Origin of the sequence: Pseudomonas sp. EA_5y_Pfl2_R50 (assembly GCF_963970475.1) — a bacterium.
Lineage (GTDB): Bacteria > Pseudomonadota > Gammaproteobacteria > Pseudomonadales > Pseudomonadaceae > Aquipseudomonas.
Genome location: NZ_CAXAPT010000021.1, coordinates 1 through 46,980, shown reverse-complemented (window position 1 = coordinate 46,980; position 46,980 = coordinate 1). Strand labels below are relative to the sequence as shown.

Annotated in this window: 50 protein-coding genes, 1 tRNA gene and 3 pseudogenes; 18 read left to right on the top strand and 36 right to left on the bottom strand. The window is 57.5% G+C overall.

All coding sequences use genetic code 11. The features are described from left to right. Together AACY19_RS25715 and AACY19_RS25710 are read left to right on the top strand one after the other, a co-directional pair. Positions 1-689 (top strand): RHS repeat-associated core domain-containing protein (locus tag AACY19_RS25715; protein WP_339454349.1); only part of this gene is annotated, 689 nt, incomplete at its 5' end. Next, positions 689-1,075 carry a hypothetical protein gene (locus tag AACY19_RS25710; RefSeq protein WP_339454348.1) on the top strand — a complete coding sequence of 129 codons (387 nt, stop codon included), beginning with the start codon at positions 689-691 and terminating at the stop codon, positions 1,073-1,075. The genes AACY19_RS25715 and AACY19_RS25710, both read left to right, overlap by 1 nt. 114 nt (positions 1,076-1,189) lie before the next feature. Here AACY19_RS25710 and AACY19_RS25705 read toward each other — a convergent pair whose 3' ends face one another. From AACY19_RS25705 to AACY19_RS25690, 4 genes are all read right to left on the bottom strand, one after another. After that, positions 1,190-1,357, bottom strand: a complete 168-nt coding sequence (locus tag AACY19_RS25705) for a hypothetical protein (protein WP_003223252.1) — start codon at positions 1,355-1,357, stop codon at positions 1,190-1,192. Positions 1,358-1,480: 123 nt separating this feature from the next. Beyond that, a complete protein-coding gene (locus AACY19_RS25700) occupies positions 1,481-1,903 on the bottom strand; it encodes a YMGG-like glycine zipper-containing protein (RefSeq protein WP_339454347.1) in 423 nt (140 codons plus the stop codon). A 138-nt stretch (positions 1,904-2,041) separates the two neighbouring features. Beyond that, on the bottom strand, positions 2,042-2,413 hold the full coding sequence (locus AACY19_RS25695; protein WP_339454346.1) for a glycine zipper domain-containing protein: 372 nt from the start codon (positions 2,411-2,413) through the stop codon (positions 2,042-2,044). A 327-nt stretch (positions 2,414-2,740) separates the two neighbouring features. Continuing rightward, positions 2,741-2,929, bottom strand: coding sequence for a hypothetical protein (locus AACY19_RS25690; protein ID WP_339454345.1), 189 nt, complete (start codon positions 2,927-2,929; stop codon positions 2,741-2,743). A 240-nt stretch (positions 2,930-3,169) separates the two neighbouring features. Here AACY19_RS25690 and AACY19_RS25685 point away from each other — a divergent pair, with 240 nt between their 5' ends. Next, the gene (locus AACY19_RS25685) at positions 3,170-3,448 is read left to right on the top strand and encodes a hypothetical protein (protein ID WP_339454344.1); all 279 of its coding nucleotides are present in this window, start codon (positions 3,170-3,172) and stop codon (positions 3,446-3,448) included. Positions 3,449-3,504: 56 nt separating this feature from the next. On the opposite strand, the gene AACY19_RS25680 is transcribed toward AACY19_RS25685, so the two are convergent. Both AACY19_RS25680 and AACY19_RS25675 read right to left on the bottom strand, forming a co-directional pair. Further along, positions 3,505-3,825 (bottom strand): YbjQ family protein, encoded by a 321-nt coding sequence (locus AACY19_RS25680; RefSeq protein WP_339454343.1) that lies wholly within the window; start codon positions 3,823-3,825, stop codon positions 3,505-3,507. 292 nt (positions 3,826-4,117) lie between these two features. Beyond that, a tRNA-Ser gene (locus tag AACY19_RS25675) sits at positions 4,118-4,207 on the bottom strand. Positions 4,208-4,514: 307 nt separating this feature from the next. On the opposite strand from AACY19_RS25675, the gene AACY19_RS25670 reads away from it, so the two are divergent. From AACY19_RS25670 to AACY19_RS25660, 3 genes are all read left to right on the top strand, one after another. Then, entirely contained in the window at positions 4,515-5,204 is a 690-nt protein-coding gene (locus tag AACY19_RS25670) for a crotonase/enoyl-CoA hydratase family protein (RefSeq protein ID WP_339454342.1), read from the top strand. A 217-nt stretch (positions 5,205-5,421) separates the two neighbouring features. Further along, entirely contained in the window at positions 5,422-6,144 is a 723-nt protein-coding gene (locus tag AACY19_RS25665; RefSeq protein WP_339454341.1) for a lysophospholipid acyltransferase family protein, read from the top strand. Positions 6,145-6,278: 134 nt separating this feature from the next. After that, a complete protein-coding gene (locus tag AACY19_RS25660; RefSeq protein WP_339454340.1) occupies positions 6,279-7,250 on the top strand; it encodes a magnesium and cobalt transport protein CorA in 972 nt (323 codons plus the stop codon). Positions 7,251-7,349: 99 nt separating this feature from the next. On the opposite strand, the gene AACY19_RS25655 is transcribed toward AACY19_RS25660, so the two are convergent. From AACY19_RS25655 to AACY19_RS25645, 3 genes are all read right to left on the bottom strand, one after another. Further along, positions 7,350-8,072, bottom strand: a complete 723-nt coding sequence (locus tag AACY19_RS25655; RefSeq protein WP_339454339.1) for an amidotransferase — start codon at positions 8,070-8,072, stop codon at positions 7,350-7,352. Positions 8,073-8,178: 106 nt separating this feature from the next. Next, positions 8,179-10,323 (bottom strand): 3-hydroxyacyl-CoA dehydrogenase NAD-binding domain-containing protein, encoded by a 2,145-nt coding sequence (locus tag AACY19_RS25650; protein ID WP_339454338.1) that lies wholly within the window; start codon positions 10,321-10,323, stop codon positions 8,179-8,181. 24 nt (positions 10,324-10,347) lie between these two features. Further along, entirely contained in the window at positions 10,348-11,553 is a 1,206-nt protein-coding gene (locus tag AACY19_RS25645; protein ID WP_339454337.1) for an acetyl-CoA C-acetyltransferase, read from the bottom strand. A gap of 585 nt (positions 11,554-12,138) precedes the next feature. Here AACY19_RS25645 and AACY19_RS25640 point away from each other — a divergent pair. Further along, a complete protein-coding gene (locus tag AACY19_RS25640) occupies positions 12,139-12,960 on the top strand; it encodes a c-type cytochrome (protein WP_339454350.1) in 822 nt (273 codons plus the stop codon). Positions 12,961-13,081: 121 nt separating this feature from the next. Here the strand turns inward: AACY19_RS25640 and AACY19_RS25635 are convergent, their stop codons facing one another. The 9 genes from AACY19_RS25635 to AACY19_RS25595 all read right to left on the bottom strand — a co-directional run bounded on the left by AACY19_RS25635 (position 13,082) and on the right by AACY19_RS25595 (position 21,096). Next, complete coding sequence (locus AACY19_RS25635) at positions 13,082-13,885, bottom strand: transglutaminase family protein (protein WP_339454336.1); 804 nt, start codon at positions 13,883-13,885, stop codon at positions 13,082-13,084. Beyond that, complete coding sequence (locus tag AACY19_RS25630) at positions 13,882-14,832, bottom strand: alpha-E domain-containing protein (RefSeq protein ID WP_007914063.1); 951 nt, start codon at positions 14,830-14,832, stop codon at positions 13,882-13,884. The genes AACY19_RS25635 and AACY19_RS25630 overlap by 4 nt, the downstream gene beginning before the upstream one ends. Positions 14,833-14,844: 12 nt before the next feature. Next, positions 14,845-16,254 carry a circularly permuted type 2 ATP-grasp protein gene (locus AACY19_RS25625; RefSeq protein WP_339454335.1) on the bottom strand — a complete coding sequence of 470 codons (1,410 nt, stop codon included), beginning with the start codon at positions 16,252-16,254 and terminating at the stop codon, positions 14,845-14,847. 476 nt (positions 16,255-16,730) lie between these two features. Beyond that, positions 16,731-17,078 (bottom strand): ribonuclease E inhibitor RraB, encoded by a 348-nt coding sequence (locus AACY19_RS25620; protein WP_007960698.1) that lies wholly within the window; start codon positions 17,076-17,078, stop codon positions 16,731-16,733. A gap of 209 nt (positions 17,079-17,287) precedes the next feature. After that, positions 17,288-17,521 carry a hypothetical protein gene (locus AACY19_RS25615; RefSeq protein WP_339454334.1) on the bottom strand — a complete coding sequence of 78 codons (234 nt, stop codon included), beginning with the start codon at positions 17,519-17,521 and terminating at the stop codon, positions 17,288-17,290. 241 nt (positions 17,522-17,762) lie between these two features. After that, positions 17,763-17,954, bottom strand: a complete 192-nt coding sequence (locus AACY19_RS25610) for a PLDc N-terminal domain-containing protein (protein WP_007914053.1) — start codon at positions 17,952-17,954, stop codon at positions 17,763-17,765. Between the two features lie 71 nt (positions 17,955-18,025). Next, the gene (locus AACY19_RS25605; RefSeq protein ID WP_339454333.1) at positions 18,026-18,556 is read right to left on the bottom strand and encodes a hypothetical protein; all 531 of its coding nucleotides are present in this window, start codon (positions 18,554-18,556) and stop codon (positions 18,026-18,028) included. Between the two features lie 85 nt (positions 18,557-18,641). Further along, positions 18,642-19,160, bottom strand: a complete 519-nt coding sequence (locus tag AACY19_RS25600; protein ID WP_339454332.1) for an ankyrin repeat domain-containing protein — start codon at positions 19,158-19,160, stop codon at positions 18,642-18,644. A 97-nt stretch (positions 19,161-19,257) separates the two neighbouring features. After that, positions 19,258-21,096 (bottom strand): long-chain-acyl-CoA synthetase, encoded by a 1,839-nt coding sequence (locus tag AACY19_RS25595; protein ID WP_339454331.1) that lies wholly within the window; start codon positions 21,094-21,096, stop codon positions 19,258-19,260. A 390-nt stretch (positions 21,097-21,486) separates the two neighbouring features. On the opposite strand from AACY19_RS25595, the gene AACY19_RS25590 reads away from it, so the two are divergent. Beyond that, positions 21,487-21,765 carry a DUF3509 domain-containing protein gene (locus tag AACY19_RS25590; RefSeq protein WP_339454330.1) on the top strand — a complete coding sequence of 93 codons (279 nt, stop codon included), beginning with the start codon at positions 21,487-21,489 and terminating at the stop codon, positions 21,763-21,765. Positions 21,766-21,992: 227 nt separating this feature from the next. On the opposite strand, the gene AACY19_RS25585 is transcribed toward AACY19_RS25590, so the two are convergent. From AACY19_RS25585 to aroC, 4 genes and pseudogenes are all read right to left on the bottom strand, one after another. After that, a complete protein-coding gene (locus AACY19_RS25585; RefSeq protein ID WP_339454329.1) occupies positions 21,993-22,538 on the bottom strand; it encodes a 1,2-dihydroxy-3-keto-5-methylthiopentene dioxygenase in 546 nt (181 codons plus the stop codon). A gap of 94 nt (positions 22,539-22,632) precedes the next feature. Then, positions 22,633-22,722: pseudogene (locus AACY19_RS25580) on the bottom strand (methylthioribulose 1-phosphate dehydratase); the annotation flags it as partial. Between the two features lie 54 nt (positions 22,723-22,776). Continuing rightward, complete coding sequence (locus AACY19_RS25575) at positions 22,777-23,922, bottom strand: MFS transporter (RefSeq protein WP_339454328.1); 1,146 nt, start codon at positions 23,920-23,922, stop codon at positions 22,777-22,779. A gap of 31 nt (positions 23,923-23,953) precedes the next feature. Further along, a complete protein-coding gene (gene aroC, locus AACY19_RS25570; RefSeq protein WP_339454327.1) occupies positions 23,954-25,045 on the bottom strand; it encodes a chorismate synthase in 1,092 nt (363 codons plus the stop codon). 130 nt (positions 25,046-25,175) lie between these two features. Between aroC and AACY19_RS25565 the strand changes: the two genes are divergently transcribed. Continuing rightward, entirely contained in the window at positions 25,176-26,129 is a 954-nt protein-coding gene (locus AACY19_RS25565; RefSeq protein ID WP_339454326.1) for an alpha/beta hydrolase, read from the top strand. Between the two features lie 99 nt (positions 26,130-26,228). Continuing rightward, complete coding sequence (locus AACY19_RS25560; RefSeq protein WP_339454325.1) at positions 26,229-27,020, top strand: hypothetical protein; 792 nt, start codon at positions 26,229-26,231, stop codon at positions 27,018-27,020. Between the two features lie 100 nt (positions 27,021-27,120). Here the strand turns inward: AACY19_RS25560 and prmB are convergent, their stop codons facing one another. Next, positions 27,121-28,029 (bottom strand): 50S ribosomal protein L3 N(5)-glutamine methyltransferase, encoded by a 909-nt coding sequence (prmB, locus tag AACY19_RS25555; protein WP_064391203.1) that lies wholly within the window; start codon positions 28,027-28,029, stop codon positions 27,121-27,123. Positions 28,030-28,268: 239 nt separating this feature from the next. On the opposite strand from prmB, the gene AACY19_RS25550 reads away from it, so the two are divergent. From AACY19_RS25550 to AACY19_RS25530, 5 genes are all read left to right on the top strand, one after another. Next, a complete protein-coding gene (locus AACY19_RS25550; RefSeq protein WP_122594927.1) occupies positions 28,269-28,859 on the top strand; it encodes a cysteine hydrolase family protein in 591 nt (196 codons plus the stop codon). A 130-nt stretch (positions 28,860-28,989) separates the two neighbouring features. Next, the gene (locus AACY19_RS25545) at positions 28,990-29,310 is read left to right on the top strand and encodes a hypothetical protein (protein ID WP_339454324.1); all 321 of its coding nucleotides are present in this window, start codon (positions 28,990-28,992) and stop codon (positions 29,308-29,310) included. Positions 29,311-29,384: 74 nt separating this feature from the next. Further along, a complete protein-coding gene (locus AACY19_RS25540; RefSeq protein WP_339454323.1) occupies positions 29,385-29,942 on the top strand; it encodes a Smr/MutS family protein in 558 nt (185 codons plus the stop codon). Positions 29,943-30,610: 668 nt separating this feature from the next. Continuing rightward, a complete protein-coding gene (locus AACY19_RS25535; protein ID WP_339454322.1) occupies positions 30,611-30,949 on the top strand; it encodes a hypothetical protein in 339 nt (112 codons plus the stop codon). A 539-nt stretch (positions 30,950-31,488) separates the two neighbouring features. Further along, positions 31,489-31,707 carry a hypothetical protein gene (locus AACY19_RS25530; RefSeq protein WP_339454321.1) on the top strand — a complete coding sequence of 73 codons (219 nt, stop codon included), beginning with the start codon at positions 31,489-31,491 and terminating at the stop codon, positions 31,705-31,707. Between the two features lie 137 nt (positions 31,708-31,844). On the opposite strand, the gene AACY19_RS25525 is transcribed toward AACY19_RS25530, so the two are convergent. Both AACY19_RS25525 and AACY19_RS25520 read right to left on the bottom strand, forming a co-directional pair. Continuing rightward, a complete protein-coding gene (locus tag AACY19_RS25525) occupies positions 31,845-32,576 on the bottom strand; it encodes a hypothetical protein (protein ID WP_339454320.1) in 732 nt (243 codons plus the stop codon). A 650-nt stretch (positions 32,577-33,226) separates the two neighbouring features. Beyond that, positions 33,227-33,634 carry a hypothetical protein gene (locus AACY19_RS25520; RefSeq protein ID WP_425335718.1) on the bottom strand — a complete coding sequence of 136 codons (408 nt, stop codon included), beginning with the start codon at positions 33,632-33,634 and terminating at the stop codon, positions 33,227-33,229. A 522-nt stretch (positions 33,635-34,156) separates the two neighbouring features. Between AACY19_RS25520 and AACY19_RS25515 the strand changes: the two genes are divergently transcribed. Further along, positions 34,157-34,402 carry a hypothetical protein gene (locus AACY19_RS25515; RefSeq protein ID WP_339454319.1) on the top strand — a complete coding sequence of 82 codons (246 nt, stop codon included), beginning with the start codon at positions 34,157-34,159 and terminating at the stop codon, positions 34,400-34,402. 741 nt (positions 34,403-35,143) lie between these two features. Further along, positions 35,144-35,893, top strand: coding sequence for a substrate-binding periplasmic protein (locus AACY19_RS25510; RefSeq protein ID WP_150688916.1), 750 nt, complete (start codon positions 35,144-35,146; stop codon positions 35,891-35,893). Positions 35,894-36,474: 581 nt separating this feature from the next. Here AACY19_RS25510 and AACY19_RS25505 read toward each other — a convergent pair. Continuing rightward, positions 36,475-37,694, bottom strand: a protein-coding gene (locus AACY19_RS25505; protein ID WP_445262325.1) for an IS3 family transposase whose coding sequence is annotated in 2 segments (ribosomal slippage) — positions 36,475-37,349 and positions 37,349-37,694 — 1,221 coding nt in all. Because the reading frame shifts where the segments join, the coding sequence is not laid out codon by codon here. A 500-nt stretch (positions 37,695-38,194) separates the two neighbouring features. On the opposite strand from AACY19_RS25505, the gene AACY19_RS25500 reads away from it, so the two are divergent. Then, on the top strand, positions 38,195-38,584 hold the full coding sequence (locus tag AACY19_RS25500; RefSeq protein WP_150688915.1) for a hypothetical protein: 390 nt from the start codon (positions 38,195-38,197) through the stop codon (positions 38,582-38,584). Positions 38,585-38,789: 205 nt separating this feature from the next. On the opposite strand, the pseudogene AACY19_RS25495 reads toward AACY19_RS25500, so the two are convergent. The 10 genes and pseudogenes from AACY19_RS25495 to AACY19_RS25450 all read right to left on the bottom strand — a co-directional run. Further along, positions 38,790-39,082, bottom strand: a pseudogene (locus tag AACY19_RS25495) (EAL domain-containing protein); the annotation flags it as partial. 183 nt (positions 39,083-39,265) lie between these two features. Then, positions 39,266-39,784 (bottom strand): annotated as a pseudogene (locus tag AACY19_RS25490) (DNA adenine methylase); the annotation flags it as partial. Positions 39,785-39,933: 149 nt separating this feature from the next. Further along, positions 39,934-40,476: a lysis protein gene (locus AACY19_RS25485; RefSeq protein WP_339454317.1), complete on the bottom strand. Its 543-nt coding sequence runs from the start codon at positions 40,474-40,476 to the stop codon at positions 39,934-39,936. Further along, positions 40,458-41,021, bottom strand: a complete 564-nt coding sequence (locus AACY19_RS25480) for a glycoside hydrolase family 19 protein (RefSeq protein WP_064364600.1) — start codon at positions 41,019-41,021, stop codon at positions 40,458-40,460. Before AACY19_RS25480 ends, AACY19_RS25485 begins: the two co-directional genes overlap by 19 nt. A 49-nt stretch (positions 41,022-41,070) precedes the next feature. Next, positions 41,071-42,120, bottom strand: a complete 1,050-nt coding sequence (locus tag AACY19_RS25475; RefSeq protein WP_339454316.1) for a phage late control D family protein — start codon at positions 42,118-42,120, stop codon at positions 41,071-41,073. Positions 42,121-42,218: 98 nt separating this feature from the next. Further along, positions 42,219-42,425, bottom strand: a complete 207-nt coding sequence (locus tag AACY19_RS25470; protein WP_150730180.1) for a tail protein X — start codon at positions 42,423-42,425, stop codon at positions 42,219-42,221. Next, positions 42,400-43,245: a phage tail protein gene (locus tag AACY19_RS25465; protein ID WP_339454315.1), complete on the bottom strand. Its 846-nt coding sequence runs from the start codon at positions 43,243-43,245 to the stop codon at positions 42,400-42,402. Before AACY19_RS25465 ends, AACY19_RS25470 begins: the two co-directional genes overlap by 26 nt. 9 nt (positions 43,246-43,254) lie before the next feature. Next, the gene (locus AACY19_RS25460) at positions 43,255-45,936 is read right to left on the bottom strand and encodes a phage tail tape measure protein (RefSeq protein WP_339454314.1); all 2,682 of its coding nucleotides are present in this window, start codon (positions 45,934-45,936) and stop codon (positions 43,255-43,257) included. A gap of 150 nt (positions 45,937-46,086) precedes the next feature. Then, positions 46,087-46,686, bottom strand: a complete 600-nt coding sequence (locus tag AACY19_RS25455) for a phage tail assembly protein (RefSeq protein WP_339454313.1) — start codon at positions 46,684-46,686, stop codon at positions 46,087-46,089. Between the two features lie 13 nt (positions 46,687-46,699). After that, a partial coding sequence (locus AACY19_RS25450) for a phage major tail tube protein (RefSeq protein WP_339454312.1) occupies positions 46,700-46,980 on the bottom strand: 281 nt, incomplete at its 5' end.

Genomic DNA, 46,980 nt, shown 5'->3' with positions numbered 1-46,980 from the left:
ACCTGGACCAGCCGCTGCGCTTTCAGGGGCAGTATTTCGACGGCGAAAGCGGGCTGCACTACAACCGGCACCGTTATTACGACCCGCGGCTGGGAAGGTATCTGACACCCGATCCGATCAAGTTGGCGGGTGGGCTGAATCAGTACCAGTACGTGCCGAATCCGACGGGGTGGGTGGATCCGTTGGGGTTGAGCTCCAACTGCCCGCCGCCGAATAATCCAGGATGTGCGGTGCCGGGTGGGGCAAGTGGCGCTAGGGTTGATGAGGGTGAGCCAAGCCCTCCAACTCCGAACCATAAAAACTACTATTTATATCGGGGAGACGACCGAGAACCATGGGAAATTTTTGAAACAGGGTTTGAGCCTTGGGGTGACAGCACAGATTTGTTCCTTCATGCCTTGGATAACAAAAGTCCCCCAAGCTGGTATGTAAGTACTTCCGTTTCCAAAGAGCAGGCTACCAAGTTTGCGACTGGCTACGGGTTCGCTGATGGCTATGTGTACGTTCTGAAAAACATTCGAGGCATCGATGTCAACAAAGAGCTCGGGGCTCTCTCACCCCATCGTCGCGAGGCCGAAATTGCCTTTCCCGGAGGAGTCAAGAGTCAGGACATCGTTGGAGCAACACCTGTCAACGAAGACGGTAGCTACAAAGGCTATTCAGTGCTCAATCCAAACAGGAAAAAATGATGAAACTAGTAGAAATCCAAATCCTTACTGCACAAGGTCTAGAAACCGCTGTTATTGAATGCGACAGAAGGCACAGCACTTTAACTTTCATAAGAAAAGATTGCCAAGCCAGAACCTATACTTCCTACGATCTATACGGATCTTTTGGTGCATTAAGGGCAGATTTTCCGGACATAAAATTCTTATGTAAAGGATCAAAAATCAATGTCCATCCATCGAACATGAGCTCTCAAATGTCTTCCGGTCTCGTGGCCTATGAACTCCGTAACGGAGAACCAGCAGATGATGGAGATATTGTTCGAATTTTTGACTTCGAAGATACAGATCTTACAAACGACATTGAGGATCAAAAAGCATTCTATCGATCCTGGATGGCATCTTTTTAGCACGCGCCAACGTTGATTTTTCGCACAATGGCTATTGATCGAAGGGCCTGTGAAACCCAGGCCCCTGAATCATCGGGCGCTCACCCAATGAGCACGCTCAGCACCGCACGCAATTCACTGCTCATCCTCATCCTCCTCATACTCCATATCCGCCTCATCAGCATCATTCAACGGCACCGTCGCATCATCCATCAGCGAACCCGGGTCCTCATTCCCCGGATCATTGATGAACGGCAATCCACTTGGGCCTTTTTCTTCTTTGCCTTCGGTTTCGGGTGTCATGGCATACCTCGGGGATCTGATGGGTTGTATGGGTTCGAAAAGCCCTACGGCCAATCGTTCCAGAGTCTGACCGCCAGAAACGGAAAACCCGGCACAAAGCCGGGTCTGCGTTAAACCGCACAATCAATGATGGCGATTCTTATGTTTGTTTTTATGCTTGTGGCCGCCACCTGAATGGGACTTTCCGCCATCGTCACCCAGATTGTTGCCGACCGCCCCACCTGCCGCGCCGCCCAATCCTGCACCAATCGCCGAACCGGTTGATCCGCCAAGGCTATTACCCACCACCGAGCCACCCGCGGCGCCGAGACCACCGCCAATCGCCGCTTCGGTGCGATTGCGCTTATTCGCGCCGACCGCACCGCCCGCTGCGCCGCCTACCCCGGCACCGACCGCCGCACCCGTGCTGCCGCCGAGTTGACCGCCGACCACGTTGCCCAGCACGCCGCCAAGGCCACCGCCCACGGCGGCCGAACCGTCTCCGGCGGCCATCGCGCCTTGCGCCACCAGCAATCCGAAAAACAGTGCAGATAATGACAATCGCATATGAACCTCACAGTTCCCGAATCGGGACAGTTGACCCAGGTAAGGGCTTATGTGAATTGGAGGCACCTACGGGAAAATCGTTCAGCAACGAAAAAGCCCGGCAAGCGAGCCCGGGCTTTTTCTCAACGACGATCAGTCTCAGTGACGCTTGTGGCCTTTGGACAGATTGCTGCCCACTGCGCCACCTGCCGCGCCGCCCAGGCCCGCGCCGACGGTGGCACCGGTGCGGCCGCCGAGGCTGTTGCCGATGACCGAACCACCGGCGGCGCCCACACCGCCGCCGATGGCGGCTTTGGTCCGGCTGCCCTTGCGCGCGGCCATTGCGCTGCCCGCTGCGCCCGCGACGCCAGCACCAATGGCTGCACCGGTGCTTCCGCCCATTTTCTGGCCGACGACATTACCCAGCGCGCCACCCAAACCACCGCCCAGCGCAGCGGTGCCGTCACCGGCAGCCATCGCACCTTGAGCAACCAGAAGACCCAGAACCAGAGCGGGCAGTGTTAGACGCATGACGTGAACCTCAACAAATCGGAATGGCGCAAAAGGGCCGGGATTGAATGCTCTCGGGGCGCAAAAGTCCAGACGACATCAAGGACCTGCGCGCACTCAGCGCCGATTTGACAGCGATTCTGCAAAAGGTTTTATGACAGGCAAAAAAAAGCCCGCTGGGGAGACGGGCTGGAGACTTGCTTTCTAACGGATGGCTTCACCCTACTGCGGTGAACGTGAAAAGTTTGTGAAAAAAAAACAGAATTCACCCATTCGTTCGTAGGACATTTCATTTGCAGCACGCAGACATAAAAAACCCCGTTGGTTGACGGGGTTGTTCATCCAGACCTATTTCCTGGCCCGCGCTGTGACCTTGGGTAAAAACTTCGCCTTCGGCCCCTTGGGTGCCGCCGACTTGATCTTATCGGTCTGCACCGGATCTTCGCCAAACCCCGCCTGATAATCGGTTTGGCCGCATCGCACGCAGTTGTTGAATGAAAACTCAGCGCCGTCATCTTCGATATACGGATCAGTCATCGTCTCTCCCCTCTGCAACGGGCCGACACCGGCAAAGCCTTTCTGCCTGAAAAAATATCGACCTCCAAGGCTTTTGAGACTAGCTGGTCATTACTGGACTTGTGGTTCAGTCCCGCTTATCCCCGACGAATGGACGATACAAATTAAACACGCTGCGACGACCTTTGGTCGGCCGTCGCTAAAGATTCGCGAAAATCGGCCGCTGCGCTCTTTCCTACAAATGAATCTCAAGGAGAGATCATGCAGATCAACGGATTTCCAAATATGCCAGTCGTAAAACTCACGGACGAGCAGATCGCCGCCGGTAAGGCCGGGGGAGAAAAACTCAAGGAAAAGATTGCTTCAGGTGAAATCACCATCACCTATCCCGACAAGCCCGTTCTGCAACCTGGCGTCATTTACCACCCGAGCCAGCCGGCCACCCCAGATCAACCGACCAATGCCCTCCCTCTCGTCGCCGTCGATACGCCCCTGACGTATGACTCCAGAGGAACCGTGGTGCTCAAACCACAGGGCTGACCAACGGCGCAGGGCCCATTCCACACGAATGGGCCCACCCGTCGCAAACGCAATCGTCAGCGCAACCTGACCGCCGTTCCCGTCACGAACACCACGACCATACCGCCCTTGCCCGCCGGCATGCTGATCTCGAAATCCAGCCCGACCACCGCGTCCGCCTGCAAAGCCCGCGCTCGCTCCTTGATCTCGTCGGTCGCCTGAATCCGCGCTTCCTTCAGCGCACGCTCCAGCGTCTGAGAGCGCCCACCAAAAAAGTCGCGCATGCCGGCAAACATATCGCGAATGACATTCACGCCCTGCACCGACTCGGCGCTGACAATGTCCAGATAGGCAGTGATCTGACGCCCTTCAATGGCATGCGTGGTAGAAATAATCATGCACTTGGTCCTTTTTCCATAGAGATTGCGACTGTAACCCGTGAGCGAGATAGGCTGGCAGGTTCGGGCGAACCGCTTCCTGACGAAGCCTTGTCGTTCACGGCAATGTTCTACACCATCCGCCACCAGCCAGTGGCGCTCTGATCGGAAACAGCCTCGACTGGCTCCGCTACTTGTGACTGACGTTGCGAAAAAACTGAACCTGTTACCAGCAATGAGCCCTTTTCCAGACGCCAGAAACCACAAAACCCCTGACTTCTTCCGAAATCAGGGGTTTTGTGTTTACTTAATTTGGCGGTGAAGGAGAGATTCGAACTCTCGATACAGTTTCCTGTATACACACTTTCCAGGCGTGCTCCTTAAGCCACTCGGACACTTCACCGTATCTCTTCAAACATGTTCTGTCTGTCGAGGCGCGCTAATGTAGTCGAAAGCTTTTCCGATGGCAAACTTTTTTTCAGAATTTTCATGCGGTTAAGAGGAAAAGCCACTTTCGCCTCGGGCGGCCCATGGCAAACCGGCCAATCTTCGGTGGGCGCGCGCCTTCTATATAGGAGGCGAAGCATCCTGCGTGTGGCTCGCTATGCGGGATGAGCCGGGAAACGGTGACTGGCGGGTCAGTCACGGCGCTTTACCTGGCTGGCGGCGGTGGGTAACGTCTGCCCATCTTTCTTACAAGGAATCGCGTCATGAGTGAGTTGATTGCCTACCACCTCGAAGACGGTATTGCGACCCTGACCTTGAACAACGGCAAGGTCAATGCCATTTCCCCGGACGTGATTGCGGCGTTCAACGCGGCGCTGGATCAGGCAGTGACTGATCGTGCCATCGTGATCATTACCGGCCAGCCCGGGATTCTGTCCGGTGGCTACGACCTCAAAGTGATGACCGCCGGGCCGAAAGAGGCTGTAGCACTGGTGACCGCTGGCTCCACCCTCGCCCGTCGCCTGCTGTCTCATCCGTTCCCGGTGATCGTCGCGTGCCCGGGCCATGCCGTGGCCAAGGGTGCTTTCATTCTGTTGTCCGCCGACTACCGCATCGGTGTCGACGGCCCGTTCAGTATTGGCTTGAATGAAGTGCAGATCGGCATGACCATGCACCACGCCGGTATCGAACTGGCCCGTGATCGTCTGCGTCGCTCAGCGTTCCACCGTTCGGTGATCAACGGCGAGATGTTCGATCCGAAAAGTGCGGTGGATGCCGGCTTCCTCGACAAGGTGGTTGCCGCTGAAGAATTGCAGGGCGCCGCGCTGGCCGCTGCGCGTCAGTTGAAGAAGATCAATATGCTCGCGCACAAGAACACCAAGTTGAAGGTGCGCAAGGCGTTGCTGGAAACACTGGATAACGCGATCATCCAGGATCAGGAACACCTGGGCTGATTCCCACGGTTGGCCCGCAAGAAAAAGCCCGACCATCGTGTCGGGCTTTTTCTTGCGGGCTTGGTTGAAATTGGCGTGACCGCTCTAGGACGCGTCTGACAACCCTGTCGGAAACATGCGCTTAAACATCGTCTATCTCCGGACTCTATAGCGGCAATTGCCGAAAACAGTGCACATCCGTACACTGCGCCACCTTTTGTCCCGGTGGGGCCTGCAAATGCTGTTTGTGTTTCGTATGTTATTGATGGGCCTGCACTTTATTCTCGCGGGCCTGCTTGGCGTGATCCTCGGGATCTGCCGCCCGTTCAATCCGGATAACAGCCGCTTGTGCGCTCGCCTCTACGCACTGCCGGCCATGTGCATTTTGCGTCTGCGGGTGAAGTCCGATGTCAGCGGCTTGATGAACAAGCCTGCCAGTTGCGTGATCATCGCCAACCATCAGTCCAACTACGATCTGTTCGTATTCGGCAACGTCGTACCCTACCGCACGGTTTGCATCGGCAAGAAGAGCCTGAAGTGGGTTCCGCTGTTCGGGCAGTTGTTCTGGCTGGCAGGCAATGTGTTGATTGACCGCGGCAATGCGCACAAGGCCCGTCAGTCGATGCTGACCACCACTCACACCCTGCAGAACGAAGACACCTCGATCTGGGTATTCCCGGAAGGCACCCGTAACCTCGGAGAAGAATTGCTGCCGTTCAAGAAAGGCGCGTTCCAGATGGCGATTGCGGCCGGCGTGCCGATTGTTCCGGTGTGCGTCAGCAGCTATATCAAACACATGAGCCTGAATCGCTGGCGCAGCGGGAAAATCCTCATACGTTCGCTGCCGGCGATTCCTACCGCCGGACTGACCATGGATGACATGCCCATGCTCATCGATCAGTGCCGCGAGCAGATGCGCGAGTGCATCGAGTCGATGGATCGGCAACTGCAAGCCGCCTGAAAATGGAACCCGCCCTGCGCGGGTTTTCTTTTGCCCGCTGAACTGTGCAGATTTCACTGACTCTCAAGCAGCGACATGGCTAAGCTGAAGCCTTGCATTCCCTGCCATCTGCCAAGAAGAAGTGAATCACCACCATGGGTCGAGTTGTTGCTGCTGCGGTGTACAGCGCAGGTAAGAAAATCACCAATATTTCCCTTGATGAAGGTGCGGCCTGGGCCGCGAAACCCGGCCATTTTGTCTGGATCGGCCTGGAAGAGCCCGACGCGCAAGAGCTGTCCAACCTGCAACGTCAGTTCAACCTGCACGAACTGGCGATTGAAGATGCATTGGAAAAACACAGCCGACCCAAGCTGGAAACCTTTGGCGACGCTTTGTTTATCGTCACCTACTCGCCCATTCGTGAAAACGGGATTCTGCAATTCATTGAAACCCACATTTTCGCCGGCAAGGGCTACATCATCACCGCGCGTAACGGCCATTCAGCCTCCTACGCCCATGTCCGCCAACGTTGTGAAGCACGTCCACTGCTGCTGGAGCACGGGGAAGATTTCGTCCTCTATGCCCTGCTTGATTTCGTCATCGAGAACTATCAGCCGGTCGGTGAAGCGATCCATGCCGAAATCGATGAACTTGAGCGCAACGTGCTGTGTAGCGCCTTAAACGAGCGTGACATTCAGAAGCTGCACGGCTTGCGTCGCGATGTTGTACGCCTGCGCCGGTACGCGGCACCGATGGTGGAGATTGGCGAGGAATTGCAGAAGCTCAGCTTCCCGTTTATCGACAAGAACATGCGCCCGTACTTTCGCGATGTGCAGATCCATGTCACGCGTCAGATGGAAGACCTGAGCACGCTGGCGGACATTGCCAGCCAGACCATCGAGATTGGTGTGTTGCTTGAGGCATCACGGCAGAGCGTGGTGCAGCGCAAATTCGCTGCGTGGGCAGCAATTCTGGCGTTTCCGACAGCGGTGGCCGGGATTTACGGGATGAACTTCCAGAACATGCCGGAGTTGAGCTGGCATTACGGCTATTTCGGCGTGCTGGGGTTTATTACGGTGGGGTGTGTGAGTTTGTGGGCGAGCTTCAAGAAGTCGGGGTGGTTGTAGCGCAGACCGCGTTGACTGGGACATTCGCGAGCAGGCTCGCTCCCACATTGATCGCAAGACCTGATGTGGGAGCGAGCCTGCTCGCGAAGCTTTTTAGCCTCAGACGGTTTCCGGCTTGTGTGCCACAAAGCGCATCATCCACTCCGCAACCGTCGCGCCGTGGTGTTCCTGCTCAAGACTGGCCACGCCCTTGCTGTAGATCTGCGAACCCAACGCTTCCTGACGCAAGTCCAACAACGCGCGGGAATAATCGTGGATAAATTCCGGGTGGCCCTGGAAGCACAGCACCTGATCGTTGATGTGGTACGCCGCGAACGGGCAAAAATCGCTGGAAGCGATGACGGTAGCGTTTTCCGGCAGCGCGGTGACCTGATCCTGGTGGCTGATCAGGAGCGTCAGTTCTTCACGGACCGGGCTCATCCACGGCGCCTTGGCCGCGAGTTTGTATTGATGGGTGCCGACGCCCCAACCTTGAGTCGCGCGTTCGCTCTTGCCACCGAGCAGCAACGCCAGCAATTGATGGCCGAAGCACACGCCAAGCAGTTTGTCGCCACGCTCGTAGCGTTTCAGCAGGTATTCCTTGAGGGTCTGAATCCACGGGTCGGTGCCGAACGAATCGGCCTTGCTGCCGGTCACCAGATAGGCATCAAAGGTCAGGTCGTCGCTCGGGTATTCGCCCTGCATCACGTTGTAGACGGTGAACTCAGCGGCAATCGGTTGTTGCGAGAACAGGCGCTGAAACATCTGCCCATAACCCTGATATTGATCGACCAGTTCCGGACGCAGGATGTCGGTTTCCAGAATGCAGATGCGTAGCGACATAAAAAATACCTGACACGTGATGGGAATAATGAACACCCCAGAGCCTGCCTTGAAACACCCTGGCAAGGCAAGCCCCGGAATGCGCACTGCTCCTGAAACAGGGCCCTTAGAACATTTCACCTTTGGCAGCTTTCTCCAGCAATAGCGCCGGCGGTGCAAAACGCTCGCCGTACTGCTCGGCGAGATACTGCGCGCGGGCGACGAAATCCTTCACGCCATATTGATTGATGAACTGCAGCGCGCCTCCCGTCCACGGGGCAAAACCAATACCGAAGATCGAGCCCACGTTGGCATCCGCCGTCGAAGTCAGCACGCCCTCCTCCACGCAGCGCACGGTTTCGATGGCCTGCACGAACAACAAGCGATCACGCACATCCTTCGGCGAAATCTGCCCGTCGGCTTTCTCGAAGCGCGCCTTCAATTGCGGCCACAAGTGCTTCTGGCCACCCGCCGGGTACTCATAGAAACCACCGCCTGCAGCCTTGCCCGGACGTTTGTATTCGTTAAGCAGCAAGTCAATCACGGCGAACGCCGGGTGCTCAATCAGCGGTTTCCCATCGGCCTGCAGGTCCTTGGCCGTTTGCTTGCGGATATGGCTCATGAGGCTGAGGGAAACTTCGTCAGAGATCGCCAGCGGCCCGACCGGCATCCCGGCCTTGCGCGCTTCGGTCTCGATCATCGGCGCGCTGACACCCTCGCCGAGCATGGCGATGCCTTCGTTGGTGAAGGTGCCGAAAACCCGCGAGGTAAAGAAGCCGCGACTATCGTTGACCACAATCGGCGTTTTCTTGATTTGCAGCACGAAATCGAAACCGCGCGCGAGGGTTTCAGCGCTGGTCTGTGCGCCTTTGATGATTTCCACCAGCGGCATTTTCTCTACCGGGCTGAAGAAATGCAGGCCAATGAACTTGCTCTGATCCGGCACGGCAGTTGCCAGGCCAGTGATCGGCAGAGTCGACGTGTTGGAGGCGATCATTGCGTCGGCGCCCACCACACGCTGAGCCGCCGCAGAGACCTTGGCTTTCAGTTCGCGATCTTCGAATACCGCTTCAATGATCAGGTCGCAACCGGCCAGATCGGCATCGCTTTCAGTGGCGTGAATACGCGCCAGCACGGCTTCACGCTGTGCGGCACTCATCTGACCACGGGCGACTTTCTTGTCCAGCAACGCCGCCGAATGCGCCTTGCCCTTCTCGGCGGCGGCAAGGTTGACGTCCTTGAGTACCACCTCGATCCCCGCCCAAGCGCTGACAAACGCAATCCCCGCGCCCATCATCCCCGCACCGAGCACGCCGACCTTCTGGGTTTTATACGGTGCAAAACCCTGTGGCCGCGAACCGCCGGCATTGATCTCGTTGAGCTGAAACCAAAACGTACCGATCAGGTTTTTCGAGATCTGCCCGGTGGTCAGCTCGGTGAAGTAGCGTGTTTCAATCAAGTGCGCGGTGTCGAAATCCACCTGTGCGCCCTCAACCGCCGCACACAGAATCTTCTCCGGCGCAGGCATCGTGCCTTGGGTTTTGCTGCGCAGAATTGACGGTGCAATCGCCAGCATTTGCGCCACTTTAGGATTCGATGGTGTGCCGCCGGGAATCTGATAACCCTTGACATCCCAACGCTGCACCGCAGCCGGATTAGACACAATCCAGGCGCGAGCCTTGGCCATCAGCTCATCGCGATCCGCCGCCAGCTCTTCGATCAGCCCGGCCTGCAACGCCTGCTGCGGACGTACCTTCTTGCCTTCCAGCAGATACGGCAGTGCCTTCTCGATTCCGAGCATGCGCACCATGCGCACCACTCCACCGCCCCCCGGCAGCAAGCCAAGCGTCACTTCCGGCAGACCGAGCTGCACCGAGGCGTCGTCCAGCGCCACGCGATGATGGCAGGCGAGGCAGATTTCCCAGCCACCGCCCAGCGCCGCGCCGTTGATCGCCGCAACCACCGGTTTGCCCAGGGTCTCCAAGGTGCGCAATTGCCCCTTGAGGGTCAGCACCATGTCGTAAAAGGCTTTGGCCTGGGGCTTGCCGACTTTGATCAATTCATTAAGGTCGCCGCCGGCAAAGAAGGTTTTCTTTGCCGACGTGATGATCACGCCGGCGAGGCTGTCTTTTTCCGCCACCAGCCGGGAGACACACGCGGCCATGGCCTCGCGGTACACGGCGTTCATGGTGTTGGCGCTCTGGCCCGGCATGTCGATGGTCAGCACAACGATACCGTCCTGGCCTTTTTCGTAACGAATGGCTTCGCTCATAACAAGGTTCCTTGAATTCAGGGCTCAGAGGCGTTCGATGATGGTGGCAATGCCCATGCCGCCGCCGACGCACAGCGTCGCCAGGCCATAGCGCAGACGCCGCACTTCCAGCTCGTCGAGCAAGGTGCCGAGGATCGCGCACCCGGTGGCGCCCAGCGGATGGCCCATGGCGATGGAGCCGCCGTTGACGTTTACCTTTTCGGGGTCGACGGCCATGTCCTTGATGAATTTGAGCACCACCGAAGCAAACGCTTCGTTGACCTCGAACAGATCGATGTCTTCCACGCGCAATCCGGCCTTCGCCAAGGCTTTGCGTGTGGCCGGCGCGGGGCCTGTGAGCATGATGGTCGGGTCTGTGCTGGTGACTGCCGTAGCGACAATCCGCGCCCGTGGCTGCAGACCCAGCGCGCGACCTTTGGCTTCGGAGCCGATCAGCATCAGCGCCGCGCCATCGACGATCCCGGAACTGTTGCCCGGGGTGTGCACATGGTTGATGCGCTCGACATGGCTGTAAACCCGCAGCGCCGTCGCGTCGAAACCCATCTGGCCGATCATTTCGAAACTCGGCTTGAGCCTGGCCAGGCCTTCGAGGGTCGAGTCGGCGCGAATGAACTCATCGTGGTCGAGCAAGATGATGCCGTTCTGATCCTGCACCGGCACCAGCGACTTGTTGAAGGAACCATCAGCGCGCGCCCGGGCGGCTTTCTGCTGCGAATGCAGGGCGTAGGCATCGACGTCGTGACGGCTGAAACCCTCGAGTGTGGCGATCAGGTCGGCACCGACGCCCTGCGGGGTGAAATGGCTGTGCAGGTTGGTCTGAGGGTCCAGCGCCCAGGCGCCGCCATCGCTGCCCATCGGCACCCGCGACATCGACTCGACACCGCCGACCACCACCAGGTCTTCGAATCCCGAGCGCACTTTCATCGCGCCGAGGTTGACCGCTTCCAGCCCCGAGGCGCAGAAGCGATTGATCTGCACACCTGCGACGCTGACGTCCCAATCGGCCACTTGCACGGCGGTCTTGGCGATGTCCGAGCCCTGGTCGCCAATCGGCGTGACGCAACCGAGCACCACGTCATCGACCTGGCTGGTGTCAAGCGAAGTGCGCTCCTGCAGCGCAGTCAACAAGCCGGCGACCAGGTTGACCGGTTTGACGCTGTGCAAGGCACCATCGGCCTTTCCTTTGCCGCGGGGCGTGCGTAACGCATCGAATATCAAAGCTTGGGTCATGACGTCCTCGAACCTGTGCGGAGAGTGAATGCGAGTGCCTCCACTCTTCGCCTGCGCGGCGCCGGATTCAATGACCACAGCGCTCAATGCGGTTGACGCACACGCTCAGACGGACGGTCATCGACGCCCGGGTGAACCGGTTCAGGTCGGCGAGTTGTCTAGCAAGCGGGCGGCGAAGAAGCTGGCAATACGCCTCATGCCGTTTTAATTGCCGCAAGCAGTAGATAAATACGAAATGGATCTAAGCCAAGCGTAACGCGGGCCCTAAGGTAGAACATGTGCGTCAGTGTCGTCGGGTTTTGCCGAGGCAGACGTTCTTCAACAGGAAGTGCATCGCTTGCCGTCATGGATATGCAGGCAGGCATCAGGAAATAACAATAAAGGCGGTCAAGCCATGTTCAAACAACCGAAAGTTCGTCAAGCAGGGCTCATTCTTTTCGCCACGACGCTGTTGTTGATTTTGCCGAATCTGACCAAGGTGATCGGCTGACTCAGGCGCCAGGTGCTGTCAATCGCCACTAAAAATGTGACTGGCCTGCTACCCGGGCCAGCGTGGCTATGCCAACCTTCGTGCACTTCCACGACATGGACGGCGATCATTTGAAAGCGCTCATTGTGTTCGGGGCCATGCTGCTCAGCATGCCCTTGTCTGCTGCTCAACTGGATCTGCAACTGGGCGAGCACAGCCGCACCTGGCAGACCGAAGAACTGCTCAAGCATCCTCAGGTGCAAACCCTGACAATCAAGAACGATGTGTCCTACAAGAGGGACATGACCTATCGCGCTGTGCCTGTTGCCGCGCTGCTGACCGGCATCAAGCCGCAGGATCATCTGCAAGCCGTGGCACTGGACGGCTTTGCGGCGGAACTGGCCGCTGCGCCATTGCTCAATGCCCAGGGCGCACGGGCGTGGCTGGCGATTGAAGATCCGGCGCAGCCGTGGCCCGGGCTCTCGGAGGGCAAGCACAGTGCCGGGCCGTTCTATCTGGTCTGGACCGATCCGCAGGCGGGCCCTGTCAGCCCGGAGCAATGGCCGTTCCAGGTCGCCAGCATCAAGCGCATGGCGCCGGTGGCGGAGCGCTTCCCTGCCCTGCTGCCTGATCCAGCCTTGAAGGCTGATGACCCGGTGAATCTGGGTTTTGCGCTGTTTCAGAAAAACTGCCTGGCCTGTCACCGCTTGAATGGTGCGGGCGATGCGCAGTTCGGGCCGGATCTGAATATCCCCTATAACCCGACCGAGTATTTCGGCGCAGATTTCCTCAAGCGCTACATTCGTGATCCGCAGAGTTTGCGCCAGTGGCCGCAGGCGAAGATGCCGGGGTTTTCGGTAGAGGTGTTGCCGGAGGGGGATCTGGACTTGCTGGTGGGTTATTTGAAACACATGGCTGGGCGCAAAGTTCAGCCCTGAACCTCAGGGTGTTATCACTGGCCTCTTCGCTGGCAAGCCAGCTCCCACAGGGTAGGCGCCGACTTTGAATCAGCGGTAATTCTGTGGGAGCTGGCTTGCCAGCGATTGCGGTATCCCGAATCTACTGTTGCTGGACGGAGATGACTGGCGTCGGCGAGACGAATACCTTGGCGTGCATCTGCTCACACCCGCCGCCCCGGCGCATGCCGCGCACCGGGCAGGCATCCAGGTAATCCAGCCCCACCGCCAGTTTCAGGTGCCGCTCCGGCCGCGCCAGTTCGTTGGTCACGTCAAAGCTGTACCAGGCGTCATCCAGCCAGGCTTCCGCCCATGCGTGGCTGGCGAGATGCTCGCAATCCTCGCTGTACAGGTAACCCGATACATACCGTGATGGAATCCCGAGGCTGCGTGCGCAGGCGAGAAACGCGTGGGTGTGATCCTGGCACACCCCGGCCCGCCCGGCGAAAGCTTCAGCGGCGCTGGTGTCAACCTCGGTGGAGCCCGGCGTGTAGGTCATGTGCTGATTCAAACCGTGCATCAGGTCAATCAGCGCTGTGCGATCACGCCGCTGTTTGCAGGACTTCCCGGCGAACGCTCGCAGCGCTTCATCGGCTTCGGTCAAGCGGGTAAAGCGCAGGAATGGCAGCGCCGACTGGCTCTCGTGTTCGGCCTCACGCAACTCGTCGATATCGACCTGACCACGGGCGCCGATGATGATCGCTTCGTGGGGCTCGTCCATGGTCAGCACATGCAGGATGTTGCCGAACGGATCGAGTTGCGCGCGTACCGGGCGCGGCAGGTCGAGCTGCCAGCTCAGCACATGCTGACGCTCGCTGTCGTGGGGTGTCAGTCGCAAATACTGGATGCTTGCCCGCACCTGATCTTCGTAGTGATAGGTGGTCTCGTGGCTAATGGAAAGTCTCATGCAGCCTCCAGGTAGGAACTGTGAATGGCATTGCCCAGCTGGCGCACCAGCGGGATGAACTCGGTGAGCCAGGCGTGCAGGCCTTCTTCTAGGATTTCGTTGATGCCGGTGTAGCGCAGGCGCGCGTCCATTTCTGCCGCCAGACGCTGCGCCGGTCGACCATTGGCGCCGGGCAGTTGCGCCAGAATCTGATCGATTTCTTCGGTGCAGGCGCGCAATGAGCGCGGCACATCGGCACGCAATAGCAGGAGCTCGGCGACATGCCGGGCGCCGGGAGCGTCGCGGTAGATTTCGGTGTAGGCCTCGAAGGACGACAAGGCGCGCAGCAGGGCACTCCACTGGTAGTACGCGTGGGCGGTGCCATCGCTGACCGCTTCGGCCTGATCACCGGCCATTTCATAGCGGGCATCAAGCAGACGCAACGTGTTGTCGGCTCGTTCGATAAAAGTGCCGAGGCGAATAAAGCGAAACGCATCGTTACGCATGATCGTGCCGTAGGACGCGCCACGGAACAGGTGCGAGCGCTCCTTGATCCATTCGCAGAAACGGCTCATGCCATAACGGCTGAGGCCCTGTTCGGCGATCCCGCGAATCTCCAGCCATGTCGCGTTGATGTTCTCCCACATGTCAGCCGTGATACGTCCGCGCACCGCATGCGCACTGGCCCGCGCCGCGCCGAGGCAACTGTAGATGCTCGCCGGGTTGGCTGCATCGAGGGCGAAAAAGTGCAACAGGCGTTCGGCGTGCAACGCGCCATGGCGCTCCAGGTAATCGTCGAGGGTGCCGGTGATCAGCAGCGGCATGGCCAGCTCGTGCAAACCATCGCCGCGACCGTCCTGCGGCATCAGCGACAGCGAATAGCTGATGTCGAGCATCCGTGCGAGGTTTTCCGCCCGCTCCAGATAACGCGACATCCAATACAGATCCGAGGCAGTTCTACTTAACATGGCAAGCTTCCTTCAATCCTCGACCACCCAGGTGTCCTTGGTTCCACCACCCTGGGAGGAATTCACCACCAGGGAGCCTTCGCGCAGCGCCACGCGGGTCAAACCGCCGGGCACAACCCGGGTTTCGCGACCGGACAGAACAAACGGACGCAAGTCGATATGGCGCGGGGCAATGCCGTTTTCGACAAAGGTCGGACAGGTCGACAGCGACAGCGTCGGTTGCGCAATGTAGGCGTGAGGCTTGGCCTTGATGCGCTCGCGGAAGGCATCGATTTCCGCTTTGGTTGAGGCCGGCCCTACCAGCATTCCGTAACCGCCAGAGCCTTGGGTTTCCTTGACCACCAGATCTGGAAGATTGGCCAGCACATGGGAAAGTTCAGATGGGTTACGGCATTGCCAGGTCGGCACGTTCTTCAGGATCGGTTCTTCATCGAGGTAGAAGCGGATCATGTCGGTGACAAACGGATAAACCGACTTGTCGTCCGCCACACCGGTGCCGATGGCGTTTGCCAGCACGACGTTGCCCGAGCGATACGACGACAGCAGCCCCGGCACACCGAGCATCGAATCCGGGTTGAACGCCAACGGATCGAGAAATGCGTCGTCGAGCCGGCGATAGATCACGTCCACTGCTTTCGGGCCGTCGGTGGTGCGCATGAAAACCTTGTCGTCGCGCACGAACAGATCCGCGCCCTCGACCAACTCCACGCCCATTTCCCGGGCGAGAAACGCATGCTCGAAAAACGCACTGTTGAAGCGCCCGGGGGTCAGCACGACCACGCTCGGGTTATCAATCGCACTGGAGCTTTTGAGGGTGTCGAGCAGCAGATTCGGGTAGTGATCGATCGGGGCGATGCGCTGGGCGGCAAACAACTCCGGGAACAGGCGCATCATCATCTTGCGGTCTTCGAGCATGTAACTCACGCCGCTCGGGGTGCGCAGGTTGTCTTCGAGCACGTAGTACGTGCCGTCGCCATCGCGCACCAGATCGACTCCGGAGATATGCGAATAGATATCGCGGTGCAGATCCAGGCCCTGCATCGCCAATTGGTATTGCTCGTTGGCCAGCACCTGCTCGGCGGGAATGATCCCGGCCTTGATGATGCGCTGCTCGTGATAAAGGTCGGCGAGGAACATGTTCAACGCCTTGACCCGCTGGATGCAGCCGCGCTCGACAATCCGCCATTCGCTGGCGGGAATGCTGCGCGGAATGGTGTCGAAAGGAATCAGGCGCTCGGTGCCCTGCTCGTCCCCATAGAGCGTGAAGGTAATCCCGGCACGATGAAACAGCAGATCGGCCTCGCGTCGCCGTTGGGCCAGCAGCTCGTCAGGCGTGTCAGCCAGCCATCGGGCGAACTCCCGATAATGCGGGCGGACCTGGCCGCCGGCATCGTACATTTCATCAAAATAGGTGCGGATCATGCCGTACTCCTTGTCACCCGGACATACAGACCTTCGCAAGGCCCGTGCCATCGGCATAAACGCTTTGATTTCAATCGGTTGGATATTCACGCCACAGACACCGCACCATTCCTGTGCGGCAAATGCCCCAACCTGATTGCCCCCGCTTCATTGCGACGCACTGCATCGCCTATCACCAGCATAGTCAGAGTTGATTTCACTGCCCGACGCTGCCTGCGGATAATCCGCGCATTCGCTGCAACACTTCGCCGGCTACACCGTCACGAAGCGCCCGGCTCAACTGATCTGGATTGCCTCGGTAGCCCGCCCCGCTTTAACCCTGACCGGTTTCCTCTCCTTATCGGTCTTCCCTTTTAGCCACCCTCTCCGGTGGCTTTTTTTTGCCTTTTGGAAACGTTTTGAAAGCAAAAGCAGAGATCGTAAAAAACAACGGCCAACCCGAAGGTCAGCCGCTGTTCAACAAATGAAACCAGAGATCAGTTCAAACGGTGACGATTGCGCACCTCCTGCTTCACGCCCCAGCCCTCGATGATGCCACCCAAGGGCTCGACCACCGCCGAAAAGCCCTGCTCGAAATCGCCAATGTCGTCATAGGTCGCGTACATCACTTTGCTCAATTCCAGCGACCAGGCGCCGTCGTCGCGCGCACTGACCTGGGCATTGATGGATTCACCGCGAAACTTGCCTGCCGCCCTGCGCGCCCGCTCCTCGTCCGGGAAAATGGCGTAGAACTCGATGGGATGGAAACGGGAAAAATCGAAACCGCCTTCTTTCATGCGGCGCAGAACATTGCTGCTGATGTCTTCTTGATAGGCTGTGCTCATGAATCGTCCCCCTCGCATAGATGGATAGACTTTCCGTATTCCCGCCCCGGGCCTTGGGCCAAAGTACTACGGCAACGTGGTTGCACGCGGGAACAAGCATGTAGCTGACAAGACCAGACCTTAGCGATCCGTTCGCTGATCTCGCTTGCAGAGTAGCCCCAACCTGGAGCCGCTGCCAAGGCCTGGTGTGAAAGGTGACAGGAAGAATCTCAGACAGGAGTAATGCTGCGGATTTCGATGCTGTTCTGGGACTTCAGGTTTTTCACCCCGGCATCGGTGGTGCGACCTTCCAGATCGTTGAGATCCAGTTCGGCGGCGATGGGCAGGAGCCGTGCCTTGATCAGCCGAGCGGCCTCGTCATCGCTGGGGCATTGCGCGCGCTCGAACACCTCATCGACAATTTCACCATGATCGTCCACGAAAGTGACTTTCCACTTTTGCATCGGTGCCTCCTCGATCAAACCCGCAAATGGGCTTACCACTATCTCGACTGTGCACGCCGAAAGTTGGTTCAAAAGGATTGCAGCGGGCGAACATGAAGAAAACGACATCTTCAGACTGACATGACAAATATGGGAGCGAGCCTGCTCGCAAAGGCGGTTTATCACTCAACAAATAGGTTGGCTGACAGTCCGTTTTCGCGAGCAAGCCCGCCCCCACAGGGGATTGGCGTTGTTTCCAGCGTCAGATCCGCACGTTGCCCCGTGGTCCGGCAATCGCCCAGATGATCAGACCCAGCACCGGCAGCAGGATGATCAGCAGCACCCAGACGATTTTCATCCCGGTGGTCGCGCCGCTTTTCAGGACGTTGATGATGGCCCAGATGTCGAGGGCAAGAATGATCAGGCCGATCAGACCGTTGAACGTGGAACCCATGGTGTCGCTCCAGAATAGTGGCATGCACTTTTAGGATAGACGGTCACGCGCAGGGTTCCCTTTTATTGCATTTAAACGTGAACGGCGACTTTAAGCGCTTCGAGGGATGGTGCGGCAGCGATGCCGACTTCAGCGCACAGCTCCAGCACACGCGGCACATCGTTGCCGAAAACCAGCACCACTTGCAGCTCATCGTCGAGCAACTGGCTGAAGTTCATCAGCGTGTAACCGCCGTTTTCCTTGTTCAGGCTGCTCATCTGCACCTGGATGCGGTTGAGCGCGGTCAGCGCTTCGGTTCTGGCCAGTTGCTTGGGCTTGAGGTTGAAGTCCACACCCGGGCCGAACGAGCCGACAATCTGCGCGAAAAGGTCGACGTAGGTGTCCGCCTGGAACAACACGGTGTCCGGCAGACTACCGACCACGACCCACTCGCCCAACGGAATCGGGAAGGTGTCGTCGTAGTTGATGTCCGGGTTGGCGGCCAGAAAAGCATCGGCATCGGCGTAGGCCTGTGCGGCTTCGTCGGCCACGTTCAGGATCTCGTCCTCGCCCATGCAGCCGGAGCTGATTTTGCTGATGAGTTCGACGAGTGCGGCTTTCATGGGGCAGATCCTGTGGCGAAGGTGAAATTCGAGGGCGCGAAGGATAGCGCATTCTCTACTTCGCCACAGGCCATCGGTGCGCAATTCAGCCCAACAGCTTTTCCAGCTGCGCCGTGGTATCCACCGCGCCCATAGTCCGCGCGGCATCCAGCGCGGTCACGCCATTGGCATCCTTGGCCTGCGCGTCGGCGCCTTTGCTGAGCAGGTAATCAACGATTTCAACACGGTTGAACATCGCTGCCATCATCAACGCAGTCCGGCCATCAAACGACGAACCCTCGATCTCGGCACCCGCCTCGACCAGCGCCTTGACCACGGCGAGATCACCCTTGAACGCCGCGCCGGCAATCGGGCTCTGGCCGTTGCCATTGCGCATTTCCGGATCAGCCTTGTGCTTGAGCAGCACTTGCACCGCGTCAACGTGGCCGTAGTAGCTCGCCAACATCAGCAGCGTATCGCCCTTGCTGTTTTTCAGATTGACCGGCAAACCGGCCGTGACCAGGCGATCAAGCATCTCGGCATCACCGTCACGCGCCTTGTTGAAAACCTGCTCGGTGAATTCGGCAGCTTCTTCAGGGGTCATCTGGCGACTTTGGTCGGACATGGGGTAACTCCACTTTCACTCAATCGGAAAGCCGACAGTTTCCCGAGCGCGACGATGGCTGTCACCCCCTTTAACCAAAAATCGCCCATAGCCAGAATCAATAACGATGTTTGCCTTGATGAATATCGGCAAGTATTTCGTCGGTGATCTGCACATAGGTGTGACTGCCGGGCAACCACGCAAAAATCGGATCACCCCCCGTCTGGCCGGGGTCAAAGCCTTCGTTTTTCAGACGGGTTTTCTGGTATTTGAACGTGCCGGTGGTTTCCATTTTCACTTTCACCCGCAGGAACAACGGAACCGCGTAGGCCGGCATGCGTTCCCGGACAAACGTCAGTAACTCGGCGAAATCCAGCGTCGCCAGGGATTCCGCCGGAGTGATGGCCGCCATGCCGGCACGCCCGTTGGTGTTGCGGATTTCCACGCCGTAGGCCACGGCTTCGGAGATCAGCGGATGTTGCAACAGCAGGTTTTCGACTTCGGTTGTGGAAACGTTTTCACCCTTCCAGCGATAGGTGTCACCGAGGCGATCAACGAACTGCGCATGGCCGAAACCGATGTTGCGCAACAGATCACCGGTGTTGAAAAAACGATCCCCCAGGGCAAACACATCGTGCAGCACGACGCTGGCTGTTTTCTGCGGATCGGTGTAGCCGTCCAACGGCGCTTTTTCGTCGATTCGCGCCAGCAGCAGGCCGTTCTCACCCTTGCCGACCTTGCGCATGAAACCGTCGTCACTACGAATCGGCTCGCCGCTTTCATGGTCGTAAGCCACCAGCTCCCAGGCCATCAGGGAAAAACCGATGGTGTTGTCGAAGTTGAGGATGTTGGTGAACCCGATATTGCCGTCGCTAGCCGCGTACAACTCGCAGATGTGATCGACGGCAAAACGCGTCTTGAACTCGGCCCAGGCACCGGGCCGCAGGCCGTTGCCGATCATCTTGCGCACGTCATGCAGGCTGTCATCGACGCTGGGTGGTTGATCGACCAGATAGCGGCACAGTTCGCCAACGTAGCCGATGGTTGTCGCGCGGTAACGGCGGACATCGTTCCAGAACTGGCTGGCGCTGAATTTGCGCCGAATCGCGAAGCCGGAAGCACCGTTGACCGCCGATCCCCAGCACACGCAAAGCCCCGTTGCGTGATACAGCGGCAAGGTGCAATAGACGACGTCGTCGGGACGCATGTCGAGGGCGATCATGCCGAAGCTGGCCGAACTGCGCATCCAGCGCCCGTGCTTGAACACCCCGGCCTTGGGCAGGCCGGTGGTGCCGGAGGTGTAAATGTAGAAACACGGATCGTCGAAGAACACTTGCCCACTGCTCGACGGATTGTCGCTGCAGGCATCGGCGCTGGCGCTGATCAGATTGACGTAACCCTCAGGCGCAATCCCCGGATGGCTATGGGTGTCCTGATCCGCGACAAACCAGGTGCGCGGTGGCGCAATCGACACCTGTTCGCGCACTGTTGCAAACGCTGGCGTCAACTCTTCGCCGACGACGATGGCGACCGGTGCCACCAGATTCACGCTATGGATCAAGGTGTCGCGGGTCTGCGACGTATTGAGCAGCGCGCTGACCGCGCCGACCTTGGCCAGCGCCAGAATCGTCACCAGCAACTCCGGTCGGTTTTCGATGAACACCGCCACCACATCGCCCTTGCCGATGCCCTGCGCGATCAGGTAGTGGGCGATGCGGTTGGCCCACTGATTGACTTGCGAGTACGTCAGCAGCACCTCGCCCTGCAACAAGGCCGGGCCCTGAGGATTGCGCAGGGTCGCTTGCTCGAATGTCCAGCCAAGGCCACAGCTTTGGGTCGGGTCCGTGACGTTGGCCACCTTCATGCCCTTGACCACTCTGGGGATGGCTTTGGCAATCATCGGCAGTTTGCGGAGCATCATGCCCCAGGTAATCGTGTCGCTTGGCGCGTGACTCATGGATGCTCCCCGTTCGGCCTTGGCATGCAGGTCGATGTTTTTATTTTTCGGGCTTTGGCTTGAAGCAACCGGCGCATTCGAGCACGGGTCGAGATCGAAAATACGTCAGCGCTTCTCAGGCTGTACACGCGGTTTTTGCAATGTTTTGTATCCGCTGATCTTTCAGGAGCGTGGGTGATCTGCGGATCAGCGATTGGTTCCATCGAATCGACATCAATCCCGCAAAATGCAGGATGCACGATGGCCATTCATGCAGTTTGCACGACGGCCTGAATTTTAATATTTTTTAACTCTTTGATTTATAACGATAATTTTATTTTCAAATGCTGGCACAATCGCTGCAACCTCCTCTGCATGCTTGCCATTCAAGTGCATACGGAGCTGAAAGACATGAGCCTGATCCAAGAGAAATTTACCTCCCTGTTCTCCAACTTCGACGTCACCACCGCGCCACGTCCTGATGGCGGGATTCTGCTGACCCTGCGCAGCAACGACGGCAAAGTGTTTAAACGTGCACTGACTTATCAACAACTGCATGCCGGCGACCAACTGTCGTGGGCGATCAGCGCCATTCGCCGTGACCTGGCTGAACAAGCCAGTGAGTTGCCGCAAATTGGCATGTTGCAGAGCCAGCAGCGTTTTGCTCTGCCGACTTATCATTCGCTGTAATTTTTACAACGTTTTAAACAAAACCGGCCGTGAAGCTTTCGCTTCACGGCCGTTTTTTTGTGGCTGATGGAAAACCTGTTGTGGCTGCCCAGCGCCCCGCCTTCGCGGTTCAGACCACAGGTTCGCAGGCCTGCCGTTTGGGCGGCGGCAACAGCACGTCGAAAACGAAACTTACCGCGCTGGTGGTGTCGTCGATGTCAGTCACAATGGCTTTGATCGACTTCGAATCAATCCTCCAGACGCGGGAAGCGGCTGGCGATGTCTTCACCGGTGAAGTTGGCAACCCAGCCTTGCGGGTTGTTGAACAGGCGAATCGCCACAAAGTGCGGATGCTCGCCCATGTCGAACCAGTGTCTGGTGCCAGCCGGCACCGAAATCAGGTCATTCTTCTCGCACAGCACGGCATAGACGTAATCGTCGATGTGCAGGGTAAACAGCCCACGACCGGCGACGAAAAATCGCACTTCGTCTTCGCCATGGCGATGTTCTTCGAGGAACCTGGCGCGCAGTTCGGCTTTTTGCGGATGATCGCTGTTCACGCTGATCACGTCGACGGTGATGTATCCGCGCTCGGTCATCAGCTTGTCGATCTGCTCTTTATAGGCACTGATCACTTCTTCCTGGGTAGCGCCCGGCTGGATCTTCGCCGCGGCTTGCCAGCGGTCGAAGCGCACGCCTTGCTCGGCCAGAGTCGAGGCGATGTCTTCGAAATGGGTCAACACCTTGTTCGGAATGTCGGGGGTGGAAACGTGATAGACGGACAGGCTGCTCATTGGGGCAATTCCTCGGTATCGGCCTTGCCGTCCGGCTCTTGCAGACCGGTAGGGCACAGCATTTCATCAGGCAAACAGGCTGCTTCTGGTGAAGTCAGCCTTGGCGGTTCGTGACGCTGCGGGTTTTCAACTCGCATTCAAACAAAAATTCAAAGACCTCGATCTGCCGCAGCGCCGCGAACATAAAGAACACGCCCGGCGTCAATGCTCTGCTGGGCGAGTTGTTCACGCGTCAGGCTCATGGCCTGTCCTCTCGCATACGTGTCGCAATGATAACGGCAGCAGCGAGCGCCGCGAGACTGGCAATACTAAAGGTGAATGTCGCGCCGAGGGCATTCCAGCTGTAGCCGGCATACAACGCGCCCATGGCGCCACCGGTGCCGGCCAGTGCTGCATACAGCGCCTGACCCTGGCCTTGCTGACGCGCACCGAAACTGCGTTGCACGAAAGCAATGGCCGCCGCGTGAAAGCTACCGAACGTTGCCGCATGCAACACCTGCGCGAACAGCAACACTGAGAGAAATTCAGCGAACGATCCCAGCAGCAACCAGCGCAGCGCCGCCAGCAGAAAACTCGCCATCAGCACCCGACGCAAGGAAAACCGCGCAAGAATCCGGCTCATGACCATGAACATCAAGACTTCCGCGACCACGCCGACAGCCCAGAGCATGCCGATCACCCCGCGGCTGTATCCAAGTTGTTCAAGGTGCAGGGTCAGAAACGTGTAATACGGCCCGTGGCTCAATTGCATGAGCGCAACGCAACCATAAAACGCCAGCACGCCGGGGCTGCGCAGTTGCTTGAGAAAGCCCTCACCGCCCGGCCGATTGCCTTGGGGTGGTTGCGCGTTCGGCACCCACAAACTGCTGAGGACGATGCCGGCCATGATCAGCACCAGCGCCGCCGGGTAAATGTCGAGGCTCAGCCACTCGAACAGACGTCCGAGCGCAACCACGGTGATGATGAAACCGATTGAGCCCCACAAGCGAATCTGGCTGTACCGCGAGGTCTGACCCTGCAAATGCGCGAGGGTGATGACTTCGAACTGCGGCAGCACGGCGTGCCAGAAGAACGCATGCAGCGCCATGACCAGCGCCAGCCAGGCGTAGCTCTTGCTGACGAAGATCAGCGAAAAGGTTAGCAATGTGCACACCGCTCCAAAGCGCACGATGGCCAGGCGTCTGCCGGTGTAATCACCGAGCCAGCCCCAGATATTCGGCGCCACGCAGCGCATCAGCATCGGGATGGCGACCAGTTCACCGATTCGCGCCGGGCTGAATCCGAGGTGATCGAAGTACAGCGCCAGAAACGGCGCTGTCGACCCGAGCAAGGCGAAGTAGAACAGGTAGAAACTGGACAGCCGCCAGTAAGGGAGCGCCGCCACGGTTATGCCGCGACGACTTTGAGGTCCGCCATCAAAGCTGGCCCAGTACCGGCGTCGTCACGCGCACATCGGCGTTCTGGCCACGGTGACGCAACAGGTGATCCATCAGCACGATGGCCATCATCGCTTCGGCAATCGGCGTGGCGCGGATGCCGACGCAAGGGTCGTGACGGCCCTTGGTGATCACGTCCACCGGGTTGCCGTGCACATCAATCGAACGGCCCGGCGTGGTGATGCTCGACGTTGGCTTCAACGCCAGATGCGCAACGATTGGCTGACCAGACGAGATACCGCCGAGAATGCCGCCAGCGTTGTTGCTGAGGAAACCTTCCGGGGTCATTTCATCGCGGTGCTCGGTGCCGCGCTGGGCGACGCAGGCGAAACCTGCGCCGATTTCCACGCCTTTGACCGCATTGATGCTCATCAGCGCGTGGGCCAGTTCAGCGTCGAGGCGGTCGAAAATCGGCTCGCCCAGACCGGGCATGACACCTTCTGCGACCACGGTGATCTTCGCGCCAACCGAATCCTGATCGCGGCGCAACTGATCCATATAGGCTTCCAGCTCCGGCACTTTGTCCGGGTCGGGGCTGAAGAAAGCGTTTTCCTCCACTGAATCCCAGGTCTTGAACGGGATTTCAATCGGGCCGAGCTGGCTCATGTAGCCACGAATGACGATGCCTTGAGTCGCAAGGAATTTCTTCGCAATCGCCCCGGCCGCCACGCGCATCGCGGTTTCCCGCGCCGAACTGCGGCCGCCGCCACGGTAGTCGCGCTCGCCGTATTTGTGGTGGTAGGTGTAGTCGGCGTGGGCCGGGCGGAACAGATCCTTGATCGCCGAGTAGTCCTTGGACTTCTGGTCGGTGTTGCGGATCAGCAGGCCAATCGAGCAGCCGGTGGTGCGGCCTTCGAATACGCCGGAGAGGATTTCGACCTCGTCGGCTTCCTGGCGCTGGGTGGTATGGCGGCTGGTACCCGGCTTGCGACGATCCAGATCGCGCTGCAGGTCTTCGAGGGAAATCTCCAGGCCCGGCGGGCAGCCGTCGACAATGGCGACCAACGCCGGACCATGGCTTTCGCCAGCGGTGGTGACAGTGAACAACTTGCCGTAGGTATTGCCGGACATGCAGGACGCTCCGTGAAATCAAACCCAAATTCGTGATGCGCGCCAGTATACGCAGGCTAACCGAGTAGTTCATCCTCGAACCTTAGTGGTGCTGGCGAGTCCAACCGGCATCTTGGCGAATGATGGCGTGATGATGCTGCGAGTTTTGATCTTGAGTCTTACCCTGTTTACGGGCTTTGCCCAAGCGACGGTCCTACAACGTCCGGTCACTTTGGATACCGGCACCGGTGAGCTTTTCGGCTCGCTGTTGCTACCCAAGTCTGACAATCCGGTGCCGGTTGTCCTGATTATTTCTGGCTCAGGTCCTACGGATCGTGACGGAAACAACCCCGAGGGCGGGCGCAATGACAGCCTCAAGCGCCTGGCCTGGGTACTGGCCAAACACAACATCGCCAGCGTGCGCTACGACAAGCGCGGGGTGGCCGCGAGCCTCGCGGCGACACCGGATGAGCGCAATTTGTCAGTCGAAGCCTACGTCGCCGACGCCCAGGCCTGGGCGCGCAAGCTCAAGGCTGACCCGCGCTTTGGCCCGTTGATTCTGCTTGGCCACAGCGAAGGCGCGATGATCGCTACGCTGGCCGCACCGGATGTCGATGCGACGGCGGTGGTTTCCCTGTCCGGCAGTGCCCGCCCCATCGATCAGGTACTGCGTGAACAACTGGCGCGCAGCCTGCCGCCGCCGTTGATGCTGCGCAGTAACGAACTGCTCGACAGCCTCAGGGCCGGTCACACCGACGACAATGTGCCGCAACCGTTGCAGGTGATTTTCCGTCCGAGCGTGCAGCCGTATCTGATTTCGCTGTTCCGACAAGACCCGGCCAAAGCCTTTGCAAAGCTGAAGATGCCCGCGCTGATCGTTCAGGGCAGCAACGATATCCAGGTTGGCACCGAAGACGCGAAGCTGCTCAAGGCGGCCAAACCGGACGCCGAACTGGTGGTGATCGAAGGCATGAACCATGTCCTGCGCATCGTCAACAACGACATGAAGCGTCAGTTGGCGTCTTACAAGGACCCGAATTTGCCATTGGCGGCAGAACTGGGCACGAAACTCATCGAGTTTATTGACGGACTTCGCACCCGTTAACCGTTGTTCACCCTCCAGTCCTGACAAAAACGGCCGATAAGCCTTTGTCGCCAGCGCAATGGCTGGCGACAAGCAGGGCTTGGACAGGATCTCGCCGTTATGACTGATACCCAGACTTCACCCGACACCACCGCTGAAAAAGACGCACCGCCAGCGGTCGAGCTGCCGTGGGCGGATGTCCATGTCGAGCACCACAAAATGCTCCGCCTGGCCCCGCTGCAAACCGACCGCAACACCGGCGGACGGCCATTGCGTTTTGTCGAATTCGGCTACGCCGAGCGCAACAGCAAAGAACACAGCCTGATGCGCATGGCGATCAAACTGCCCGGCCAGCGTGTGCGCAAAGAACAGAATCAGCTGGATGTCTGGGTCAATCACACCACCCAGCGTGTGCATTTCGGCCCCGACAGCGGCTTGCAGATCGAACCGCTGAACCGTGGCATCGGCCGTTTCATGGCCGCGCAAGGCATCAACTGGGCGAAAAAACGCTGGCCCGCCTACACCGTCGACGGCATGGACTTGAACAACAAGGACGCGTTGAACGAGGACACGCGTCTGCGTCGTGATCACTTCCTGCGGGTTCACGGCTTTGATGTGGTGTACGCCGATGCCCAGCACTTGAAGGGCAGCGTCAAGGAGGTGCAGGTCGGTGATCTGCTGGGCGACTGGAACAGCGAAAAACTGCAGATCGTCGAGATTCTGGAAGCGGCGCAGATGCTTCAGCAGGCTGAGCAGAATCTGGCTGAGCAGGAAGTGAAGCTGAAGAAGCAGGAAGAGAAGGTCAGCAAATTCAAGCGTGAGGACGCGGGGTTGCGTTTCACGATTACCTGCCTGGTGGCGTTTGCAGTGTTTCAGGCGGGATTGTTGATCTGGATTGCCACGCACCGCTGATGGCTTGAGATCGCAGCGCGGCCATTCGCGAGCAGGCTCGCTCCCACAGGGAAATGCATTCCAAAGGTGGGAGCGGGCTTGCTCGCGAAGCTTTTAAAGGTCAGACGCGGGAAGCGAACAAGGCCTGATGATCGCGGCACTGCTCCGCGGTCAACATGAACACCCCATGCCCGCCACGCTCAAAGTCGAGCCAGGCGAAATCGACTTCCGGGTACAGCGCTTCGACGTGCACCTGGCTGTTGCCCACCTCGACAATCAACAAGCCCTTCTCGGTCAGGTGATCCGCCGCTTCAGCGAGCATTCGCCGCACCAGGTTCAGACCATCGTCACCGCAAGCCAGGCCCAGCTCCGGTTCATGCTGGTATTCGTCCGGCATGTCGGCGAAATCTTCCGCATCCACATAAGGCGGGTTCGACACGATCAGGTCGAAACGCTGACCTGGCAAACCATCAAAACCATCGCCCTGCACGGTATAAACGCGCTCGTCGACGCCGTGGCGTTCGATGTTCTGATTGGCCACCTCCAGCGCTTCGAAGGACAGATCGGCCAGCACCACTTCGGCGTTCTGGAACTCGTAGGCGCAGGCGATGCCGATGCAGCCGGAACCGGTGCACAGGTCGAGGATGCGCGCAGGTTCAGTGCCGATCCATGGGGCGAAGTGGTTTTCGATCAGTTCGCCAATCGGCGAACGCGGGATCAACACGCGTTCATCGACAATGAATGACATGCCGCAGAACCACGCTTCGCCCAGCAGGTAAGCGGTGGGAATGCGTTCTTCGATGCGACGCTTGAGCAGGCGTTGCAGGTTGACCAGTTCGTCGTCTTCCAGCGCGCAGTCGAGGTAGCTGTCGGCGATTTCCCACGGCAAGTGCAACGCGCCGAGTACGAGTTGCCGGGCTTCGTCCCAGGCATTGTCGGTGCCATGGCCGAAAAACAGATCCTCCCCATGGAAGCGGCTGACGGCCCAACGGATGTGGTCGCGCAGGGTACGAAGTCGGGAAGTGATCACGGGGCAGAACTCCTGAAAAAACGACTGGCGATTCTAGCAGCCAAAACGCGTCACGACGACGCGGGAAAAGCGCCAGTACGACAGTAGGAGTTTTCTTTTTTTAGCATCAGCCATTGAACAGAACGTGTAACTTGACAAGGCTGCAGGCCAATAACGACGGTGCCTACGATGGTAGCGATTCACAGAACCGCTCAGCCAGAGGACAATGTCGCAAAAGCCCCACCCCAAGGAGCCCCAGAATGTCCGTTCCAAAAACGATGTTTCAACTCAGCGGCCGCGGTTACGCAGCAGCCACTTTGAGCCATGCCACCGTGGTCATCATCGATGCCCAGAAAGAATATCTCAGCGGCCCCTTGGCCCTGAGCGGCATGGACGCGGCCGTCGCGAACATCAAACAAGTGGTTGCCGCCGCCCGTGCAGCCGGTCGCCCGATCGTGCATGTGCGTCACCTCGGCACCGTCGGTGGCCTGTTCGACCCACAAGGCGAACGCGGCGAGTTCATCCCGGGCCTTGAGCCGCAGGGTGATGAAACCATTATCGGCAAACTGCTGCCGAGCGCATTCCATGGCACCGAGCTGCTTGATCGCCTGCAAAACCTTGGCTCGCTGGACCTGATCGTCTGCGGCTTCATGAGCCACTCCAGCGTCAGCACCACCGTCCGCGCAGCGAAGAACCTGGGCTTCCGTTGCACCTTGGTCGAAGACGCCTGCGCCACCCGTGACCTGCCGTTCAAGGGCCGCGTACTCAGCGCCGAAGTCGTGCAGGAAGCGGAAATGGCGATCATGGCGGACAACTTCGCCACCCTCGCATTGACGCAAGACTTGATCTGATCCGCTCTGATGAGCGGCTCAGCGCGCCGCTCATCTGCAAAATCCTCTCATTTGCCGCAAATGCCATAGCCTCAGGAACAACCCGGTCAACTCCCGGTCGAAGGGCCGATACCCATTGAGGAAGGTCGGAATGAAGTTATCCGATGGATTTGACGCACGCCGCTTGCGGCCCAAAGGCCAAAGCAACTGGCGTTTTCGATTCGGCGCAGCGATTGCCGCCATTCTGGCGACGTTCGGCGTGCTGCTGGCGATGGCCGGCGCGGCCAGCCTGCTCGGGCGCCCACCGGCGCTCGGTGATTTGAACGCTACACCGATGGGCTCGGCGATCATTCTGGCGGTCGGTTTGCTGTTTCTGTATTTCGGTGTCGCCCTGTGGCGCCGCTGCCGCCGTCGCGCACGGCAATCGCGGGAACTGAACATGGCTCCGCACCTGATGAAAAAACACGATTGAATCACCGGCCTGGCTTTTTGCCGGGCCGTTTTGTTTCGACTTGGGTAAACTGGCCGCCCTTCGCGGAGGCTGACATGCAAGACGACGATTTTTCCCTGTTCAAAAGTGCGATCCAAGGCGTCAAGCCGATCAAGCACGACCGCGCCGACACCGGCAAACCCAAGGCTGACCGCGCACAGATCGCCAAGCTGCGCCAGTCCGCCACCGTGCGCACCGATGCCACTACCGTCGATGGCCTGTCCGACCAGTTCGTGATCGACGTCGGCCCGGAAGACGAGTTGATGTGGTCGCGTGACGGCGTGCAGGAAAGTCAGATGCGCAAGCTCAAGGTCGGCCAGATTCCGTTCGAAGGCAGCCTCGACCTGCACGGCATGAGCGTGGAAAAGGCCCGCGAAACCCTCTGGGCCTTTCTCGCCGAAGCAACCAGATTCGAAATCCGCTGCGTGCGCGTCACCCACGGCAAGGCCGTGCGTCTGGACGGCAAGCGGCCGATGATCAAAAGCCACGTCAATACCTGGCTGCGCCAGCATGCGCAGGTGCTGGGTTTCTGCTCGTGCCAGGCAAAACACGGCGGTGCCGGCGCGGTGTATGTGATGCTCAAACGCACCATGATGGAAGGCCGCGACGAATAATCGCGTAACACCGAACTTGCAGGGTTGTGTCCGCCACCGTACCCTTGCCCTTTGCGAAAATCCCCACAGGTAGTTTCATGTCCCTGGAACAGAATTACACCGCCATGTTTAGGGGTGGGCAGTAGGTTATCAGGGCCAATAAAATCAGGGAGTTAGCCCCAAGTACAACCCAGAATTTCATGCTAGTACGCAGTTATTGGTACAGAAATTGGTACGGGATTCATATCCCACATACATCGAAAAAGCCCCGCATCGTTTGCAACGATGCGGGGCTTTTTTCATTGTTGAATGAGGTTTAACCGTAAATCAAATGGCGGCTATCGGCCCAGCGTGTGTAAAAACGTTTTTCTGCGCGATTGGTGTCCAAAGTAGAACCGCAAATCGCGTTTCTACGCAAAATCCAGGTCTGCAAACCAGCCTGTAAATTTCAGTTTTAGCATAGAAGAGCCAACTTCAATTTTGGATCAGCGTTTTTACACACTCCGGGCCAAAAGGAGTCGGACGCGAAGGGCCGCTTTTGGTCGATTCTGTTGAAAAAATCGGTTTCCCAAAAGCGCTCGAGTATTGATAGATGAAAACACCTCTGTTGCACGCTGCTGTGTGAAATCCAAGTCCTAATCCGTCTGCCAAAAATTTAGATTTCAATCTCAGGCGCGTACTTTTCTGGCGTGGAATTCGAAGCCGACTTTTCAAAAAAGTCGGCCGTTACCGACCGGTCAAAACTCTCATCTATTGCCGGCCTGCACTGTGCTGTTCTAAACAGACTCGAGGCTGGTCTCGCTGAAAAAGGTATCTGCCAGTCAGCCAGCCGGATAAAACTGCGCTTGGGATTTGCCGGCCCTTTTGGCACGATAAAGTGCTTCATCGGCCTTAGCCAAAACGTCAGCGAAATCACCTTCGATCCAAACTGCGCCGCCAATGCTACAGCCAACCCTGATCACCACGCCATGTTATTAATTAGTGGAGGTAGCAGTGCGTTGAGCGTCAATGAAGCAGTAGGGAGCTAGCTTCCCCGAGCAGAAAGGAGAGACTGCTTCTTGCCGTTTGCGGCCGCTCGCTGGCTCCGATAATGGATCGGACGTATTGATCGGCTCGCCCCCGTAAATAAAGGCCAAAGCGGCATCTTAAATAAGCCTGTATCAGTTGCATACTAGCTAAATTTATTCAGTCGAAGATCCCGTTTTTGCTTCCCATCTCTTTAGCAATTTTTAAGCAAGCGTTTTCGACTCCAATCTGGACACTGCTGAGACTGTCAATAAGACGGGATTGAGGCAGGAGTAATGGGCAGCGCTTTTGGTGTCGCTCGGTTCAGCTTGCCTTGGCCCCATATTAATTTTGAGTTCGAATCTCTCCCTCACCGTCATACTAATCTAACGCAACCACTTGATTTCTTGAGAAAACTTGGTTTGTGCTTTGTTGGTGTCTGAGAAATGGCCATATGGGACAAATGCGCCATCCTGGTGGGCTCGATGAATGGGCGCACGGCTACTCTGATATGAGTAGCACGAACTAGACTTTCCGAAACTATCGCTCAAGGACGATCCACATGCCAGGTAACTCATATCCCAACATCATCACAGCCGATGCACTGACGTTGCTGTTGCACAACCAGCATGCGCTAGGTGCAGCGATGGAAGAAATCACCCATTGGATATCAGGGGCTGGCGCGGACAATGTTGCCGATAACGCCACTGCGGCCCTGGAAACACTGGACACGAATGCAAAAGCGATTTCAGATGCGATTATGCGGTTACGACAGTGCTAAGGAATCGCATGACTGGCAGCACACCGCCAAAAGCGAATATTAAGTATTGCTGAATTATTTGTGATTAATATGCACTCGCGAAGTCGATAAAATAAAAAGCCACGTATCACGTGGCTTTTTTCTAGCCGACTGAGAAATTAAAGTGATTGTAACGAAATACTGGCACTCGTTGAGTCTTGTTGGCTGTCTGCATCAATCCAGACCCATTGAGTACCGTCTCCTTGCAAGTTATTACTGATATTCTGAATCTGAGTAGCAACAATCGTGACAGCCCCTTTTTCCGAAGCAGTAGGTCCAATATTAGTAACTTGCCCAACGAGCAAGCCATTAGACGTTTCATTCACAACAAATACAGTCGCGGCGGCTTCTCGGAACTGGCACGAAATAAACTGGGTGATTTTGCTGACGATTGTCAGATTCATCCATTTCGAAGGCGGCACGGAATAATAACGATTATATTTGTTGAACGGATACTGCTCGCCGTTAGCCTGCAATGAATTGTTGCTCAGTCCGCTCGTGTTTGTCGGCATACTGGTACTGCCCAACCAAACTTCAACCTGTGCAATTCCACTATTGCTTGGTAGCGAAACTGATATTGTCTGAGTGTCACTGCCAGAGACGAATCCCAACGAGGCCAATCCGGCATTCGCGGTGGTACCTGGAACAGTAATAGTTGCAGGAGGCTGGCTATTACTCCATACAACATTTACGGCAGCATTGTTATCACTGCCGGCGGAATTATAAATGAAAATCCCGTAAATCTGACCAGGGCGCAACGTCGTGCAAGTGGCGGTGTCACCTGCATTTAAAGTGATTCGTTGGCCGCCATTCCAGTTAATTTGTGATGCCGCAATAGCAAAGCTTTCCATGGGATCGTCCTTTAATAGCTTAATTGTATGAGTTGATGCGCAAAACATCCTTAAGTCCGTTGCGCGAATACGAGAATAGATCCGTTAAAAAAAAGTGTTTTTAAATTTTTAGAGTGATTGGCTATTAAAGAATGATAGCTAACAGCCATTTGCGCTTTTCGCTGTAAAAGGTTGGTTTCCGTGACTAACTCCAGGCAGTATCTCTAGGCAGGAGGCAACTTCTCCATTGACCGTTAATCGCTATGAGCTGATTTCCGCCTTCGGTCGAAGCGGCCTATGGGAACGATGGCTTTCGCCGATTTTGTTGAAGAACTCGGTCATCTAAAACTGCCTGGTCATTGACCAGTAAAAAACGCCTTTTTGCACGCACCTGCGTGAAATCTGCGTCAGGAAACCTTTCCCAAAAATAAAGATTTCAATCCCGATCGCGTACTTTTCAGCTGCGGAAACCAGGTTCGACTTCTTCAACAGCCTCGGCCGAGAGCAGGCTTTGACGATCAGTGGATAGAGCGCACTCATGGCCATTGAAAATTTGATAAAAACACACAAGCACTATCACATGCGATCATGCAACTTCGGGGTGGTAGGGGGTAAACCAGCCTTACACCGATATGATTCGGTATAAGACAGGATGGCAACTGCAGGTGATTTCAAGCACCAGATGTTCGCTGATAACGGGAAGCTGCGGGCGAGCTTTCGCTAGCTGAAGTTATTTGCACCAGGTTGCCTGTTGCCTTCTCACGCGCACGATCTATGCCCCATGCGAGAGCCGTTGTCATCGTGTCGTTATGTAACTCATCATGAGCTTCTTCAAATAGGGCGACGCCTTCCTTGTTATAAACACCGATGAACAGCTGCGTTCGTCCCCTTCTAGATACTCTGGTCTGAACATCAATAATGCTGCCATCAATCAACACCTCATCGTGTGACCGGCAGTGCAAACCACAATCCGCCCAAAGCCAATACCTCGAACCTCTGCGCATCATGTCTAAGGTCTCCTTGACGTTTGAATTGAGTACCGCATCACTATTTTTAGTATGCAAAATAATGACAGTCAACCTCGGTAAATGTCCATTTATCGGATGAGCTCAATTACTGATAATTTCGCCCTATGTTCAATAGCCCCCCACACCCGGCACAGGTGTGGGGGCCTTTTTTCGAGTGTCGGAAACCACGCTGCTCAAGTCTGGTCTATCATTTCCCCGTCATCCGGATCCACACAGATACCCCTAGAGTTTCCAGCAGAGAGGGGAAATGTCGTACGTCTTTGAAGCTCTGGCCACCGTCACGGTGATCGCCCACTACCAAGAGTGTCCACCTGCCAAATTGACAACTCTCGAATGTCCGGTGCGCTGGAGTAAGGTCGGCCCCGATCGCACTCGTGTCAAACTGGCGCACTTTTTGGAAGGACCCAAGGGCGCCAATATCCTGCGCGTAATACTCCCTGACGGGCTGATGTGCAGGGGCAATCGTTGGCGAAAGCAACCAACCGCTGGGCGGCTGGCTGCTGATCAATGTAGAACCCGAAGAGCTGGGGTTTGCACTGCCGGCGAACGGCTCCGGTTCGAACGAGGATCAGGATGGATAAGGCATTATCTAGGCTGAATCTGCCGCACGCGGTGGAGATTCAAACGCTGAAACTTCTGCTGCAAATTGCCCGGGCGCACACGGCGGACGATCTTTTTCGCGCCAGTGACCGCGCCGAAGGGTTTGTGCTGGGCCTGGAGACGGCCAAGGTACTAAACGCGGCGAGTATCGAAGGTCTGTATACAGCCTTCGAGGCGGCCGCCACGGAGCGGCGGCAGGAGCCGCACAATGATCGGTGAAGGCATTCACGAAAACGTGTTACGCGCCCTGGTGGAGCAACATACGGTGCGTTAATGCTTGGTAGCCAAGGTCGACGGTGGCCCCGACTGGGGCTTGTCGATTCGCCGGGAACAGCGTCGCGCGCTGGGTGCCGGTGCGATCGAGACGTGTGCGGCTCCGCACATAGGCCAGCTTGACCGTGGTGGGGCGCTTTGCCAACAGCGTGGGGATTAAGCGATTAAGTGTAGAGCTGTGACCGGCGTCATCTTCAAAGCCAATTGCTTCACCTACCGTTTCTCAGATGTATTGGTTGATCTAGATTGCCGTAAATGACGGTTTGGATAAGGATTCAAACCCGTCCCTATATCCTTCTGGGCCACTTCAGGCCAATGAAATGCATGTTTTACCCTTTAGCAAGTGGCGTATTGTGGTCTGCACCGGCCCGTTAATGCCCTAATTTTGCCCTTGAGTTACGACCGCTCGGCTGACCAGCACCTATCGACAGGTCGTAAGATTCCTGACTGACAGCTATCGGCCAGACTGGAAGGTCACTACGTGCACCACCCGATATTGACAAGAGGCAATCCACTAAACGCTCTTTAGAAACCTGCGCCATGTCGTACTGGTTCGTATGTATAAATCGTCGTGGCGAAGGTTTACGGAAGTGCATAAGGCGTTTTACGTGTGTTAGGTACTATACTAATTTCGCCCTACTAATCAGAACAACCCTTGATCACCGCACAGCCCACTAGGCAGAACACGTGAAAGATTCGACACTTATTGCCGCGCTGCTCTGCCTGTTACTTGGCACTATCGTCAAGGCCGAGCAGTACCAGGTCGTTACTGAAGAGTGGGCGCCGTTCAATTACCAGGAGAACAATCAGATCACCGGCATGGCCACGGAGATCGTTCGAGGCATAATGGTACTGACCGGGGATGACTTTGAGGTGGTGGTACTGCCCAGTATGCGAAGCGCCCGTGCATTGAAAAACCGGCCCAAGACCATCATGTATTCTCTATTCCGCACGCCAGAGCGTGAACCGTTATACAAGTGGGTCGGACCGATAGTGGAGGAGTCCATTCACCCCTATCAGTTAGCCAATGCCCTGCAGCCGGTGAATTCCTTGGAGCAGCTACTGCATGCCCCAAAAATTACGACGAGACATGCCGGCCTCATACCCGAGATTCTGCAGTCGCGGGGCTTCAACAACCTCGAAAAAACTGCAACCGAGAGTCTGCAGCTCTATCGTATGCTACTAGCCGGGCGCACCGATATAATTATAGGCGACACCGATGCGGGAGTGGCTTACTACAGTCGCAAGTTGAACATCGCCCCCAGCGCGCTGCGGCAGATTCCCATCGAGCTCTATCGTTCATCGCTTTACATCGCATTCAGCCGCGACTGCGACGACGAACTGGTAGCCTCCTGGGCCAACGCCCTAGAGCAACTGCGCTACTCGGGCGAGCTGAAGCGCATCCAGGATCGATACAATCAACCCCTCGGGCGATGAAAGCGCGGAATCAGCGCAACCCCGCTTCGCATGTATCCATGCCTTGCTCTCACTCACGCGGAGCATAAGCAATGAAATTTTAAAACATACTGCCATCAGCCTTGGAAAAATGGAACGGCTCAACACGGCATGCCAAAGGAGCCTGCTGAGCAGATGATGCTTCACCAAAGTGAGCAGTCAGAGGTGCTCGAGTGGTTCAGGTCGACACTGCCGTTGGGAACGCTCGGAACAACGGACCGGATATGATCATTGCGAAGTAGCTTGGTCATAGTTGTACCCGCATGCTTGTCCCGCGCCTGCACTTACTAAGGAACACTATCGAGCAATAGCGGCCCTTGGTTGCGCGTGCGGTGCGAGACTCGACTCGAACCAGCCCTTTAGTAGCGATACATCGAATCCTACCTACCATGACACTAGAACTAGGCCTTGGTTACCGCTAGATAAGGAAGGTCTAAGTGCATCTTGTGCGTATTCGCGCTCGAAACTTCAGAGGCACCACCTACGTTAAGTCCCACCTTAATGGACACAGCGATTTTATCGGTGATGGACTTGCCCCTACAAAACCGGACACCAACTCCCCGTTAAATTGATGCAGCTGCCAAGCGCCTGAACTCCCTCGGTGAGCGATAGTTCAAAGCGCTGTGCGGATGCTGCTCGTTGTAATGCTCAAAGGCAATTGCCAGGTTACGCAGCGCCGTTTCTCGATCCGGCTTGGGCATGTGCGCCACGTAATCCCGCTTGATCGTCTTCACGAAGCTCTCGGCCATGCCGTTGCTCTGCGGGCTGCGCACTGGGGTAGTCACCGGCTGCAAACCGATCTGTCGAGCAAACAGGCGCGTTTGTTCGGCGGTGTAGGCCGAGCCGTTGTCGCTTAGCCACTGCACCGGCATGGCGGGCAGTTGATCACCGAAACGCTTCTCCACACTTTCCAGCATCAAGTCGCGGATATCGTCGCCGCTGTACCCGGTCGGGCTCGCGACCCAGCCGATGGCTTCGCGATCACAGCAGTCCAGGGCGAAGGTCACGCTCAGTTTGGCACCGTCCTCGCAACGGAACTCAAAGCCGTCCGAGCACCAACGCGTATCACTGGTTTCCACCGCAATACGGCCTTCGTGCCGACGCGGCACGCCGGGCTGTTTGATCCGGCGTTCAAGCAAAAGGTTGTGGTCACGCATCACCCGGTAAACCCGTTTCACGTTGACCGCCGGCAGCGACCGCTTTTCACGTGCACGACGCAGCAGTCCCCAGACGCGACGGTATCCATAGCTGGGCAGTTCGCTGACCTCTTGCTGGATTTCAGCGACCAGTTCTACATCGTTCACAGGCCTGCTTCGCCGCACTTTGGGCGATACCGATTGCTTGATTCGCACCGTTAATTGCGAGCGCGCCACACCGAGACATTCGCTGACCAGCTTCACTGGTCGTCCCCCGGCAACAAGGGTGAGTGCGCAATCCATTTTCGCGACCGGGCGATCTCCACGGCCTCTTTGAGGATTTCGGCTTCCATCGTTTTCTTGCCCAGCATCCGTTGCAGTTCACGGATCTGCTTGAGCGCATCGCTTAGCTCGGAGGCAGGCACCACGGCTTCGCCAGCACTGACCGCCGACAGGCTGCCGTCCTGATACAGCTTGCGCCACAAGAACAACTGATTGGCATTGATGCCGTTGCGCCGAGCCACCACTGAAACGCTTTGTCCTGGCTCAAGGCTCTCTCGAACCATGGCCAGTTTCTGCTCTGGGCTCCAGCGACGACGCCGCTCCTGGCCCAAAAGCTCACCACTCTTATCGTTGCTATTAGTCATAAACATAACCGTTTGCCTATCCCTTATCGTAAGGGGGAAACGGTGTCCTGTCTTTCATGGGGCTCGTTCAGGTGACCAGTAAGATATCATTATGCTAATAAAGACCAGACAACAGTTGTGGCGTGCCAAAATTATATTTTATGAAGATTTTTCTCGATTTTTTTCAAAAGAGATCTACTCTGAACGTATCAGGTGCCTTGCATTGGATGGAAACACTTATGGGTCGAACGGAACGTGATGCGTTCGAGGCGTCATTGCCTCACGCTTTATTAGCTCGCGCCGGTGACGGGTATGTAAATGAAACCGTCGACCATGATTGGAAAGTTTGGCAGCTCGCATGGTTAGCAGCGCATCAACTCCAACCTCTTCCTCCAGAAAAGTGCGTATTGAAATGCGAATTAACTAAAGATGAGATTGAGTACATAAAAAACATTTTTTAGAAAAAAGCCGCACAATTATAGGGTAACGTTGCTTTTGATTTTTAAGCTTAGGACTTGCCCATGAAGAAGCTCGACGGATTTCAACTTAAACTATTTTGTACCATCGATGACTTTTATAGCACAAATTACGTTTCTCAAGCGGAATTCAAAGCGCTCCTGCAACCTCTTAGTATAAATGATAGTGCCACTCCAAAATATTATCAGCATTGCTATACAACGATCAGACCCTGTTTGTCTATATTCATACCTCTCAAGCAAGCCACTGATCCAAAGGTTTGGGAAAGCATTATTGGCTGGATGAAGGGGCACAGCAGAAGAACATTGAGATTAAAATACAAAAATGTGTACGGCGATATAGTTACAATGGAAGAAATTCAACCTCTATTAGAAAGAACTTTAAAGGAATTAACTTCAATATCACACCACTGCACACCAACAGACAAAAATTAATTATTTAAATCTATTTCCGCCATTTACTGCGCGCTCAGAAATTAGTTTACGCAAGGGAAGTTTTGTTACAAAACCTCCTCCAATATTATAATTAACTTATCCAGACACCAAGGCTTCTGGATATAAATAGTCGATCGCGGGATAGTTGCCGGCGCTAATATCCGCTGGCGAAATCATTCATATTTAGCCGTACCTCTAGTTGCTAGAGTGCAGCCATCGTGGCCAAGGCTCCTTCGGTATTATTTAGCGTGCCATTTTCGGTTATCTCAAGCTCAAGTCGACTTGCTGAAAACTGAGTGGTGATCAGGTACTCACGTACGTCTTCATCTACGTCGCTGGGGGTAAACTGGGCCTGTTACGGGCTAAGCAAAGCACCACATCGTCGGGCCAAATTAGGGCTGTCTCTCAGGCTTCTTGCAATACCCAACGTCCTTAGGGAACCATCAGGTCCGTCTGCTCTGCCAGAGGAATGAAGAGGTCAGGACAGAGCAGGCCCTCAGTCGTCCAACTACGGCGCTGTGACATAAGGGAATGCAGGCGCATAAGTTTAGATGTCCATTTACTCTTACTCAGTAAGTGTTCTTCATTTGGGTACTTTCACTGGGGCATATGTTCCGACGTTCTGACGATACCCCTACTACAGCGTGAATCCTGGGATTAGGTACAAGCAAGGCGCGATCAGTGGAAGGTATGGCCACGGTCATAGCGTTCGGCGCATTTAAGCCACGAGAGATTTTCGACGTACGTTCCGAACATGCGCTGCCACGCGGCCGAGAGGTTTTCCTCGATGCGCAACAGGTTGATGGCCGGGGCAGTCGTCGCCGTCTCGAAAGTCTGACCCGAGACCTTGCCGGCGAAGGCATGGTGCTGCAGGTAAAAGAATCGGGCGGCACGCTGAATGTCGGTGAGGGTTTCGGGGCGGGTCATTTTCTGCCATTCGAACACCTGCCGCGAGCTCAGCGCCCATTTGAATTGGCGCACAAATTCTTCGAGGTGGTTCTGCACGACGCGGTAAAGCGTGACCAGGTCGCCGTTGATGTCGTTGAGGACTTCGACCGGCGATGGCTGGGGCTTCATGAAGTAGAGCGCGGCACTGCCGGCAAAGACTTCGACATAGCATTCGTGTGGCGGAAAATGCGGAATGAGGCGGTCGGCCAGGCGGCGTTTGCCGCCCATCCAAGGGATGATGGGTGTAGACATAAAAAGCAAGACCTTTACTGTATGGATAAACAGGTGCTAGGCTCGCCGCGCTTTGTGCACGGAGCAAGAGCCTTGGCTGGACTTGCAGGGACAATCTGCAGGGACGGCGGCCTGTCCGGATGTTGACGCATCAGGACAGGCAGCTCTTTTCACTTCGGTGTTGAGATTTCATTGGCGTATGCCTGACAGGCCGCGAGGGCAATCAGCCCCCGGTCTCCGTCATCGGTGACGCCGATAATTCGTTGAGCATGCGCTGGGTCAAGTTCGGCTCTTGTGGAGCCATGAACCACGCCGACGGTGGCGGTGGTGGCTGACAACGATCCGTTGCCGGCGCCGGTGGTGGCGTCGAGGAGGACTGACAGGCGCAGATCAGCAGTGGCAAGACGGTCGCGCAGGCGACCTTGATCACGTTCGGCATCACTCAAGACTCGGTAATGGGTTTGTTCACTGGTTGCCAGGCGCTGCTCGAGCTTGAGGCGTTTATCCTGTTCGGCACGCTGCTGAGCGGCCGAGGCCAGATTCAGTTGGTTGAGGGTTTCGGTGTGGAGCCGGGCCTGCTCTGCGAGCTGTTTGCCGTAGCGCCAATCCTGTACTTGCCAGGTAATGGACGCAGAACCACCGACCAAGACGACCAGCAGCACGCCTTTTGCCAGTAGCCGATACGGCGCCGGGATCAGTTCGCCGAAACGCATAGCACCGCCCTCGCCCGTCCCCACAACTCCAGCCGATCCTGTAGGCCGTTGAGGCCACCGTTGATCCTGCGGGTGATCGTGTTGAATTCATTTTGATCGGCCAGCGCGTTCAGTCCATTCACGGACCAGAACCATGCGGCCGACTCGGCGGCCCACTGCGGCAGCTCCAGCAGTTCAGGGGTGCGCAGCAATCGCTCGTCACCGAACAGCGCCAAGCTGCAGCGCAGGTAATTGTCGTGACCGGTGACCTGGATCAGGCCGCGACCGCGATAGCGCTGGCCATCACCATCCGCTGCCGGCGTGTTGCCCAGTTTCGCAGCCAGGCTGCCGGTGTCGTATTTGCTCAGGTATTGGTCGCCGCCCAGTTCCCGGACGTACTGCAGCTGACCCGACTCGTGACCGACTTGCGCCAGAAACGCGGCTTGGCGTTTCGGCGTATTGATCTGCCGATGAGCCATGGCTGCGTTGAGCGCGGATACAAAAACGCCCGCTTGGCGGCGGGCGTTGGGCATGATGCTTTGCAGCTGTTGTTCAGTGATGGACATACAAACTCCAGACGTAAAAAAACCGCACTCAGGCGGCGATGGGATGCGGTTACTGTTTCTCGATGTTCACGACCTTGAGGGGTGGTTTCGACCCTTTCTTTTTCTTGCTCTTGGATTTACCGGCTTTGCCGGCATTGCATTCGACCGTGGTCGACCAGCCGGACTGGGTGAACACCTGCTCGACCGAATCCGCCAGGTATTCGCCATCAAGCCCGACCTTGAAACCCTGAGCGATGATGGGACGCTCAGCGAAGATGTCAGTTCGACCGGGCATCTCAAGCCGCACATCAGCGGTCGAACGGTTGAACGCTGACAAACGGGCCTTTGCCGCCGCCTCAGCGGCGCCTTTATCTGGGTAGATATGGCGGTCGGTATGTACTGCCGGCAAGCCATCCGGCGCGTCATCGTTGTCGATGGTGACCACGGCGAGCTTGCCGTTCTTTTTGTCCTGATGCTTGGTGGCCACCGCCTTGTGCGAATTGCGATCACCGAGACTGAATTGCCAGCGGCTAAGGTCACTGCGGGTCAGCGTGATAGCGTCAAATGCTTTGCCGCTGGCCGTCTGGCCACCTTGGCGCGGCATCACCAACAGCTTGCCATCGGCGACCTTGGCTGTGCAGTCGTACTGCTTGGCCAGACGGGTGATGAAATTAAAATCGGACTCATTGAGCTGGTCGACCCGGGCGACCTTGGTCGACACCGGACACACCGGCGTCCAGCCATTGCGCGCGGCCACGTCAGCCACGATCTTCGACAACGGCACGCCTTCCCAGCTTCCGCTACGGATGGTTTTGCCACTGCCACGCACGTCGCTGGCCTTACCCTTGATCACGATCGTGTCCGGCGGGCCTGACACCTCGACCGTATCGACGGTGTAACTGCCCATACGCGTCAAGGTCGTTTCGGCATAGCCCAGGTAGATCTCGATTGAGCTGCCACGCCGTGGCAATTGCACTTGCCCATCACGGTCGTCGATACGCAACTCAAACTCGTCGGACTCCATGCCCGGCTTGTCAGAGGTTCGCAGCAACAACAGCCGATCGTTGATCTTGGCCGTGATGTCGGCCCCATCGGCGACAATGCGAAACATCGGAGTCATGGTTTTTTTCCAATAAAAAACCCGCACAAGGCGGGCCAGAAAAACAAGGTGTCGTTACGCGTAACGCGACGCGGCGCCGGCGAAGGCATAGCTCCAGGTCAATCCCACAAACTAACGCCTTCATTGGTCGGGCTGGGCAGATCCGGCAGGACGATGATCACGCCCAACCGGAAAGGCTGAGGCTCATCGGCCAGCCCCTGATTGGCATCGAGCACGGCCTCGACGCTGCCATTCAGATGGCCGTAAACGTTGTTGCAAATCACATCGAGCATGTCGCCGTCAGACGTCCTGCATATCGTCGCCATAGCGCTCAAACTCCAAAGTAAAACCCTGTTTGCGGGCAATCCCGCCATGCAGCAGTGCGGATTGTTCCTCGTTGATGTTTTTTAGGCACCACGTCCCGATCACCTCGCCATAGCCCGTGGTCAGGGTCAGCGGTTGCTGCCTGGCCCCGATGGAACGCAGCGTGTCGAGCTGCTTTAAACCGCCTTTGAAGCCCGGATAGATCGTGCCCTTGAGCGTCAACTTTTCATCGCCCATACCGATGGCCTGCTTCGCCGGCCGACGCGTCAGCCGCTCCTGCGAAGCCCACCGGAATTCGGTCGAACGGCTCAGCTCGTCGAAAGCGGCCGTGTCCAGGTTGAAGTAATACGGCTCAATCTTCGGGTCGCGCGGCTGAATGATCATCAGATGCGGGAACGGCTTCACCGCCTCCGGCGCTGGCGTGGCCTCCACGGCAAAGGAACTGGTGGGCACGATGTTGGCCAGCGACGGACTGACCTTGCCGGCAACGTTGTTAATCACCGTGGCCGCCTTGCCCGCCTGTTCCTTCAATGTGCCCAGCCGCTCCTGCACTTCGGCCGCCGCCCGGGTGGCGCGGCCGTACACCGCCGCCACCTGACCGACCTTGGCCTGAGCCGCGTCGACGCCGCGCATCACCCGCTGAAGCTTGGCGCCGATGGCCGGCCCGACGAACGGGATGTTTTCCAGCTCGGACGCGGCGCCGGTCAGTTCGCGGATCGCGCCATTGACCGGGGACAGCATGCCATCCGCACTACGCCGCCCGGTTTCCGCCGCCTCCACCAGATATTTCAGAGTTGATTGCATCTGTTCCATGTAAGCCATGAAACCTCCTTACACATGGGGTTCGTCGTACAGCGTGGCGGCGTTAGTCTTCGCCGCGTCCGCCATCATTCGCTGCATGTGCGGCATCAGATCCTGCGCCAGGCGCTGAGGGTCTTTCACATCCCCCTCTACCGTGACCGGCATACTCAGCGAATACTCAAACTTTTGATCCACCTTGGCCGGCTCCGGCTTCGCCGGCTCCTTGGGCTGGATAGCCAGCGCCGCCGACTTGAGTGGCGCCGTCACCGCCATCGAGCGCGCGACATCACCCAAGACAGGGCCTTGCTGCGCCGCTGACGCCATCATGAGCGGCGTGGTCGGCACCGGCGCCTTTGCCGTTTGCTCGGGCTTTTCATCCTCACCGCCGAACAGCGACTTACCCAACGACCCGCCCAGCGCCGCACCGCCCTGACTGCCCAGGTAAGCACCGAACATGCCGCCGATCGCGGTGCCGATGATCGGCACAACCGAACCAATGGCGGCGCCTGCTGCTGCACCGGCCATGGTGCCGGCCAGGTTGCCGGCAGCCGAACCGTAACCTTCGGCTTTTTCGTCCTTGGTCTTGGCGTTTTGAAAGGTTTCAAGCGCCATCGCGCCGGACTCCAGCAGCGTGCCGCCAGGAATGACCTTGGCCGCCTTGCTGACCTTACCGACTGTTTCTGCTACGACGCCGAGCTTGGACAATGCCCCACTTGGAACAGAAGGGACTGATGGCACCGGGATCGAAACAGGGGGACGCGAAGCCGGAACGGGTGGCCGTGAAACCGGAACAGATGAACGTGAAACCGGAACAGGTGGACGAGGCACAGATGGGCGAGGACCTCTCGAACTCGGCAACGACCGGCGCCGAGCGCTGCGCCTTGACCCACGCCCACGTCGGCGCGATTCGCCCGACGCATCCACACCGCCACCCATAGCGCCGGCATTGACGACGAAAACCTTTTTGACGCCGTCGTTACCTGCGCCACTGTCAGTACCAAGGCCACCGCCTGTTGCCGCTTCCTTCACCCGCGAAACAACATCCAGGCCAGTCGCTACCAGATCAAGTTCTCCGGGGTTTTTATTTGGGGCTTCGCTCCCATTCCTGCCACCGCGCGACCCACGCGCAAGGTTTAGCAGCCCCTTGCCGATCTTGATCGTGCTGAAGATACCCTTCAAGGCGATCAGCCCCGCCCCGACCGTGGCGATACCGGCAACTACCCCGGGCGCGCTATCAGTCAGCGACGTAATGCCTTTAGTGACCTTGGTCAACGACTCGGCCACGGTGTCCGTCACCGGGCGCAGCGCATCGCCGATGCTGCGCATGGCGTCATCCATCGACTGGGCCATTTCCGCCCATTTCTGCGATGACGACTCGCGCCGTTCGGCGAGGTTCTTGTCGAGGATGCCGGTCGCGTCACGCGAATCGTTTTTGAGCTGGCTGTACAGCGCCTTGTTCTGCATGTAGGCCGACAGTGCGGCCTTAACCTGCATGTCGGCGAACAGGTCGCCGGTGCGCAGGGATTCTTCCAGCGAGGCCATCATGGCCTTGGCCTTTTCAGGATCGGCTTGCTCGCTGATTTTTGCCGTGGCCTCGGCCATTTTCGCCGCACGTGCCGGATCGGTCGCCTGAATGTATTTCTGAGCCAGCGCCATACTGGTTTCGAGCGTCGACATGCCGTTTTGCAAACCGGTCTGCATCGATCCCTTGTAATCAATCCCGGCTTTTTCGTAAGCCTTGACCGTATCGGTCGAACCGATTTTACCCATCCAGTTTTTCAGGTTGTTGGCCGCTTCGTCCGAACTGCCGGCCTGCTTCATCTGAACCTGCAACATGGCGCCCAATTGCGTCACCGCGTCCAAGCCGGTGATGCCATTACTGGCCATGTTGGCCAGTAACTCGGGGAACCACTTGGCCATGTCGGCCGCTTCAAAGCTGCCCGCCTGCCCTTGGTACGCAATCGCCTCCAGCGCCTGCTGCATTTGCTTGGGGTCGGTGATTTTGGCGTTCTGCCCCAGGGCGTTGATCATCTTCGCCGTGTCGACACCGCTGGATCCCTGCCCCACGACAAACTTGGCCGCGACAGGCGCGTACTCCAGCGCCTTGCTCAGGTCCATACCGGCGCCGACCAACTGATTGACCACGTCGGCCACATCATTGCGCGCCATGCCGGTATCGCGCGAAGTGTCGATGATCTTGCGCGACATCTCCTGCTCTTGCGGCTTGTTGGCAATGCCGGCCTTGATCGCGATGTCACGGACAATCGCGCCAAAATCAGCGCTGACCTTGGCCGGTACCGCCATGGCACCAACACCGACCACCGCCGCGCCGACGGCGCCCTTCATGCCCTTTACGCCAGAATCAATCTGCTGATGACCCTTGGCTTTCAGCTCGGCTTTGTTGGCCGTCTGCCCCATCGAGCGATAGGCTTTTTCCAGCCGGCCGACCTCGATCCCCTGTTTTTTCAGGCTGTCGAGGTTTGAGTTCAAACGGTTGAGTAACTTGGACGCACCGGCCGCGCCGGTGTCGTGAGCCTTTTTCCATTCTTCGCGCAGGCGGATGGTGTCGCCAATCGTGCGCTGCAGCACGCGCGCTTTGTTGCCTTCTGCCTCGAGGCGCTTGATGCGCCCGGTCACATCCTTGAACGCGGCGCCGACCGTGGAACTGACGGCACCGCCGATCACCAGCCCAAGGGCGATTTTGTTTGCCATGTGATGGCCCCCATGTGCCCAGCACTACCCAAAGCGGCTCAATCCGTGAGCCACCACACCATATCCGCGAACGGCATCGACTGGATCTCAGCGGCGGAAAATCCGGTTTCCGCCGCCAGACGTTTCGCCGCCCACTTGATCACGCTGGGGTTAAAGCCCGTCGTCGTTGTCCATGCGAAAATAGCCGGCCTGCAAGCGGTTAAAATCCACCAGCTTCAGCCCCTCCAGATCCGCCACCGAAGCGCCGGACAACGCCGCAAACAACACCAGCTCGCGCTGCTCATCGTCGCCACCCACCTCACGGTTGGCCGCTCGCACGTCGCCCACGGTCGGCGAACGCAAGGCCAGCTTGTCGACGGTCACGCCATTGATTTCACTCGGACACGACAGCGTCACCAGCACCTGATCGGTGGTCAGCGACAACCACGCCGGCATCGAGTCCGAATAATCGGTTTTCGGTACCAGGTGCGAATACGCCGTTTGCACGCGGCGATAATCCGTCAGCTTGAGGCCTTCCAGATCCTTCAGTCCGACTTCGGCGAGACCTGCGAACAGCATCAGTTCGCGCTGTTCGTCGTCGCCGTTGGCAGCACGATCAGCCGCGCGCACTTCACGCACGGTCGGGTTACGCAGGTTCAACGTCTCGACGTCGATGCTATTGGCTTGGCTTGGGCGGGTCAGCGTTACGACGGCACCGACTGCACTGAGCGACAGCCAGGCCGGCAGGTTTTTAGCGATTACTTGAGTCATCTGGATCTATTCCTTACAGGCCCAGCGCGTTGCGCACTTCGAGCAGTTGGTCTGTGCCGTCGATCACCTGAATGCCGGCGACCATGTCGATTTCGTACATCAGGCGCCCGTCGATTTCGAGCTTGTAGTACGTGACCGAAACGGCGTGCTTGATCTCGGCCGCATCACCGGCTTTCCAGTCACCGAGATCGACCTCTTTGAGGCGACCGCGCAGAGTGGCAACGACCGCTGTCACCGCGCCCTTTTGGCCCTTGAAGGCACCTCGGAACGTGGCGTTGAACGCCGTGCCGTCAG

Excerpts from the sequence above, each read along its gene's own strand:
- AACY19_RS25695 (WP_339454346.1), bottom strand. The coding sequence starts at position 2,413 with ATGCGTCTAACACTGCCCGCTCTGGTTCTGGGTCTTCTGGTTGCTCAA.
- AACY19_RS25605 (WP_339454333.1), bottom strand. The coding sequence starts at position 18,556 with ATGAAAGCCGCACTCGTCGAACTCATCAGCAAAATCAGCTCCGGCTGC.
- AACY19_RS25465 (WP_339454315.1), bottom strand. The coding sequence starts at position 43,245 with ATGGCTTACATGGAACAGATGCAATCAACTCTGAAATATCTGGTGGAG.
- AACY19_RS25530 (WP_339454321.1), top strand. The coding sequence starts at position 31,489 with ATGCCAGGTAACTCATATCCCAACATCATCACAGCCGATGCACTGACG.
- AACY19_RS25620 (WP_007960698.1), bottom strand. The coding sequence starts at position 17,078 with ATGAGCACAGCCTATCAAGAAGACATCAGCAGCAATGTTCTGCGCCGC.
- AACY19_RS25595 (WP_339454331.1), bottom strand. The coding sequence starts at position 21,096 with ATGAGTCACGCGCCAAGCGACACGATTACCTGGGGCATGATGCTCCGC.
- AACY19_RS25625 (WP_339454335.1), bottom strand. The coding sequence starts at position 16,254 with ATGATCCGCACCTATTTTGATGAAATGTACGATGCCGGCGGCCAGGTC.
- AACY19_RS25660 (WP_339454340.1), top strand. The coding sequence starts at position 6,279 with ATGGGTCGAGTTGTTGCTGCTGCGGTGTACAGCGCAGGTAAGAAAATC.
- AACY19_RS25550 (WP_122594927.1), top strand. The coding sequence starts at position 28,269 with ATGTCCGTTCCAAAAACGATGTTTCAACTCAGCGGCCGCGGTTACGCA.
- AACY19_RS25470 (WP_150730180.1), bottom strand. The coding sequence starts at position 42,425 with ATGGCGACGATATGCAGGACGTCTGACGGCGACATGCTCGATGTGATT.
- aroC (WP_339454327.1), bottom strand. The coding sequence starts at position 25,045 with ATGTCCGGCAATACCTACGGCAAGTTGTTCACTGTCACCACCGCTGGC.
- AACY19_RS25665 (WP_339454341.1), top strand. The coding sequence starts at position 5,422 with ATGCTGTTTGTGTTTCGTATGTTATTGATGGGCCTGCACTTTATTCTC.
- AACY19_RS25685 (WP_339454344.1), top strand. The coding sequence starts at position 3,170 with ATGCAGATCAACGGATTTCCAAATATGCCAGTCGTAAAACTCACGGAC.
- AACY19_RS25460 (WP_339454314.1), bottom strand. The coding sequence starts at position 45,936 with ATGGCAAACAAAATCGCCCTTGGGCTGGTGATCGGCGGTGCCGTCAGT.
- AACY19_RS25515 (WP_339454319.1), top strand. The coding sequence starts at position 34,157 with ATGGATAAGGCATTATCTAGGCTGAATCTGCCGCACGCGGTGGAGATT.
- AACY19_RS25635 (WP_339454336.1), bottom strand. The coding sequence starts at position 13,885 with ATGAGACTTTCCATTAGCCACGAGACCACCTATCACTACGAAGATCAG.
- AACY19_RS25600 (WP_339454332.1), bottom strand. The coding sequence starts at position 19,160 with ATGTCCGACCAAAGTCGCCAGATGACCCCTGAAGAAGCTGCCGAATTC.
- AACY19_RS25645 (WP_339454337.1), bottom strand. The coding sequence starts at position 11,553 with ATGACCCAAGCTTTGATATTCGATGCGTTACGCACGCCCCGCGGCAAA.
- AACY19_RS25640 (WP_339454350.1), top strand. The coding sequence starts at position 12,139 with ATGGACGGCGATCATTTGAAAGCGCTCATTGTGTTCGGGGCCATGCTG.
- AACY19_RS25585 (WP_339454329.1), bottom strand. The coding sequence starts at position 22,538 with ATGAGCAGCCTGTCCGTCTATCACGTTTCCACCCCCGACATTCCGAAC.
- AACY19_RS25710 (WP_339454348.1), top strand. The coding sequence starts at position 689 with ATGAAACTAGTAGAAATCCAAATCCTTACTGCACAAGGTCTAGAAACC.
- AACY19_RS25565 (WP_339454326.1), top strand. The coding sequence starts at position 25,176 with ATGATGCTGCGAGTTTTGATCTTGAGTCTTACCCTGTTTACGGGCTTT.
- AACY19_RS25700 (WP_339454347.1), bottom strand. The coding sequence starts at position 1,903 with ATGCGATTGTCATTATCTGCACTGTTTTTCGGATTGCTGGTGGCGCAA.
- AACY19_RS25485 (WP_339454317.1), bottom strand. The coding sequence starts at position 40,476 with ATGCGTTTCGGCGAACTGATCCCGGCGCCGTATCGGCTACTGGCAAAA.
- AACY19_RS25590 (WP_339454330.1), top strand. The coding sequence starts at position 21,487 with ATGAGCCTGATCCAAGAGAAATTTACCTCCCTGTTCTCCAACTTCGAC.
- AACY19_RS25540 (WP_339454323.1), top strand. The coding sequence starts at position 29,385 with ATGCAAGACGACGATTTTTCCCTGTTCAAAAGTGCGATCCAAGGCGTC.
- AACY19_RS25680 (WP_339454343.1), bottom strand. The coding sequence starts at position 3,825 with ATGATTATTTCTACCACGCATGCCATTGAAGGGCGTCAGATCACTGCC.
- AACY19_RS25705 (WP_003223252.1), bottom strand. The coding sequence starts at position 1,357 with ATGACACCCGAAACCGAAGGCAAAGAAGAAAAAGGCCCAAGTGGATTG.
- AACY19_RS25650 (WP_339454338.1), bottom strand. The coding sequence starts at position 10,323 with ATGAGCGAAGCCATTCGTTACGAAAAAGGCCAGGACGGTATCGTTGTG.
- AACY19_RS25630 (WP_007914063.1), bottom strand. The coding sequence starts at position 14,832 with ATGTTAAGTAGAACTGCCTCGGATCTGTATTGGATGTCGCGTTATCTG.
- AACY19_RS25455 (WP_339454313.1), bottom strand. The coding sequence starts at position 46,686 with ATGACTCAAGTAATCGCTAAAAACCTGCCGGCCTGGCTGTCGCTCAGT.
- AACY19_RS25690 (WP_339454345.1), bottom strand. The coding sequence starts at position 2,929 with ATGACTGATCCGTATATCGAAGATGACGGCGCTGAGTTTTCATTCAAC.
- AACY19_RS25615 (WP_339454334.1), bottom strand. The coding sequence starts at position 17,521 with ATGCAAAAGTGGAAAGTCACTTTCGTGGACGATCATGGTGAAATTGTC.
- AACY19_RS25560 (WP_339454325.1), top strand. The coding sequence starts at position 26,229 with ATGACTGATACCCAGACTTCACCCGACACCACCGCTGAAAAAGACGCA.
- AACY19_RS25500 (WP_150688915.1), top strand. The coding sequence starts at position 38,195 with ATGAAGAAGCTCGACGGATTTCAACTTAAACTATTTTGTACCATCGAT.
- AACY19_RS25525 (WP_339454320.1), bottom strand. The coding sequence starts at position 32,576 with ATGGAAAGCTTTGCTATTGCGGCATCACAAATTAACTGGAATGGCGGC.
- AACY19_RS25655 (WP_339454339.1), bottom strand. The coding sequence starts at position 8,072 with ATGTCGCTACGCATCTGCATTCTGGAAACCGACATCCTGCGTCCGGAA.
- AACY19_RS25480 (WP_064364600.1), bottom strand. The coding sequence starts at position 41,021 with ATGTCCATCACTGAACAACAGCTGCAAAGCATCATGCCCAACGCCCGC.
- AACY19_RS25475 (WP_339454316.1), bottom strand. The coding sequence starts at position 42,120 with ATGACTCCGATGTTTCGCATTGTCGCCGATGGGGCCGACATCACGGCC.
- AACY19_RS25670 (WP_339454342.1), top strand. The coding sequence starts at position 4,515 with ATGAGTGAGTTGATTGCCTACCACCTCGAAGACGGTATTGCGACCCTG.
- AACY19_RS25545 (WP_339454324.1), top strand. The coding sequence starts at position 28,990 with ATGAAGTTATCCGATGGATTTGACGCACGCCGCTTGCGGCCCAAAGGC.
- AACY19_RS25610 (WP_007914053.1), bottom strand. The coding sequence starts at position 17,954 with ATGGGTTCCACGTTCAACGGTCTGATCGGCCTGATCATTCTTGCCCTC.